Origin of the sequence: Virgisporangium ochraceum (assembly GCF_016863655.1) — a bacterium.
GTDB lineage: Bacteria > Actinomycetota > Actinomycetes > Mycobacteriales > Micromonosporaceae > Virgisporangium > Virgisporangium ochraceum.
Window position 1 is genome coordinate 1 of record NZ_BOPH01000104.1, and the last position, 51,325, is coordinate 51,325.

Genomic DNA, 51,325 nt, shown 5'->3' on the forward strand with positions numbered 1-51,325 from the left:
CTACATGGTCGGGAGTGAGGTGATGTCGGCGTAGCGGCCGTGCTGTGGTTGCCACGTCAGGTCGAGCGTGATTGGAACGATCGGCTCGGTGTCGACCAGCCCGGCTATGGCTTCGTACATGTCCGGGTCGAGGGCATGCCGTGCCCAGTTCACGAAGGGCGCGTAGTACGGGTGGTAGACGACCACCACGCGGGCCCCGGCCCAGGGCAGCGACCTCGTGAAGCGGATGGACGATGCCGGGCTGTCCTTCGACCGGGTAGAACCCTTTCGGAATCAGCCTTGACCACCGGCGCACTCGGGTACCCAGGGCGCCCGCGGCGATGACAACCTCGGCGCCGACCGCGGCGGGACGCCCAAGGGTTGTTAGCTTCGGCGGATGCTTGTGCGGGTCACCGGGGTCCTGATCGAGGACGGTCAGATCCTGCTGCTGAACCAGGACACCGACACCGGACGGGCGTGGAGCCTGCCCATCTGACGTTCGAGACCCGACGGGTCGGCGGCGTCATCGGTGACGTGACGGTCGGCGTCGACACCCGACCCATCCGCGGCGTGGCGTTCGTGAAGCTCTCCGACCTTTCCGCACACGGGTTCAGTGACCGCTTCGCCGAACTGGCCGCCAATGGCTTCCCCGATGCCGGGTCGTACCAGGGTGCCAAGGCCAACATCGGGCTGTGACGACCGGGCCGTCACGCGCGTCCACGATGATCTGATCCAGTTCGGTGACGCTGCGGACGCGGTTGTCCAGTGCGGCGATCCACCCGGCGAGTCGCACGCCCACGACCGGGACCGGGACGGGCCGCGCGTCATGCAGGGACCGGGCTGGTGATGTCCCCGGAGGCGGCGTCGCCGGGCGCGGGTGCGTAGCAGATCCGGTCGCGGCCGTCGGCCTTGGCCGTGTAGAGCGCCCTGTCCGCTCGGGCTACGAGCATCTCCAACGTCTCGGCGTGGTCCCAGGTCGCCAGTCCTGCCGAGAATGTCTGACCCATGGGGGTCACCGGGCGCAGGCGTTCCAGGACGACGGCCGCCTCTGCGGTCCCGGCACCGGGCAGCAGAACGAGGAACTCCTCGCCTCCGTACCGGGCGAGGACGTCGGAGTGGCGCACCTGCTCGTTCCAGGCGGCGGCGGCCTCTTTGAGCAGGCGGTCGCCGGCCGGATGGCCGTACGTGTCGTTGAACATCTTGAACCGGTCAAGGTCGATCATGCCGACGCTGACCGGAACACCATTGGCTTTGCATTTCCCGAGTATCTGGGGCACCTCCTGTGCCCAGGCCCGCCGGTTGGGCAACCCGGTCAGCTCGTCGCGACGCGACATCTCGTGCACGACCTGCGACTGCCGTTCGGCTTGTTTGAGAAGCTGGGTGAACCTGCTCATGACGAGCAGGAACATGGCGGCTGATCCGATGGCGATGGCGTACCCGTCGACGATGTCGCCGGACACCTGCTCAGCGATCATCAGACCGGGTGAGATCAGCACCGCCCCGGTCAACAGGACCAGTTGGGCCCGGCTGATCTGCGACACGGCCGGCGCGGCCGGTCCGTCGTCCTGGACGCCCGTTCGGACGGTGGCCGAGGCCAGCAGCGCGAACGACAGCAGGTAGCCGTAGTTGATCAATCGGTCGGTCAACCACGCGTTGACCACGTTCTCATCCAGCAACGGCAGAACGACCCACAGCCAGTCGCCGGCCAGGTACAACCCGATCGCCGTGGCGACGATCAGCGGTGCCCGCCGGCCCTGCCGGCCGCTACTGCGCAGCAACAGGATGGTGAGGGCCAGCAGGAGAAGGTCACCGACCGGATAGGCGACCGCGACCACCCGGACCGACAGCAGCGTCGTCGCGTCGCGCAGCACCGGGGCGATCGCGTAGGCCCACAGGAACAAGGCGATCCCGACCGTCACGGTGAGCGCGTCGACCACGGCCGCCCAATCGGTACGGCGGCGCAGCTTGCGAATCATGAGTACCAGCCCTGCCGCGGCGGCCGGGTAGAACGCCAGATAGAACACGTCGGCGATGTCAGGGCCGTCGCCGGGGAACCAGTCGGTGTCCAGCTCGGCCGGTATCGGGCCGACGGCGGCGGACAGCACCCCCACGGTGACGAGTGCCCACGGCCAGCGCTGGTGGACGGGCATGCGCCGCAGCCCGGCGAGCATGGCGATCCCGCACGCGAAACTCAGCCCGGACTGGAAGCCGATCTCCCATCCGACGCTGCGGGGCGTCGCCAGGTACAGCACCCCCACGGCGACCGCCCCAGCCGCCCGGACCCGCCACCCGCGCCATCCCACCAGCCCATTACACGTTCCGCCGCCCGGTGATGATAAAGAGATCGACAAGAATCCGGACGCTGGGGCCAGTCGGCCGACCGGGTGGAGGCCCCGCTCCCGACGTGGCGCCTGCGGTGGCGGTCGACTCCTGAGACCGGAACGCTGTGGAGGCTGGAGAAGACCGGCGGACAGTGCTCCGTTGCGGTCAAGCCGGACGGATGGGGGTGGGCGGCGTGGCGACAGACAGGTTCGTGGTCGGAGTGGACGGCTCACCGGCGTCGGAAGACGCTCTCGAGTGGGCGCTGCGCGAGGCCCGCCTACGGAAGCTGCCGCTGAGCGTTGTCGCGGCATGGTGGCCGCCGGGTGAGCGGGCGAGGATCGAGCAGCCGGAGACGTTGACATCCGTCGAACAGCTCCGCGTCGGCATCCGTGAACGGCTCGTAGCCACAGTCGACGCGGTCGCCCGACGCACAGGCGTCACCGATGTCGTGGTCGAACCCGCGGTCGTCTACGGGCATCCGGCTCAGACGCTCGTTGCGGGGCGGTGTGCTCCATGCGGTGCTCACGTGGATCGCGCCGTACCAGGCCACCTCCGTGTGGTCGCCGCCGCTCCCGTCGAACACAGTGTGGTCTAGGGACCCGCCGGTCCGGTACTGGTAGCGGCGGCCAGTGACGCCGACATGCTCGTTGTGGGGTCCCGCGGTCGTGGCGGATGGAAGGCGCTGTTGCTGGGCTCGGCGTCAACGCATTGTCGTCGTCAATGCGCCCGGTCCGGTCGTGATCGCCCGCGAAGCTTGAACCCGACCCTCATGTGGATCTGTCGAGCCATTCGATCATCCACAGCCGCACCGCGGCAATGGTCGCGATGACGGCGATGAACGCGGCTAGCGCAAACAGCCCTACCCCGGCGGCCGTCACTGCCGCGAGGAACGCCGCGAGTGCGGCCGGTCCCCGCCATACGTGCGCCCGCGAACCCGTGCCGGCGAGGCTGAACCGGGATGCGAACTCGGGGTCGTCCGTCCTGAGGCCGGCCTCGATCGCAGCGAGACGCCGTTGTTCGCCTTCGGACAGCATGGTGCCTCCTCACACTGGCTCATATCGGCCCGAGTGGGGCCGCCCGGTGGTGTCGGACCGATCGCAACGTGGACACAGCGACGCGTGTGGCCGGTCGCTCAGACGCCATCGTGGGATGCTCAGACCGCAGTGCTCGCAGGCGCCGTAGCGACCTTCAGCGATGCGCTGGAGGGCGTGGGCTGTGTCCGCGAGCGACGAACGAGCGGACGCGATCGATGCGGCGGTCGTGTCATCGCGGCTGAACCGGTACCGGCTGGTGAGCTGGATCAGTCGGTCTGTCTGCCCTTGAAACTGCGCCTCCAACGCATCGCGCAGTTCGTCTGACTCCTGTACACCTCCGTCTGGCCGGTACGACGTGGCACTCGTCATGGTGGCCTCCTCGGTTGTTCGGCCCTTCCCGTACCACGGTCCGTCGCCGTGTACGGACTCCGCAGTGCCCTGGACCGGCCAACGTCGCGCCGCGCGTTTGCCGGCGGACGGCAATCACGGCGGATCCATCCGGGATGCCGCTGCCACCGACCGTTGAATCGGCCGCCTTTCATGACAGCCCGAATCGTGCCTGCCGATCGTCGGCAAATACAGTGGCGGGAGATCGGTGAGGAGGTGAGCGACGTGGCGACTGCTGGTCGGAGACGCCGGACCGCTTCCACTGCGACGGCGCAGGAGGCGTGGCTGGTCGAGGTCGCCGCTGGCGCCAGCCGCGACGCCGGCGGGGTGCCGGTCGCCCTGCTCGGTGACTACCTGCCTCTGCTGGCCGACGCGGCCGTCACCGGGCGACGGCCCGGGCGCGCGGAGCTCGACGCCGTCGGCCGGCTCGGTCGGCAGGCGGCGGAACAGGGCATCTCCGCCGGACGGGTGGTGCAGCTGTACCTGTCGGCGGCCCGGCGGCTCTGGCAGGACCTGCCCATCGTGGTCCGCGACCGCGACCGTGACGCCGTCCGCGACGCCGCGGCGGCGGTGCTCCACGTCATCGACGACGCGGTGGCGACGCTGGCCGAAGGCTACGCGGTGGCCCGGCGCGATCTGGTCCGCCGAGAGGAGGTCCTGCGCCGCGACCTCGTCGACGACCTCCTGCGCGGCGACTCCGACCTGGGCGGGCTCGTCGAACGGGCCGAACCGTTCGGGCTCGACCTGGCGCGGGTCCACCAGGTCGCGCTGGCCTCCCCCGGCCGGCGGCTGCCCGACACCGACACCGCGATCAGCGCCCTGGAAGCGGTCATCTTCGAACGCCTCGGCGATCGCGACGTCCTCGTCGCCACCAAGGACGGTCTGCTCGTGGTCCTGGCACCGGCCGACCCGACCACCGCCGGCCGGACGACACATGCCGACGACCTCGGACACCTCATGTACCGCGAGCTGAACCGGCTTCGTCGCGGCCGTCCCTGGCGGGTCGCTGTCGGCCGGGCACACGCCGGTCTGTACGGCATCGCCCGCTCCTACGAGGAAGCCCGTGAGTCGTTGACCCTCGCCGGGCGGCTGAACGTCAGCACCCCGGTCGTCGACGCGCACAACCTTCTGATCTACCGCGTCCTGCTCCGCGACCAGCCCGCGATGGTCGACCTGGTGTCCGCTGTCCTCGGTCCACTGGCCGAAGCCCGCGGCGGCGCGCAACCACTCATCGACACCCTCGACGCGTACTTCGCCACCGGCTCGGTGGCCACCGAGTCGGCGAAAAGGCTGCACGTGTCGGTACGGACCGTGACCTACCGCCTGGAACGGATCAGGACGCTCACCGGATACGACGCGACCGACCCCGAGCACAGCTTCACCCTGCACGCCGCGGTGCTCGGAGCCAAGGTCCTCAACTGGCCCACCCAGCCGCTACCCATCCAGGGGTGAGGCAGGGCTGGTAGCCGGCAACCAGCACACCGATGGCGACCGGCACACCTGCGCGTCCGTCCTGACAGGCCGAACGGCTTACGCGGCCGCCGCGGCAACCAGGCCGGCGGTCCAGCAGGCGACCCGTTCGACCGGCCACCACCGACCACGTCGGAACGCCGCCACGACCCCGATCACGTAGACGACGGCGGCGGCCGACAGGACGACACCGCACATCCAGGCGGCCCAGGACGATCCAGCGGCGTCGTGCATGGTCAGACGCCGACGGCGGGACCGTAGAAGAGACCATCCGAGACCAGCCCGATCGCCGGCGTCGACCTGTCGTAGAAGTGGTGCCAGTGCAGCACCTGGTGGAAGACCGCCTCGTCGACGAACGCCGCCACCCCCAGGCACAGCAGCGCTCCGGACAACACAGTGCGACCCGTGGCGGCCGACGCTCCGGTCGCCGGCGTGAGAGTGGGAGCAGTGGAAGACATCGACACCCTCCGACAACGCGGTCAACGGTCGCGTGCCTACCCGGACCCGATCGGGTGAACGGCAGCCGGACGCGGGCACCCCGACCGGTCTGCACATGAACTCGGCGACCATCTCCGCCGCGATGTCATCGTGACGGCGAACGCTTCCAGGCGCGCAGTCCGGTCAGCCATACCCGGTGCACATGGGTCGCGCGAGGATCCGTTCGTCGCGGACGACGATGTCCATGGCGACGCGAGACATCGGTCAGAGCCATCCCTGCTCCTGGGCGTGGATCAGGGTCTCCGTGCGGTTGCGTTTGCCGAGGCGAGCGTAGAGGTCACGGAGCAACCGGAACATCATGCGTTCGGAATAGCCGGAGCGGCCGGCCAACTCGGCGACGCTGTCGCCGCGGGCCAGTTGTCGCAGCCAGGAGATCTCATCCGACGACGGTGTCCGATCCGCGTCCGCATCGGGCCGGCCCTCGACCCGGGTCAGGGCCCGGAGCACGTCCGTCGGGATCAGGCTCTTGCCGTCCACCGCCGCGTCCAGGACAGCGCGAAGCGTGTCCGGCGATGCGTCGCGGGGAATCGCTGCCACGGCACCGGAGTTGAGGGCGCGAACGTAGGCTGCGGGCTGCGGCCGGTCCAGCACCGCGATGACGCCGTTGCCGGGCGCGCCGCGGCATACCTCGTCCAGGGTCGCCCAATCGGCCAGTGCCTGCACGGTGAGGACGACGATCCGCCGCTCGGGCACGGCGGCCCAGGACACCACGTCGTCGGTCTCCTCCGCGCCGTAGCCCGCGGCGGTGATCGCCGCGATCATGCCATGTCGGAGCAGTGGCAACGGATCGACGACGGCGACCCGGAGAACCATCGCCCGATCTTCTTCCACTCGCCGGGCGTCCGCCAGCACATCGCCGGGCATGTCAGCGTCGTGCCGCGGCGGTGCGGCATACCGCCACCGTCAATGCGTCATGGACCTGCCCCGTGAGCCGGACATAACGTCGCCGAAGGCACTCAGTGTGATGTCCGGTGAACAATTAGCGATCGGTAAGCCATATGTTCCATCGGCGGTACTTCGGGGCCAGCATCGATCCCGACGGCTCCTTCGGGATCGTCGGGATCATCGTCAGCGCGGCACTCGTCCTCGTGGGGGCCGTCCTGTTCCTGGCGTTGTGCAGCTCAGGGCAGCAAGAACAACGTCCGGGACCGGGGCAGCCGGCGTCCCCAACTGCTTCACCAGCAGGGTGACCGATTCCACGACGCCGGGGGCCGAGGTGACGGCCCGAGCCGCCTGGAAGGCGATGACGGCGTCCTCGATGAGGTCCGGACGATCGACGGGCGACGCCAGCGCCATCCCGGTGAGAATCAGTCCCTGCAGGTCCAGCAGGTGGTAGTCGCGGCCCGGCGACGTCGGCAGGAGGCTCAGTGCGCCCTCGAACGCCGACAGCGCCGCAGGCTTGTCGCCGGTGCGGAGTGCGATCGCGCCCTGCAGGGCCAACCCGTCGACGGTCGGATCGTGCCGGACCGCGATCCGGACGGCGTCACCGGCCGGCCCGAGTTCGTCCCGGCACATTGCGATCCGCGCGAGCGCCTCGTGAGCGCTCCGGCGCAGCCCCTGGTGTCCGAGTTCCTCCGCGATGCGGCCCGCATCCTCGGCCGCACCTGCGGCATCCGCCCAACGCTCCCGCATGGTGAACATCTCCGCCTCGTGAAGGTGGACCTTCCCGAGCTCCACGGTGAACGGGGCGGTTTTCGCTATCTGTTTCGCCCGCGTCACGCAGCCGTCGGCCGCGTCGGGCTCGTCCAGACAACTGTGGATCAGCGCGCGATAGGTCAGGATCTCGATCCGCACCCGTGATGCGTTACCCGCGTTGCGTTCGAAGGCGAGCGGCAGCAGGCGCCATGCCTTCCCGAACAGGGCTCGCGCGCCGGCGAAGTCTCCCACCCGCATCCTGACCGCGCCGAGTTCGGCGTGGACGGCCGCTCGCGTGGTCGCCGGTTTGCCGATGAACCGCAACGGAATCGTCCGCAGCGTCCGGCGGTAGTACCCGACCGCCTCTTCCGACCGGTCCTGTTCGAGTTTGGCCGATCCGATGGTGTACAGCAGCCGTGCGGTCTCCCCGCCCGGAAGCGCGCGCCGCAGGGCCGCGGTCGCGTGGTCGATCACCTCATCGGGGCGTTGCTGTCGGCTGAATGCCCACGCCAGCGCGCAGCGACGGCGATACTCACCGCGCCACCACAGCTTGTCCTCCAGTAGCTCCAGGCGCCGGATGATCATGCTGGCCCGACCCCAGCGCATCAGATGTCGCTTGTTCACCGCCCTGATGCGAGCCATCGCCCACCGGTACTGCCCCGCCTGGATGCGAAGATCGATCTCGTTCAGATGGTTGTCGAGGTCTTTCGGGGTGGCGACCCTCTTCCGCGGCGTGCGGTGGCGGGCGAAGTGGTCCGCCGCGAGCCGGCTCAGGGCGACCCGGGTGAACCTGCGCGTCGGCGCGACCAGGTCGGCCCGACCACCCTCGGCGATGGTGCTCATTACGGCCCTCTGGTCATCGCGTGGCGGCAGGAAGAAGCCGCCGCCGTTGCGGCGGATCAGCCGAAGGCGGTGCAGCCGGAGCATCCGGCCGGCGCTGTACGGCTCCGGCACGTGCGGGCGCAGCAGATCGTCGACCGCCGCCGGGCTGACCGGCCGTCCGTAGATCGCCAGAGCCTGCAGGATCTTCACCTCTGCCGGTTCGATCTTCTCCAGCACCGCCCGGCGGACGTCGTCCATCGCGTCCCGGGTGGTCTTACGGCGAAGCTCGTCGATCAGGTCGTCGACGCCGAGAGCCGGCGCGAGACTCAGCAGCGCGAACAGCAGCTCCAGCGCTCGCGGCCAGCCGTCGACCACGCGGCACAGCTCGGTCACCGTCGTTGGTGGCTCCCGGGTCAGACGCCCCTCGCCCGTCGCGTCGAGTTCCAGCAGAAATCTCCGGTCGTCCGGTTCGGTCAGGCCCTCGGCCAGGCTCAGCGCGTCACAGAACTCCGGTACCCGGTCGCGACCCGAACCCCCCGGTTCTCCAACGAGAATCAGACGCACCCGGTGGTCTCTGCGCCCAACCAGGCGGTCAATTACTTCGCGCAGTTCACGGTCGACGAACCGGGCCTCGCGGTCGAGCAGCTCGTCGGCGTTGTCGATGACCACGCAGACGCACCGATCGCCGAGGCCGTCGAGGACGAGATTGAGAACGTCACGCCATGGCTGGCCCGACCGCTGCGCCGCCCTCACCACGCGAGCCTCGTCGCCGTCACGCAGCATTTCCGCGACCGCGGTGACGAACCTCTCCGCGTCGACCGGTCGGAGTCCGAACGCCGGAATGTAGACGAAGCTGCGGTACTCCGGCGCGACACCGGCTTCCAGTTCGGTACGGAGTTTGGCCACGACACCGGTCATGCCGATGCCGCTGCTGCCCTGCAGAAAGATGTGCCGTGCGCGCGGGTCGGTCAGGAGCCGTACCAGTTTGTCGAGGTAGGGCTTCCGGTCGTGGATGTCGTCACCGGTGACCTCGCTCGGTTGGCCGAAGCACTTGAAGTCGGCGTCCGTGTCGTCGAGGGGTTCCGACAGCCGGACCGTCGCCAAGGCGATGAGCTCGTCGAGATCGCGTAGTTCGGCGTCGAGGCGGTCATGCTCGGCCGGCGCCGCGCGGCGGCGCTCACGCCGGACCGCGTCTCGCCGGGCGACGAGTACGCGCAGGCGCCGCACCGGCTTGCTCGCTTCATCCAGGCGTCGATCCAGCTCCTTCCACCCGTCCCTCCCGTCGACGGCGTCCAGTCCGACCATCCACCGCGGCCGCGCGGACCTTACGTCGGGGACGATCGCGATGACGTCCGCTCCCGCGGCGACCGCGTCCTCGACCTCGACCGGTCGCACGGCGTCGGCGGCCCCGGTCGTCACGCAGAGGAGAACGGAGGGTCCGCCCGGTCCCTGCCCACGCCAGGGCTGAACCGGCAGCGGAGACCGCTCCAGGTACTTCTCCAGCTCGTACGCCAGCCATGTGCTGTCCGGCGTGTGTGTCAGCGCGACCTGGAGGTGACCGGACCGCTCGTCCGTGGTGGGCGTCGGCTGGGCCCTGCCGACGAGCGCGGCCAGCTCGGCGGCGTCGGGTAGCAGGCCGGACAGCTCGCGGCGGAGGGCGGCGACGGGGATTCCCTGGTTGTACTCAGCGAAGCCACGCAGCGACTCGTCCGCGTCGCCGGTCTGGTGGATCGCGACCCACTGCAGGTCCCGGCCGAAGCAGGGCGCCCCGGACGAACCCGGCTCCGTGTTGGTGCGGTACCGCACCCGCGTGCCGTTGGGGTTCGTCCCGATGACGGCGTCGGTGTCGAAGACCACCACCATCGGACGCCCCGCCGGATGCTGCACGATGTGCAGGGCGGAGGACGAGTCGAAGTCGTAGTCCTCGTCGGGCATGGTGATCCAGCCGCGCGGCACCCACCGGTCTCCGGTCGGGCCGCCGACCGGTGCCTCGCCGGGACGCCCGTCGACGCGCAGCAGTGCGAAGTCGAGCTCACCGGCTTCCGGATCACGGACCGGGTCGGCCTGCCGGTCAGCGGCGCTGCTCGGGCTGAACGCGACGCACCAGTCGGACGCGAGCCGGTACGGCGTGCCGGGCGTCAGTTTCTTCCCATCCTCAAGGTAGGCATGGTCGAACAGCAGGGTGACCGCCGACGGAGGGACCTTCTTCTCCAGAACCGGCCGGACAACGTGATGATTGGTCAGCACCAGGTCGGGTCCCACGAGGAACCCGGTACCACGCTCCCGGTGATCACCCCGGCCGAACTCGATCCGGCAGATCTGCCCTTCCAGTTCGCCGAGCCTCGCCCGCCAGTGGGCGATGTTGTGCTCCGACCCGATCCGCCTGACGTGCGACTCCAGCTGGCGCACCCGGTCACCGTGGCGGTCGATGACCTCCGGGCCGAGATTGTGCCGGGCGCCGAACGCCTGGAGACCAGCGTCCTTGGGGTCGGCCGCCCGCACGGCCACGAGCAGGGGCCGCCACCACAGGTCGGCGTTGGCGGTAGTGACGAGGTCGGAGATCGCGTCGTCGACAGACTCAAACGGCGCGAGGGTCCGACGCAGCCGGTGGTGCACCAGGCTCTCCAGCCGATCCCGGGGAAAGGCCGCAACGAGCAGGTCGGCGAGGACCGCGCACTCGTCCTCGGTCAGCCGGTCGCCTGCCATCCGAGGCTCCCTTCTCGCACCAACGAGTACCGTACGGGTTACCGTCGGTGATCAGCAAGGCATCGACGGAGGTGGCAGATCACGGACACATCAGGCCGGCCGGGGCCAGCCATGGTGTGCTGCTGCGATGAGTCGTACGCGCTACGGCGGCTGGGGAGCGCCCCTGGGCGACGTCGACTTCGCTCAGGCGCTGGCCGCCGCCGGGGTGGCTGCCGCCGCGGGCGAGCCGACGCTCGCCACGTTCCGGCACAGGGTCTCGGACGTCGGCCCGGCGCACTATCCGTGGCGTGATCCGGCTGCAACAGCCGGATGGAACCCGCACGCGGTGCCACCCGCACCTCGATGGGCGCAAGCGTGGCGGGACGCCACCGGCTGGCCCCGACCGATTCTGGCCGTGGATCTGGATCCGTCCGATCCGCAGGAGGTGTGGATCGCACGGAACCTGAATCACTGCGCTGACGCCTACATCCCCATCGAGGCCACACGCCCGGCCGAACCATGGCGCTTTCCGATCCGGGTCGGTGTACTCGGTGACCACGACGGACGGACCTTCCTCGAACAGCTTCTGCCGTCGATCGACCTGTCGCCATGGCGGGGCGATCTCATCGAGCCGGTGGTCGTCGGACGCGAGCGGGTCGCCTGCGACATTCTGATCCTGCCGGGATCCGCACGCGGGTCGATGAGCTCCATCGACAGGACGCGGGAGATCCGGACCGGGGCGGTCGTCGTGCCCGGCGACACAGGGGCCTGGTCGTCGGAGATGCTCGCGCACCTGGCAGCGCGCACCGAGGCCTGGTCGATCGGTATTCAGCCGACGCCCGTGTCCGCCGAGCCGTTGATCGAGATCTGCCGGGAGCTGTCCCACAACCGTTCCTTCGACGAGGCGTTCCGGACCGTCTTCTGGCCCGACGGAGTGGTGCTCGCCGACCGCGAGTCCATTGGGCAGACAGGTACCGTGCGGCGGGCGCACACTACCGCCGCCCGGCTCCGCGAGATACCGACTCCTGCGAACCTCGACCCCTCCCACCTCACGCTGGCCGACGAGTTCACCGACGTGGCGACCTCCGGTGTCTTCGAGAGCGAGTCCGGTGACGCGACGGCCCTTCTCGAACTCGAGCAGCGGGCGGCCCCTTACCTGCGGGAATGGGCCGGCATGCGCTCCCTGCAGGCCCGGATCACCGATGCCCGGCGACCCGGCGAGGCGCTCGCCCGTTTCAAGCCCGGCACCCGACATCACATCGACGTCTTCATCGGCTCACACCGACGGGACTGGCTACGGCCGGACGCGACCTTCCCCGAACAGCGGGGAGCGCTCCGACCGCGGCCGCTGACCATCGTCCTGACCGAGAACGGCCTACTGCAGACGCCGCAGGCACGCGAGGTCGACCTGCCCGTACTGGGCGACAGCGGCACAGTGACCTTCGAGCTCACCACCCGTCCGGAGACAACATCCGTGGACGCGCGGCTGATCGTCCTCAGCGGGGGGCGCATCCTGCAGACCGCGCGACTTCCGACCTCCGTCGGGCCGGCCGAGGTCTCCGTGGAACCGGTCGCGCGTCCAGAGGTCCTCATCAGCCCACCGACCGCCGAACTCGACGAACGTCGTTCGTTCGACGCCATGGTGTTCGCCGGTACATCCGCCGACGGTCAGACGCGGCTGACCACGATGGTCGGAGACGCCGCCGCGACGGTCCGGTTCACCGGCGACGCCGTCGCGAAGGCGACGGCGAAGATCCGGCGCCGGCTCGCCGAGGTCGTGATGGCTGACCAGCAGACCGCTGGCCTGGCCGAGCCCGCGGCGGTCGAATTGCTGATCTTCCTCGCCTTCCACGGCAGCCTGCTGCGAATGGCGATCGAACGGGACGTGGGTGGACTCACCGAGTCTCTACGGAGGTCGGAGTACCTGCAGATCGTCTCGGCCGAGGCGGAGGCGTTCCTGCCGCTCGAGCTCGCGTACGACTTCGAGCCTCCCGAGGAGACGGCCGAACTGTGTCCACACGCCGTCGAGGCGCTCAGCGTCGACGAACCCGGGTCCGCGTGCCCCGGCCCGCACACCGGCGACATCGTCTGTCCGTTCGGTTTCTGGGGACTGTCCAAGGTCATCGAGCGGCAGGCGTTCCGGCCGGGCGTCCCGGCCGGGGACCAGTTCCAACTGCGCGGCAGCCCGGCCCGCGACCGCAACCGGATCCCGCTCGGACCGATCGTGTTCGCCGCGAGCGACCGCGTCGACAGTTTCGCGACCGGCACGCTCGAGTCGCTGCTCACGACACTGCGCCGCGAATCGCCGACCGTCCGGCAGGTCGCGGCATGGAAGGACTGGCCGTCGGCCGTCGCGGAGTGCCGCCCGGCCGTGTTGATGGTGCTACCGCACACCGTCCACTCGGATCTCTTCGACGGATACGGCCTGGAGATCGGCGCGAACGCCCGGCTGTGGTCGCCGCAGATCAACCGCGACCTACTGCCGTCCGACCGACCGGTGATCATCGCGTTTGCTGGGATGCCAGACGGCGTGCGCGGGAGAGATCGGATACGAGGAGTTTCCCGGTCTTCTCCGCGGTGCCGGGGCGGAGGTCGTCATCGCTACCCTGACCGAGGTACTGGGCCGGTACGCGGCACCGGTCGGCGCCTCTCTGATCGAGGAGATCTACCGGGCGTGCCGACGCGAGCCGCACGGACTCGGCGAGGTCATGCTGCACCTGCGTCGACGCCTGCTCGCCGAAGGCAATCTGACGGTTCTCTCACTGGCGGCGTTCGGCGACGCCGACTGGCTGATCACCGCCGACGGTGTTCCGTGCTGACCCTCCACCTGCTACCGGCCCGGCACGGCGACGCGCTACTCCTGCAGTACGGCACCGGGTCCGACACGCATTCGGTTCTCATCGACGGCGGCCCCAGCAGTACCGTGACCCGACGGGCGATCACCGGTGCCCTGCACGACGTTCACAGCCTCGACCTGCTCGTGGTGACGCACATCGACGCCGACCACATCACCGGCGTGCTCGATCTGTTCGAGCGTGCGGGTCTCCCCGCGCGGGTGGACGATGTCTGGTTCAACGGCTGGGATCACCTGCCGAGCGACAAACTCGGAGCCAAGCAGGGCGACCGGCTCAGCGCGGCCATCCGGCGCCGCGGCCTGTCGTGGAACGGCGCCTTCGGCGGCGAGGCGGTCATGGTGCCCGACGCCGGCCAGTTACCCGTCCGCGAGCTGCCCGGCGGCCTCCGGCTGACGCTGCTCTCCCCCACCCGCCAGGCACTTGCCGATCTGCGGCCGGTATGGAAGAAGGAGGTCGAGAAGGCCGAACGGGAAACGGCCGCGCGGACGCGTCCCCCACAGCCGGACCGGCTCGGCGACGAGCGGTTGGATCCCGAGTCGCTGGCCATCACCCCGTTCGACAGCGACGATTCGGCGGCGAACGGCTCCAGCATCGCGTTCCTCGCCGAGTACGAGGGCAGTGGTGTGCTCCTCACCGGCGACGCGCACAGCGGAATTCTCGTCGCCGGGCTACGCCGCCTGGCCGCCGAACGCGGCAAGCTACCTGTGATCGGCGCGCTGAAGGTGCCGCACCACGGCTCCCGATACAACGTCAGTACCGAACTGATCAATGCGATCGACTGCGGGCGCTTCCTGTTCTCCACCGATGGCACGAACTACGGACATCCCGACGCCGCCGCGATCGCACGGATCGTGACACACAGGACCGGCAGCCGGCTGGAGTTCAACTACCGGACATCGGTCATCGAGGGTTGGCAGTCCCGGAGGCTGAAGCGGAGATTCCAATACGAGATGGCGTTCGGAGAGGTCGATGGCCATCTCCGGGTAGATCTCTGACCACGCTCGCACGCGAGGCAGGCGGTTCGGATCGGGCGACAGGCACGACGCGATGGTCGCCGCCGGGGCGATAGTCAACCACTGACCCGTTCCGCGGACGCCCGGTCACGAGCCGTACGGGTGGTAGCCCCGGACCCAGCGTCGACGGGTGTCGTCCCATCCGTGTTCGGTGACGGTGTCGGGGCTCTCCCCCGCTGCGGGGGTGGTCCAGCGCAACGGTTTGTCCTTGCTGCCGATGGTGTAGGTGACGGCTTTGCCGTTGACCGAGGCCTTGATGACCAGGGACCCGGAGTACCTGTGACCGGGCTGGGACTCGATACCGATGCGGACGTTCGCGAAGCCCTTCTCGCTCAACGTGATGGATCCCGGGCGCAACACGTATGCGGGCTTGGGATCCTCGGTGTCACCCCCCGCCACCACGTCCTCCCACACCCGCGTCTCCCGCTTCACCGTGTCGACCGTCACGTTGTAGAACGTCAGCGCACCGCCACCCCACGCGCACTGGACCCACGTGCCGGATCCGGCGGGCCGCAGCGTCCGCTCGTAGATGAGCACGTCGATGCTGTTCACGACGATGAGGTCGGGCTCGCCCGCCTCGATCGAGAAGTCGGTCTGGGGTTGGCTGTAGTAGAACGTCGGTGTTTCCTTGATCCATAGGTCCCAGTCCAGGCACTGCGCACCGGGGCTCTGGAATCCGGGCGGCGTGGGCAGCCGGTCCGGCGGGCCGTCGAACCAGAACCTGTCGATCGGGGCGCCCTCGACCGTGATGCGGGCCAGTGACGCGGGAGCGGGCATCGTGCAGGTCACGGAGATGTTGACACCCTGCGCGTTGCAGTTGCCGGTGATCGTCCCCGGCGACGCGGCGATTCCCGAACTCTGCACCGGCGGGTCCGGTGGTGACGCGGGTCCACAACCGCTGACGACGACGGCCACGGCCGCCGCCAGCGCGACCGCACGTCGTCGCGGCGTGTACTTCACGATGAGCCCTCCTCAGCAGCTGACGGTGACGTCGGTGCCCTGCCCGTTGCAGTCGCCGTTGATTTCGTTGACCTGTGGTGCCGGCGGCGGCGCCGGGTCGGGCGCGTCGCAGGCGGCGAACACGGCCAGGCCGATCCCGACGGCGGCACAGATCCCGCCGACACCGGCCCACCAGCCCTTGGCCAGCCACGCCTTCACCTTCACGTGCCATGGATCGGGTGCCGGTGTCGGGTTCGTCGGTGATGGGTTCGGGGAAGACACGGATGCTCCGATCTCAGAACGGTTGGAAGTCCCTCACCCAGCGACGGCGTTCGGCGTCCCAGCCATGGTGGTTCGGACCGGTCGGTCCGGCCTCGCTGTCGGTCGGGGAGATCCATCGGAAGGGCTTGTCGCGGGAGCCGATGGTGTAGACGGTCTCCTCGCCGTTGACCGAGGCGGTGACCACCATGGCGCCCTCGTACTTGTAGGCGGGCAACGACGAGACGCCGATCCGGACGGTGCTCTCACCCACACCGCTGAGGCTGATCGTCCCCGGAGGCAGTTCGTCGGTCCGGTCTTCGGCGTCGGGGTCGGGCCCGAACTCCGCGAACTCCTGAACGGTCGTTCTGCGGGTGGCGGTATCGACGTCGGCCAGGTAGAAGGTGTTGGACCCGCCGCCCCAGTTGCACTGGACCCACGTGCCCGATCCCACGGTTCTCACGGTGCGTTTGTAGATCGCCATCTCGATCTTGCGGATGACGATCTGGTCGAGCTCGCCGGTCTCCAACGCGAAGTCGATGGCGGGGTTCTCGAAGTAGATCCGCGGCGTGTCGCGGAGCCACTTGTCCCAGTCGGTGCAGTGGGCACTCGCCCTGTCGTAGGCGGGCGGTGTCGGAAGCTCAACGGGCGTCCCGTCGAACCAGAATCCGAGAATGGGGGCCGACTCCGCGGTGACCTTGGCGCGGGACTTCGGTGCGGGCAGGTTGCACGTGACGACGATGTTGACGCCTTGGCCGTTGCAGTTGCCGACGATGGCGGGAGCCGAACCCGCCGAGGTCGATGGCGGAACTGACGCGGCCGGCTGTCGACCCGTCGACTCGGAAGCCGTCGCCGACGACGAATCCGTGATCGCTGCGACGGCGGGGTCTGCGACCGGGAGCGGTCGACGACGAAGAACCCGAGGCCGAGGACCAGAACGGTCAACCCACTCAACGGGACAAGGAACTGGGGTCGGCGGACGAAGCCGGATGACATGCTTCCGGACACGACTAAGGGCGTGTCTCAGGTGGTGGTCTTCGCCCATCGGCGGTAGCTGAGTAGGGCGCAGCCGAGGTCAGCGAAGGCTTGGAAGTGTTCGGCTTTGCGTTCGTAGCGTCGGACGAGGCGGCGGTTGTTGAGTAACCAGGACAGCGATGATTCGACGACCCAGCGGTGGCGGCCGAGGCGTTGCGAGGACTCGACGTTCTTGCGGGCGATCCGGACGGTGATGCCACGTCGGCGGATCTCGGCGCGTAGCGCTGGAATGTCGTAGGCCTTGTCGGCGTGGAGTTTCCCGGGTCGGCGCCGGGGATGCCCACGCCGGCTGGGGATCGGCGCGAAGGAGTCCAGCAGCGGCACCATGACCTGCGAGTCGTGGACGTTCGCGGCGGTGATCAGGACCGCGAGCGGGATACCGGTGCGGTCGCAGAGAACGTGGATCTTTGAGCCCGGTTTGCCGCGGTCGACCGGGTTTGGCCCCGTCGCATCCCCCTTTTCTCTGCCCGCACCGCGATCGAGTCGACCATCGCCCGCGACCAGTCGATCTCCGAGACCACGTTCAACCGGGTCAGGAACGCGGCATGCAGCCGTTCCCACAGCCCGGCATTCGTCCACTCGCCGAAGCGGCGGTGCACGGTGGCCCGGCTGGTTCCGAACATCGCCGCCGGCAGCGTCCGCCACGAACAGCCGGCCTGGACCATGTACACGATCGCCGCCAGGACCGCTCGATCGCTGGCCCGTGGGGTTCCACCGCCTTGCGGCCGCGGCGGCGGCACCGGGATCAACGGCTGCGCGACCTGCCAGAAGTCATCCGGCGCCCAGGTACGGACCATGTCCTCGATCACGAATAGACAATCTTGCCGCAGGTGGCAGCCTCACCACCTGAGACACGCCCTAAACCCTTCGACGGAATGCGTCGCGACGATCGCGATGGCGACTACCGGCGGTCAGCATGGCATGACCGTGCGGACGGAAGAGCCACCGTGACCCACTTTCACCCGTCGATGAAGGACATGTGTCGGACCCGGCTGTTCCGGGTGACCGTCCGGCCGGGGGCGCTGGGTTATTCGTCCCCAGGAGAAACCCGACCGGTGCGGACCTATCCCGCCGCCTTACCGGTTCGGTTCGGCATCGGTGACGGATGACCGACCCTGGTCGGGGAACGATGGATCCTCGGCGGGGCGCTTTGCTTGGGACGCGAACTGGTGCCCTGCCAGTGGGGAAAGAACGGGCCGCATCTTTTCCTGTGAGGTTCAGCATGCGGTGGTGCCGGACGGTGTCGGTGCCGCAGGCACCTACCCGTTCCTGGTCGCCGGTCGAGCGGAGAAGCCAGTGGTCGCCGCGTCACCGCCCGCCGCGCCGGGCGAACCAGTGCCAGGGGTCACCGGTCAGTCCTCTGCCGCGTCCGGCAAGTGGCGCCCTGGCTCGCCGCGGCGTTCACCTGCGCGGCGGTCCAATTTGGAAACGGTGCCGCAGACATTGTTACTTCCGCACTGTTTCCTCTTGCGGCGCGCCCGAAAGGACCGTCTCGGCATTCGTCGGCTGCAATCATTCTGGACGTCACAGCGCTTCCACCGTGCTATCTTGGAATCGACATGCGGCTACCTTTGAGCACAGATCCGGCCGCACTCACCGGCTACGGAGGTTCGAAATGACCATCCTGTCGGAGTCGAAAGCCTATCTTCGTTGGGCAGCGGGTCTGCGGGAGTCACTGCGAACCGTGCGTCCCCTGGACTATCCGCATGAACAGATCCTCATGCGGATCGACAGCCGGAAGCAGTTGTCACGGCTGCGTGCCTGCGCGAAAGAGCCCGAAACCGTCGAGTGGATTCATGCCAACGTCGTACCGGGTACCGCATTCTTCGACGTCGGCGCGAACGTAGGCGCCTACTCGCTGGTTGCGGCCGCGGCGGCCAAGGGTGAGTGCACGGTGTTCGCCTTCGAGCCCAGCTTCGCGACGTTCGCCGCGCTGTCGGAGAACATCGCGCTCAACGGCCGGGGTGACGTGATCACACCGCTGCACGTGGCACTCGGCCGTGAAACAGCCATCCGCGACTTCCGGTACTCCAGCATGGTTCCCGGCGCCGCTCCACATAATCTGCAGGGGTCCACTCCCGGTTACACCGACGCCTGGCCGCTCACACGCACCAGCCTGCAAACCATCTCGTACCGGCTCGACGAGCTCGTGACGCGGTTCGGACTGCCGTACCCGGAAGTCCTGAAGATCGACGTCGACGGCGGTGAGATCAGTGTGCTCTCGGGCGCCGAAGGGTGCCTGGCGGACCGCCGGCTCCGCACCGTTCTCGTCGAGGTCAACGAGGAGCTCTATCCCGACGGCGAGTTGCACGCGCTTCTCGGGACGTTCGGGTTCACGGAGACCGACCGCCATCGCGAGAGGCGGGCCGACGTGCCGGATCACCAGTACAACAGCGTCTTCTTCCGCTGAAGGGCCTCGGCTAGACGAAATCGTCGATGCCCAGCCGGAGCGCTCGTCGCACCTGGATGGCCAGAACGACGAAAGCCACCACCGTCCACCCGGCACCCACGCAGAGCTCGGCGATCACCTCGTCCACCCACGGTTTCCCCTCAAGTCCGTTGCGCACCGCCTGGAGTCCGTGGCTCACCGGCAGGATCGTGCCCACGGCGTCGACGACCGGGATCCGGCCGGGCGGCAGGAAGACGCCGCTGGCCAGAAGAACGCCGAAGCTCACCGCGTTCGTCGCGAGCAGATCGGCCCGGCGTCCGACCGCGAGCAGGGTTGCGGCGAGCGTTGCCGCGCCGGTGGTGCACGCCATCAGAAGGTAGACCGGAAGCCACGGCAGAAGCGCCACAGTGGTCGAGGTTCGGCCCGTCACCACGCCGACCACCACCATGGCCACGGTCGCCATGGCGGTGGCGACCACGGGATACGGCCAGCAGCGCGCGGCCACGATCGCGAAGGGGTGCACCACACCGCTACGGATCCGCGCGAAGGTTCCCGCCCACTTGTCGGCCATCGGGACCTCGCCGACGTCCGTGCACAGCACCGCGATGATGAGCGCCGCGCTCCCGACGTACGCGAACTCCTTACCGTCGGGACCGCCCAGTACCGACCCCAGGACGGTGAAGAACAGCGCCTGGACCACCGCGCGTGGCAGGAGTGCGGTCAGCAGGATCACCGGCGGGTTCAAGGTCAGGAACTCCGTCAGTCCGAACCGGCTCACGGAGAGCAGACGGGCCACGGAGTCAGTCCAGCGCGAGCCGACCGGATTCGCGGGCATTTCTCACCACCCGCTCGAACATCCACACCGCGACAACCCCGTAGACGACCGTCAACCCGGCCAGCGCCGCCAGTTCACCCGTGCGCACCGATCCGCTCGCGGCGTGAGAGATGAACGCGCTCGCCCACCGAAGGCTGATCAGAGACGACAGCCATCCGAACGGCCCCGGCAGTACGTCGGCCGGTATGAGCATTCCACCGAGCAGGTAGATGGGGTACATGAGTGCCCCGGACAGCTGGGCCCCGTACGGAGTCTGGATGAACAGGCAGGCGAGCAAGGTGCCGAGGACCGCTCCGGACAGCAGGGCCGCCATCGCGCCGACCAGCACCCAGCCGGGTCGCTCGATGCGGACCGGCGTCCGGATCAGCAGGAGCGTCGCCGCCGCGGACGCCGCGACGACCACGGCGGCGTGTGCCAACGCACCCAGACACTTCCCGAACAGGATCAGGTACGCGGGATATGCGCCGGTCAGCGACGCCGTCAGTGTGCCCTGCATCAGGTCGCTCCGGAGGATTCCGCCGGCCATCCAGATGGTCGTGTTCCACAGCACCATGAGGATCACCGCGACGACGATCCGGTCGGCGCCGGCCGGGCCCGACGGCGACGCGACCCGCAGCGTGACGACGAGCAGAACCGCCGGCTGAATCATCCCGAGGACGATCAGGCCCGGGTTCAGGCCCTGCTGCCGCACCTGCATCGTCGCGGCGGCGAGCATCACCCCGCCCACTCCGCCCATGCGGTATGCCGTCATCCCGTCGTCCGCTGATGGAACTCGGAATAGACGTCCTCGAGCCGCACCGGGGCCACGTCGACGTCGACGACCTCCACGGCGCCGAGCAGGCGGCTCAGCCCGCCGAACGAGTCGGGGCTCCAGTCCTTCACCGTCATGCGGGCTGTCCATACGTCACCGTCGACGGTGACGTCCGGATCGAGTCCCGCGATCTGGCCGGTGGACGGGCGCGCACCGCGACCGCGTACCGTCACGGTCGCCACGCAGTCAGCGGTACGGGCGAACTCCGCGACCGTCATGTCGCCGACGGTCGTCCCCTTCCGCAGCACGACGACCCGGTCGGCGAGCCTCTCGACGTCGAGCAGGAGATGGCTGGTGAGCAGGACGGAAACACCGCTGGATCGCAGGTCTCCGATCACCCCGCGCACCCGCTCGGCCTCGATCGGGTCGAGCCCGGTCGTCGGCTCGTCGAGGAGGAGCAGGCGCGGCCGGCCCAGCAGCCCGATGGCCAGGTGGAGCCGCTGACGCATGCCCTTCGAGTAGGTCTGCACGGCCCGATCGGCGGCGTCCGCCAGACCGGCCTCGTTCAGCGCCGCGTCCACCCTGTCCTTCAACCCGCGGCGCGGTGATCCGTTGATCGTGGCGAGGAACGTCATGTTCTGCCGGCCGCTCAGCCGGACGTACAGACCCCGGTCACCGCCGAACACCACGGCGATGTCGGACCGGACGGCACGCGGTTCGCGCACGACATCGTTGCCGAACACGCTGACGCGCCCGGAGGTGGGCAGCAGGAGGGTCGACAGGATCCGCGTGAGCGTGGTCTTGCCCGCGCCGTTGCCGCCGAGCAGTCCGACAACCTCTCCCGGGCCGATCGTGAAGCTGACGTCCCGTAGGGCGTGGACCTCCTGCCCATCGGCTCGGAACACCCGGCCAACGGCATCGATCTCCACGGCCGCCACGGGCGGTCACCTCCCGGCTCTGCGAGTGCTGCACTCACGATACATGCGTATCACGTCGGTCGATGCGTCGTCGCCAGCATCGAGGCGATCGTCGCGGTGGCGTCACCGACGGCCTGGAAGTAGTCGTCGACCGACCGACCGGCGGCCGGCGCAAGCACCACGTCGTAGACGTCGAACGTCCGTCCGGACGCCAGACACCGCAACCCGTTGCGCCAGACCTGCAGGTCGACCGCCGCCGGAAGCCGCTGCCCGTCCTCGACGGTTCGGGCCAGCCGGACCAGTGTCTCTCTCACGTCGTCGGCCACGTCGTCGTCGACGGGCAGCACGCCGATCTCACGGCACGCCGGCCGAAGCGGCAGCTCCGCGTACACGTGACCCGCACAGCTGTTGTAGGTGACCCAACCACGCCCGACCGCCGCGCGGACCAAGGGCCGAACACCCTCCTCGATGCACTGCAGCCACTGCGCGTCGTGGGGGGTCAGGTCCGGCGCACTGTAGGCGGCCGGCTCCCCGGTCGCATTGACATTTCCGAATCTCGACCTGGCCAACCGGTAGTACCCGGACGGACGGCCCGAGTGCGGCGAGCGCCAGCGGGCCACGAACTCCATGACGTCGTCCATGTCGTTGCGGTACGGCGCCATCGGCGGCCGGTACGGTGGGTTCCGGCTATCGGTCAGCCGCATTCCGCACCCTCGCTCGCCGATACCTCGCCGGCACCGAGAGACCTCGCCCAGTCGATCATCTGCCCTCCAGTGATGGGAACGTGCTCGTCGCCGCGGCGCAGGAGCCACGTCGACGAATAGCGGTGCGGTGTCCATCCCGGCCCCCTGACTCGGGCCGGACACGGACTGGGCGTGGCGTTCACCGGCCACACGGAAAGGAGAATCTCGGCCATCACCACTTGAAGTTGACGGAAGAGAGCCTCGAGGTGGCACGTCGCGAACCCACCGTGGTCGATGTCGCGAAACCGGGTCGACACCGGCCGGTGCCCCAGTCTCGCCTGAAGGATCGGCAGCCACTTCTCACCGAGCAACGGCATGCCGGCCGCGGCGATCTCCGCGAGCGCCGCGTGAACGACGATCTGCCGCCACACGACGGCCGCGGAGTCGAGCATCGACGCCTCCGCGCAGCCCACCAGATCCTCCGCCAGACTGCCTATCCATTCCGCCTGATGCGCCACGGCCCATTGGCGGTAGACGGCGCGTTCCGCGGCCGACGACACCGCTACGGCGGGTCCGGGGATCCGCACTGCGGTCATGTACCGGGTCAGCCCCTCGATGTTCGCGCGCACAGCCCCGAACGTGTCCAGATGCGAGAGCCCCACGTCGAACGAGCCCAGCAGCGACCGGATAGCGGCCAGGTCGGCGTGGTCGTACGTCACCACGTCGACCCGTGTCCCGTCGACGATCCGGCTGAAGCGGCTGTGCCGGCCGAACCGGCCGCGGTCGGCCACCACCAGCCGGATGTCGATGTCGCTGCGCTGATGGGCAAACCCGCACGCGAGCGCACCCTCGACCCAGACGTCCGCGACGCCGGCTCCGCCGCGAAGTTCGTCGCCCACCGTCGCGGCGATCGCGAGGCGCTTCGTCGCCGCTTCCGTCGGTGTCGCGCTCATCACGCCTATCTCCGGTAGCGCCCGAACGCCAGGTCTCCTGTGCCGGCGACGACCTCCACCGGCGACGGTAGTCCGAAGTAGTGGTCGGACGCCCGCTTCACACCGGGCAGGCCGTTCCACGCCCGCGGATTCCGCTCGACATCCGCATAGTCGTCGATGATGAGCGCTCCCTTCCTGGACAGCAACGGCACCGTGTGCTCGAGGCTGACCAGGATCGAGTCGTAGAAGTCACCGTCCAGGTAGGCGAAGGCGATCGGTTGGGTCAGTGCCCGCGGAAGCGTCTCCTCGAACCAGCCTTCGTGGATGACCGGGTACCGGAGCTGCCACTTGTCGTGCGTGGCCAGGAAATCGGGGACGGTGGTCGCGATCTCCCCCGCACCGAGGTGGTCGGAGTCGTGCTCGCCCGGCTCGGGCAGACCGCGGAACGAGTCGAAGACCCAGATCTCGCGATCGGTGTCGCCGGCGTCGTCGAGCACCGCTCGCATCCACACGCTCATCGCCCCTCGGAAGCAGCCGAGTTCGACGACCACGCCCGCGACGCTCTCACCGACCATCCGCGTCAGCTCCGACCTCACCACGGTCAACCGGTCGGGATCGACCGTTCCGGCGTGTTCGTCCAGCAACCACGCTTCCAGGTCGTCGAGTCGAACGCTCATCTTCGCTCCGAGTTCTGCGCTCACCAGTCGTCGGCGAGCACGTCGTGGCCGTCCGCCGAGAGCGAGTACACCAACCTGTCGGTGACCTGCGGCAGAAGATACTTCGCCGGCAGGTCGACGATCGGCACCCACTCGAAACCGATCTGCATCGGATCCACCGGGTCGCTGAACCGTGGCTCGCCCGTCGCCGGTGTCGTCGCCATGAAGTTGAACTGCACCTTCTGCACGTCGCCGTACTTGCCACCCCAACCCTCGGGGACGTATTCGACGACGAACAGCAGTCGCCTCACGTCGACCGGAAGACCGGTCTCCTCGAGGACCTTCCGCCTGGCGGCAGCGCGCAGGAACTCGCCTTTGCGGGCCTTTCCGCCAGGAAGGTTGTAGTGGAACTCACCGTCATCGTATGACAGCAGCAGTACGCAACCGTTGCGCACGACGGCGACTTTGACCGATACGCTGATCTCTGGTAGCAAAGGGAACTCCCCGCGATCGGCATGGCCAGCGAGTGAGCGCGTCCGCCCACCCGCTGGCATGATCTCAGCGTCGGTCGGTCTTGGCGGCGAGCGCCTCCTCGACGCGGCGCCAATCCCGCGTGCTCACACTGGACGTGTGAGCCGTGGGACGCACTGCGCCCTCGTCACGGCGGAACTCACGCAACGCCGCCAGGAACGTGCCGAAATCCACGTTGTCCTGCATGCCAATCCTCCTCTCCCCAACTCGTCGGGATATCAGAGTGAAGCCGTAGCTTCCGGTTCCCCACAACGGAGAACGTCCTGCACGCTTGCAAGCCGCTCCCCGTCGTCGAACACACCAGTCTCGACGAATCGCTCGGCGACCCGGCGCATGCCCGAGATCGCCGCCCGGCTCAACTGGTTGGCGTAGATGCACAGTCGGTATCCCGCGTCGCCGAGCATGTGCCACGACATGTGCGGGAAGGCCGTCGGTACCGTCACCAGAGGCACCCGGTGATCCCATCGCGCGGCCACCTGCAACGCCTCCCGTCCGGCCGGATCCTTCGAGTGGATCAGGACCGCGTCAGCCCCGGCGTCCACCATCCGTGCGGCGCGGTCCAGGGCGACGGACAGGTCGAGCTGCACGATGAGGCTCTCCGTCCGGCCGATGATCATCGTTTCCGGACCCACCACGGACCGCATCTCCATCAACTGGGCGCAGACCAGTTCCAGATCGGCGATGCGCTGCTCGCGGTGCCCGCTGAAGCTGTTGCACTTCGGATAGGCGCTGTCCTCGAGGCACAGGGCGGCGGCGCCGGCGCGCGCCAGTTCGTTGGCGTAGCGGCGGGCGGTCAGGGTCGATCCCCCGGCGTTGTCCACATCGACGACGACCGGAAGGTCGCAGAAGCCGGTGAGGGCGAGGACCACGTCCGCGAGATCCCGGGATCCGAGGACATTGGCGTCAGGCAGGCCGCGGGAGGCGGACACCTCCAGTCCGCTGACCCAGAGTGCGTCGAAGCCGGCCTCCATCGCGACGCTTGCCGCCAGGACACTGCTGGTTCCGACGGCACGCACCGGCGGGGATCCGGTCGGCGCGTTCAACGCCGTCCGCAGTCGCGTCGCGGGCGTCTCCGACCCCGTGAACGTCAGCACGGCATGACCCCCCGCTCGGCCAGTGCGCGCCAGGCGTCGTGCAGAACCTCAGCCGGTTTCCGGGCCGCGTCGATGGCGACGACGTCTCCGCAGTACGGAAAGTCGTCGGGTTTGGCGATCACCGCGTCGTACACGCTCCGGACCCGGTCCTGGATCTCGAGGACGTCCCAGTCGACGCGAGCGGAGTCGCCGGACCGGCGGCCGACGCGTTCCACCGAGTCCTGCGGCGACACCGAGAGCACCAGCGTCACGTCGGGCGCGCTGCCGATCATCTTTCCGAGCCGGTCATGGACCTCGACCGCGTCCGCCCCGTGTTTGACCGCGAAGAAGGCGATCTCGCTCAGGAGCCAGCGGTCGGCGATGACGGGCCGGACCGCGACCGAGGGCGCGACCAGGCGGTGGAGCGTGGCGGCCTTGTCGGCACCGAGGGCCGCCAGATACTCCTCGCGGTTGTCGGGCGTCGGACGGTACTTGCCGTCGACCAGGGTCTGAATGTGCTCCACCGCCACGAAGTTCGTGGTGAGGACACACAATGGGGTTACCCCGAACAGATCCGACCAGATCCGGAACAGTCCTTTGCGGACGGTCGTCTTGCCCGCACCGTCGAGGCCCTCGACGACGACGAACGGATATCTCCTGATGCTCATTCGGCCTGTCCCGCTCCCGTACCGGACCTGTACTTGGTGAACCTGCCGCGCCAGGGGACCAGCAGACCGACCAGATCGACGAGGCGCAGTTCGGCCAGGATCTCCAGCAGACCGCCGACGCTCGCCTCCTCGGCGATCATGGCCGTCGTCAGCCGGCAGTAGGCCAGCCGTGTCCCGTCACGTCCGTCACCTCGCGCCGCCTCACCGACGAGCCGCAGCGCCGCCCCGGTCGCGGCCGTCCGCGCGGCCGACTCCAGCGTCTCCGCGCTCACCTCGGTCGAGACCGGCCGCAGCGTCGAGTGGTGCACCCCGCGGTGGCGGATGACCGTGAAGAACGCCGTCCACCAGGCGGCTGCCGCGGTCACCTCGACCAGGGCGCGGTGCAGGACCGGTTCACGGCCGGCGTCACACCACTCGTCGGCGAGCCCGGCCACTGACCGTACGAGCCGTCCCTGCCCGGTGCCCGGGTCGAACCGGTGGGCGAGCGACACGATGACATCCAGGCCGGCGTCGACGATCAGAGATCCGGCCGCCTCGTCCGGCTCCATCGGTGGCAGGGCGCCGACGATGTCGGTGGGCCTGACGTCAGGCGTGACGAGCGGAAGGATCCCGTCGGCCTCGAGGCACCGGGTGAACTCGTCGAGGTGCAGCAGCAGCCGTTGCCCCTGGAGGCCGTCGGCGAGAATCTGCCAGCTCGCCTCGATGCTCGGATCTCGTGTCGCTTCTATCGTCACCACGCCCGGAAGGCGGTCAGCAAACATCTTTCGGTCCTCTCACACCTCTGCACCGACGCGGACGAACTCGAGGTCGCCCGCCCGCGGCAGGCTGATGGTGAAGCTGCGGCCGGTCCCGAGGGTCAACCGGTAGCCGGGGCCGGCGAAGTCGTTCCCGTCGACGGTGAGCAGGTCCGTCGCCGACCCCCGTCGCAGCGCGAGCGCGCCGTCGTCGAGATCGAGCCGCAAGGGTAGCGGCAGGTGCCGGCAGCGGTACTCCCCCAGCCAGCCGGACGCTTCCGTCACGGTCTTCGGCGCGGCATCGACCGGGTCGACGTCGTCGTCGGCCGACCCCACCGCGCGGAGGCCACGCGCCAGCGCCTCGTGCGGTGTGCCTCCCGACCGGAGCGCCAGCTCGGCCGCCCCCGCCACGTGAGCCGCGTCGGTGTCGCTGCGGTTGGTCGTACACACGATCAGGTGACCCGCGTCGGACCACACGGCCTGGGCCGAGTAGCCCTGCTCGTGTCCCGCGTGGTTGAACCAGCCGGTGCCGCCACCGTCCCGTTCGACGAACAAGCCGGCGCCGTACCCCGTCGACGAACCATCGGCCAGGCGTCCCGGTTCGTGCAGAAGTCGGCGCAGCGCGGGGTTCGCGGGCTCACGCCGCGTTTCGCCGCGATGCCAGCTCGCCAGGTCCGAGACGCTGGTGAACAGCGCGCTCCCGCCGGGTATCGTCGTCGGACGGTCGGCGCGCATCGGCATACCGTCGACCTCGGCGTAGGAGTGGGCGAGGCGGGCCACGACCTGATCCGGTCTGCTGAGGACACCGGTGTCCGACAGGCCCGCCGGGGAGAACAGCAGCCGGTCGGCGACCTCGGCGAGGGTCTCGTCGAAGGCGCGCTCGACCACCATTCCCAGCAGGATGTAGTTGCTGTTGCTGTAGGAGAACCGGGTACCCGGCGCGAACATGCACGTCTCCTGCCGCGACAGCAGCGCGACGACGTCGGTGCGGGTCAGGTAGTCGTACTCGCGGAGACCCATCAGCGCGAGCATGGTCTCGGCGTCGCGGATACCGCTCGTGTGGTGCATCAACTCGATGAGCCGGACGTGGGCGGCGGACGGGACGTCCGGTACCCACGTCGCCAGTTCGTCGTCGAGGTCCAGGCGGCCGTCGTCGGCCGCCAGAAGCGCCAGCCGAGCCGTGAACTGCTTCGCCACCGACGCCGCCTTCACCACCGTGTGCGAGGTGAACGGCACCGCGTGCTCGACCACCGCCATGCCCTCCGAGTACTCGGCGACGTCGCCGGCCGGGCCTTGGACGAGCAGGGCGACTCCCCCGTTGGTCATGGCTCGATCACGCCGACCCGGCCATGGAGGACTGGAGGTCGAGAACCTGGTCCCGGTACCACCGGACGGCGTCGGCGAGGGCGGGCTCGGTGATGAGTTGCAGCGCCCGGTCGGCGTCGTCGCGGGCGGCCGACAGCTCCTCGGCGTGCTTGAGATACATGGCCCTCGCCATGGCGGCAACCTCCCGCGGCACCTCCGCCTCGGCCAGCCGTGCGCAGAACAGCGCGACGTGCGAGAAGGCCCAGACCCCGTGCAGGAACCCGAAGGCGGGACGCTTCATCTGACGCCACGGCGCGTAGTACGACGCGTCGTCCGGGAACGACACGTCGTGGGCCGCCAGGAGGTCGTTCATCGCGGTGTGGGCCGCCTCGTGGATGAGGTCGCGGGCGACGAAGTAGTGCTCGTCGAAGTAGTCGAGATGCACGGTGGTGGGCAGCGCGCTCGTGGTCCAGCTACGGACGTCGGTGTCGTGCATCGTCCGGCGCTGGAGGAGGACGACCACGCGGCAGTTGCGCGACACGGTCGGGCCAAAGTCCGCCTCGACCGCCATGGCCAGGGCGGCCTGGATCAGGCGCCGGTCCCGTTCGTCGGCGGTCGCACAGACGTCGGGGTCGACGACGGCAACCGGCGTGCGCGACAGTTGCTGGTCGTCGATCAGCGAAGCCTCGTCCGGATGGGCGACCAGGACCGGCCCGGCGGCCGTCCCGATCGGCCGGAGGCTGTCCTGGCTCGAACGCAACCGCAGCGCCCGCCGCATCCCCGGGACGTCTCCGGTCTCCGCCGCCCGCTGCACCGATTCCAGGACGTGGTGTGCCAGGCCGTACCGGAGCGGGAGGTCGGACGCCGCCGTACCGGCCCACCCGGCGTCGCCGGCGTCCGGGATCAGCGCCAGCATCTCGTCAATGCGCGCGACCTTCGCCACGCGGTGCTGGTCCACCGTGCGCCACAGACTCTCGTATGGCGTCGAGGTCGGCTCCGAAACGTCCACAGTGTTCTCCCACATAGTCGATCAGCCACCGACGGGAGGCACAGTACTCACCCTCCCATCCCGTATTGACCAGTCGCAGCCGATCGGCCAGCGATCCGCCGCAGCACACCCCTACGTGTGTGCACGATGAACACACCTCGAGCAGGGAACTCATACCCTGACGCAACTCCGGGTTGCGCTGGAACATGATCACGTCGTTCAGATCGGTGACCGTGTCCGTCGACCCTATCCGGGCATCGGGTGTCGAAATCTCCTCGGACGCTCCGATCGTTCCGTCAGGGTAGAGCGAAACGATGAAGGGCTCCTTTTTTTCGGACCAGTCGGTGAGCGCGACGTCGGCCTCGACGAAATGGAGCATGATGGAGAAGATCGGCTCGAGAATGAATTGCCGAAAGTGGCCCTCACGCCAGCTGTCGAAGCAGCCCGCGACGAACTCCGCGTATTCCATGGGAGTGGTCGCCCAGCCCGCGGCGCCCTGCCCGGAGCCGTTCAGGAGCTGAAGAGACTTGGCGTTTCCCTTCGGAAATTTCAAGGTCGTCACGTTGTAGTCCAGGCACGGGCTCAGCCGTACCGCACGGACGTGGGGGAACCCGGCCACCATCGCCATCGTCTCGGCCGCCCGCTGCAGAACCAGGTTGGTCACCGTGACGCACAACGCGATGGAACGGCCGCGCGCTCTCAGCAGTTCGATACCGCGCAGCACCTTGTCGAACGTCGGCATGTCGCGGTAGTCGACCCGGTAGGAGTTGGCCGACCGGGGACCGTCGACCGACACGCCGATGTCGATACCGGGACACAGTTCGTCGAACAGATCCAGCCAGCTGTCATTCAGCAGCATGCCGTTGGTCTGCATCGTCACCTCGAGCGGCCCCGGATATGCGCCGAGAACCTCGAGGAGCGCCCGCATCCGCTTCACCCCGATGAGAAGCGGCTCGCCGCCGTGCAGCACCACCCGCATCGGCCGACCCCGGCCCGCACGGAGAAACGAGTCCAGAACCTCCGGACTGAGCCATCGCTCGTCCGGATACGGCTTGCGTTTCTCGTAGCAGTAGTAACAGTTGATGTTGCAGGCTTCACCGGCGAGCTTGAGAATCGCTGTCAACGAATCTTCAGCTGAAGGCAAACGCAATTGCATCTGCGACTCCTTCGCCATGCTGCCACTGATTGTGCGCTGCGCCCGCGGGGAGCAAATTCCCCGCTCGTCCACAACAGCGCCGGATGCCGACTACGTTAGCTATTCACGTCGATGGAATCAAGGGATGTCTGGCGATGCAACCGTCAAATTCCGCGCGAAAGCTCCGCGTCTGCGGAAACACCTTCCGGCGGCATTGCAATTTCCGGGGATCTTCCTGTCGATGATTGGTGTGCATTCTCGGTTCCGATCCGGAAATCGGCGAGGAAAGAGTCGCACGATGCCGCGAGAAATACCGTGCGGGCCGTGACGGCCGCCGCCTGTGCCGACGGAAAGCCCCGATCGTTCGCGGCGATGTCCAATGCTGCGGGTGCCACCTCCCAACGCTCGGCCAGCCACCGCAGCACCTGATCCTCCGCCATCTCGTCCGGATCGAAGTCCGGCCGGTGCCGACGACCGAGCTCGTTGATGGCGGAGACCCGGTCGGCCAGACCCAGCGCCTGTGCGTATCCGGGAAGTTTCCGGAACGCCGCGAGCATCAGCTCGTCGGCGGTGATTCCCGGCTCGACACGGAAACTGCGCACCAGCACGCGAGCAACGATCTCCACCCGATCGGCGCCGGCCAGCTCGTGCTCGGTGACCCACGTGCCGAGCGGGCCCGGCAGCTCGTCCGGCCCGTACCAACCGACGTGCGCACCGTGGCGCACCGCCGCCTCCGGGAGTCCGGACCCGTTCCCGGGTACGGTCCCACCGGACCGGCAGCGGGTACGGCAGTCCTCCGCGAGCCACCGGAGCACCGCGTGGCCGTACACCGACGGGAAGTCGGTGGCCAGCACCTGACACATGCGCAGTGCCGCCAGTTCCTCGCTGTGGTTGGCCGCCAACTGCCACCCGTACAGATAAAGGGTGCGGGTGGGGGCCGCGGAGCGCAGGCCCGGACCCGCCCGACGCAGCACGCCCACCAGGCTCCGCGCATCGTCACGCTTGCGATCGATCGTCGACGTCGCAAGGAAGCGCCCCAGGCGCCAGGCTGCCGCATCGTCGACGCCCGACGCCACGGCGACGGTGACGACCTGCCGCCAGGACCGGTCGCGATACGGCATGGCGCCGAGCTCCCCCACGATGCGGTCGGCGGTCTCCGGATCGCAGAGCCCCTGCCGGGACGCCTCCACGAGTTTCGCGCGGGTGTTGACCAGCGGCTCGGACAGTGGCCGGTATCCGTCCTCGGCCGTGCCGTGCATCAGCGCGACCTCGTCGTCGGCCCAGAGGACCCGGTCGCGGTAGTCCTCGAAGATGCCGCCGACGCCCACCATCCCGTGGTCGGCGAGCTCGGCCGCACGCAGCGCACCGATGCTGGCGGCGCCGAACACCGTCGCGCCCCGGGCCATCAGATCGAGGATCTCCTTGTGCGGAACGGCCTGTGCCTGGTGGAAGTAGCCGTCGATGATGCCGACGGCGTCGCCCACCTCCACGTCGAGCTCGATCAGGTCACCCGCGGCCACGGGCGGACGGACGGTGATGTCGTCGCAGGAACGGATGTCCGGAAGCGAGGGTCCGACGAACAGGTATCGGTTCACGAGGCGTCCTCAGTAGCCGTCCGGACAGGTAAGGCGGGGTGCGAGGATCCGCACCACAGGAATGCCGATGTCAGGTCTGGTCAGGTCGACGGCCAGCGGCCGGAGCCCCGTCGACGCCGTCACCCGGTCGACGAGAAGCCCGACCGCCGCCTCGGTCGTGGCGGCCGCGCCGAACTCCGCCGGCACGCCGTTCCGCACCTCGGTGAGCTCCACCGACGCGGCAGGCGCGTCGCGCCGGGACGGCGCGCGCGTTCGTCGATGCACGGTCTGGCCGATGTCCTCCCGCGTTCCCGCGATCGCCGCGACCCTCGACTGTGCCGCCTCCGTCAGCGCCCGGCACAGTGCCAGATCGGGATCCCCGTGCGCGGCGCTTCCGCAGAACTCGACCGGAAAGTCCTCACTGAACACACGCGCCACGAAGCACACCACACCGGTGGGTGACGTCGCGAGATCGACCTCGACACCGACGCCCGCCCGCCGGAACCGGTCGAGAAGTTCCGTCGCCGGTCCGTCGATACTTCCGGACCTGACCCGGACCCCGCCACCCCCGGCGCGGGCCATCGCGTCGCGCTCCACCACCTCGTACAGGCCGTGCAGTACCGCCTCCCCGTACGTGTTACCGCTCGCGAGCCCGTTGCTGGTGACCTCGAACAGCGGCACCGACCACATCGGACGGACGGTGCTGTCCATCCGCAGCAGGGCCGTCGGAACCATCGTCTCCTCCGTGGTGCCCAACACACTTGCGGGGCTCCACTCGAGCGTGGTACCCGGGTGGAGGAGGTGCCGGTCAGCGAGCCGCAGCGCCGAGAGAGGACAGCTCATCCGGTCCTCCATCTCACGGACGGGCGCCACCGTCTCCGCGGGACCGAGCTCCTCGGAGTGCCATACCTCGAGTGCCTCCATGCACGCCGACACGACCGAGTGCAATGTCGTCATTCCCTTTCCCTGGGAAACCGACAGTGTCCTCGCGTTGGGGCGAATGGCCTGACACACCGGTATACCGACGTCGTCGAGCCACGTGACATCGGCGATGCGGGTGACGCCGACACGCTTCAGGATCGGCTCGATCTGCCTGAAGGTCTCCGCCGGTGTGCGGCACCGGTGTCTGTCGTAAACCGGGACGCCATCGAGCACGGTCCGCTCCATCCTTGACGTTCCCACCGCGAGGCCGATGACGGCCGCCCGCCTGACATCGTCACTTCTCACGGCAGCCAAAGCACCATAACATCAGTGTAGGGTGACATTCGTCTATGGCACATCCGACACATGTAGTTTCCGGTCTATTTCCGTGACACGTGTGTGGCAGACCGATCCCACCGGACGGGAGAGCAGAATGCATGTAGCCGAATCCCTCACAGTGACCAGTTTCGAAGGCTTTCTCGAGGCCCAGGAGCTCGACACACTCCGGTCGTCACTGCGTGACGTGTTGGCGGACATCGACCGTGGCGCACACTCCGAACGCGACCGGGGCAGTTCCGTACACGTCATCGACGGATACTCCCTGACCGAGACAATGACGATCTTCGAGCCCGCTGGTCGCGCCGAGACCACCGCGCTGCCGGACGAGGCGGCGAAGCTGCTGGCCCTGGCAAGCGAACGCGCCGTGCCGCGGTTGCGCCGGTTCCTGCCGTCGGCCCGCACCGTGTCGGACTGGATCCTCGTGAGCTACGGCGTCGGCCAGTACATCACCCCGCACATCGACCTGGCACACAACGACGACGACCCGAACCACCCGAAGCTCGCGGGCATCGGAGTTCCACTCACGCCCGCCGACGAGTACGAGGGCGGTGAGTTCTTCGTCGAGACGACCGCCAGCCCCAGCATCTGGGCCGGGGAACACAACGGCGTGCCCTACACGCGGCCGGACTGCGACGAGTCGGCGGAATGGTTCCGTTCGCTGCGCCGCACCCGGTGGCAGGCACGCGCCCAGGCCGGTGACGCCCTGCTGTACGGCTCCCAGCTGACCCATGGCACCACACCCGTGACAGCGGGCCGGGTCACCAAGGTGATCGGGTTCGTCCTTGCCTGACCGGTGGGAGCCGGATCGCCGACCACGACCACCGGACTCGTGATGATCGGCGAAATGATCACGGTGTTCGTCCGATGACGCGTATCGAGACCCCGTGGGGGCCGTGGCAGGCGGTGACCGTCACCCGGGCCGCCGAGCTCTTCGCCCACCTCGGCGCTCCCTGGTTCGTCGCCGGCGGCTGGGCCATCGAGCTCGCCGTCGGCGGCCCGGTGCGCGAGCACGCCGACATCGACATCATGCTCCTCCGGCGGGACCAGGGCCGCCTTCACGACGTCCTGCCGGGCTGGGACATTCACGCGGCGGACCCGCCCGGCACGCTTCGTCCCTGGCCACGCCACGAGGTGCTTCCGTCCGGTGTGCACGACGTCTGGTGCCGGCCGGCGGCCGACGAACCCTGGCGTCTCCAGGTGATGCTCGACGAGTCCATCGGCGATCGCTGGGTGTCGCGGGTCGACGCCCGCGTGACGCGTCCCGTCGCGTCCCTGCGGAACCTCACACCGGACGGGATCCCGTACCTCACGCCGGAGGTGCAGCTGTTCTACAAGTCACGGCACACACGCCCGCGTGACGAGACCGACTTCTCGGCGGTCCTGCCGTACCTCGATGGCCGGCAACGGAGCTGGCTCGACGACGCGTTGGCGCTGACCGCACCGGACCACGCGTGGCGGCGCAGACTACGGGACAGCCCGATGTGACCGGCCGTCGGCGGGCAGCAGCCGTTCGACGACACCGGCGATCGTCGGATCTTCCACGAACGACTCGTACGTGATCATCGAGCCCATCCGCTCGTCCACCAGATACAGCATCTTGATGGCCAGGATGGACGTGCCGCCCTGCGCGAAGAACCCGGGATCGCCGGAGGCGTCCACAGGGTGGCCCAGTACCTCGCTCCAGATCGCCGCCACCGCACCCGCCATGGTCGTCACGACGCCTCCCCCCACGCCGCCAGGTCACTCAACACCGCGGACACGACGGTGCGGTACACAGCGCCCACGGCGCGCCCGTCGACGTCCTTCCGGTCGGCGTTGGCGAACATGGACATCGACATTTCCTTCTCCGGATCGGCCAGGACGACGACGCTGCTGTAGCCCTTGTGGCCGAACACCCGCCGTCCGCAGTCGGGCGAGAAGGAGATCGAGGTGTTCACCGGATGCCAGTTGCTCTCGATCTCGAAGCCGATGCCGTAGTCGACGATTCCCCCGTGGCACTCGGGATATCCGACCCTGACCCGGCTCGTCAGGGCCGTCGCGGTGGGTTCGCCGATCAGCCGCACGCCGTCGAGGGTTCCGCCGTTGAGCAGGCACCGGTACACCCGGCCCAGGTCCGCCATCGGCCCCCAGCAGGAGTTCGAGCCGCCCGCGTGCGTCACGGTGCTCCCCCGCCGGAGGTCGGGGAGTTCGTCCATGCCCATCGGGGCCGCGCGTGCTCCAGGCGGGGCCCCGTAGGAGGAACGGGTCATTCCCAGTGGCTTCAGGACGTGCTCCCTGAGATGGCTGCCCAGGTCGGTACCGGAGACCCGCTCGATCAGAAGGGCGGCCAGGACCCATGGCCACAGGCCGTACCAGGACCGTTCCCGCGTGGTCGGCTCCGTCTGCAACGACTCGATCGCCGCCAGCAGGTTCTCGTCATCGGCGTGTCCCACCGGATCCAGCCAGGTCGGTACGGGGACCCGGTAGGTGAGGGCGTCGCGGAGCCGCGCGTGACCCACGATCGGATCCTTGAAACGCAGTTCCGGTAGGGCATCGGCCAGCGTGACGTCCAGCGACAGCCGGCCGGCCTCCCAGAGCTGTCCGAGCGCGAGTGCCACGACGCACTTCGTCGCGCTCGACCAGTAGCACGGCGTGTCACGCGTCATCGGCGTGTCCGGGGCGGCCATACCCGCGGCCGCGTCGATCCGCACGGCAGCGCCCTGCGTGACGTGCAACTGGTACCCGGTGTACAGCGATCCCAGGTGCCGGTCGAGAATGCTCAGGGCCGCCGACCTCATACCCGAACCTCCTCCAGGCGCTCCGCGATCGATCCTTCGACCCATCGGTCGAGTTCTGTGCGCACGTCACCGCGCTGTCCGCCGACGTGCGGGGTGACGAACACGTTCGGCGCCGCCGACAACAGCTCCCCGACCGCCATGACGTGTTCGTCGTCCACGGGGTCAATGGCCAGGCCGAACAGCTGCCCGGCGCGCAGGGCCGCCGCCACGCCCACCAGATCGAGGGTCTCCATGCGTCCGACACACGTGAGCACCGGCCGGCGCGGCGCGGCCTTCGCCAGCCATGCCGCGTCGACAATGCCCGTCGTCTCAGGACGCAACGGCAGGGCGACCACGTGAATGTCGGACTCGGCGCGCAGCCGGTCGGCGTCGGCCTGTGCGAGATGGCCCGGGTTCGACGGCCAGCGCGCGTAGCGGACCGCGGCGCCGTACCGGTCGAACAGCAGACCGGTCGCCCGGCCGACAGGCCCGGCGCCCCAGATGGCGACCCGGCTACCGGCCAGCGTCCGGCCCATGCACCGGGCCTTGAGATGTACGCCCGCGGTGAGGCCGCGAAATCCCTCCGCCGCCCGGCGGAGGACGACCAGCGTGGACATGAGGGCGATCTCCGCGATCGCGTCGGCGCTGATCTCGGGGCGCCGCACGAACGTGATGCCGCGACGTCGCAGCGCGGTGAGGTCGATGTTGTCGGTACCGGAGCCCGGTCGGATGACCCAGCGCAGGGCCGGCAGGTCGAGCAGGTCCTTCTCCGTGATCCGGGGAGTGGAGCGCAGGACCACCCCACAGACCTCGTGCCGGACGGCCTGACCGACGTCGGGCCACTTCTCGAACTCGCTCAGACGGAGGCCGGGGAAGCGTCGACGCAGACCACGCAGGTCCGCTGCCCCCCGGGCGACTAGTACGTGCAACGACGTGTCCCATCTCCGGTCGCCTCGGCGAGGTCACGGTGGATTGACCCGGCACCCCGGCCCGGAATCGGTTTCCGATTGTTTCCGCATTCTTTCCCGATCGATCCCCGTAATTTCCTAACGGCTCGTCGGCCACGGCCCCACCCACAGCAGGATAGCCATCGGGCGCATCAATGCAAACGGTCATGCGCGGCGTTGACACTCCGGGCGGGCCGTCGCTATCGTCGTAAATCGATCGCCGCGACGGCGGCCGCATCTGGGCATTCGCGTCGTGGTTTCGACATTTCCCTGGCACGCCGACATGCATGAATCGAGGTGCAGGATGACGGGCGATTCACCGGAATCCCGGTTTGATCTCGTCGCCCGGCTCATCGAGATCTGGTCGGAAGTCCTCGTGAGCGGCGTCGTGGACGGGCAGACCGACTTTGCGGAACTCGGTGGCTCCTCCCTGACGGCGGTTCGGATCCAGTCGCGGATCCGCAAGGAGTTCGGCCGGAACATCGAACTCGTCGAGGTCCTCGAATTCCGCACACCGGCCCGGCTTGCGGCACGAATTCCGGCCGCTCCGGCCTGGTCGAGAACTGACTGAGCGCCCTGACGCGCACTTACGAAATCCGGGGGATCCATGCCACCCAACGTTGTCAACTCGCATGACGAATGGAGTCCACTGGAAGAAGTAATCGTGGGTACTCCCTATCACCTCGATTACCACGACGACTCGTCTTTCCGCATGTTCTTCCACGATAATCTCAAGGACGCGAACAGCCGCGGCGTGTTCAGCCGGCGAAAGCCCGACAATCGACTTCGCGACGAATGCCTCGAGGACGTCACCGAGCTCATCGGGATTCTGGAGAGCGCGGGCGTCACCGTCCGCCGGCCGCAGGCGCTCAACAACGTGCCGACCGTGAGCACACCGCACTGGAGCGCCCCGATGGGCCATGCCCTCATGAGCCGCGACAATTTTCTCGTCGTCGGCGACGAGATCATCGAAACCCCTCCGCTCGTGCGGGCCCGGTATTTCGAGAGCGACCTGTACCGCGAGCTGTTCACCGAGTACTTCAACCAGGGTGCGCGGTGGACCTCGGTGCCCAAGTCGAGGCTGCTCGAACACAATTTCGACTACAGCTATCTCATCGAGAACGGGTACGACGGTCCCGTCCCCGCCGATCCGTTCTTCGAGATCATGTTCGACGGCGCGCAGGTCATGCGACTGGGTGCGGACCTCGTGTTCAACGCGTCGACCGAGAACCACCGGATGGGCGCCCGCTGGCTCGCCCGCCACCTCGGGCCGGACTACACGGTGCACGAGGTGAACGTCGCCGACAACCACATCGACGGCAAGATCCTTCCGCTGCGACCCGGCACGTTGCTCGTGCGGGAGGGCGTCGACCTGGAGGATCTTCCGAAGGGCCTCCAGAAGTGGGAGGTGATCTGGTACGAGTGGTTCGACAAGCCGGTCGAGTCGGAGCAGGACGGCATTCCTTTCCTCGCGTCACAGTCGATCGGAATCAACGTCCTGTCGCTGGACGAGGAACGCGTACTGGTGCAGGACATCCAGCATCCCCTGATGAGGAGCCTGGAGCGGGCGGGATTCACGCCGGTCCCGTGCCGGTGGCGACACGGCCGGTCGCTCGGTGGTGGCTTCCACTGCATGACGCTCGACATCCGCCGCCGCAGCACCCGTACCAGTTACATGTGATCCCGTGGGAGCGGCATACTCGTGACCCCCGATGTGACCCCAAAGGAGCACACGCTCTGGACGCTGCAGCACCTGGCGCCGGACGTGGCCGTCAGCAATCTTCCGGTCGCGGTCCGCGTGCCGGGCCGTCTCCGGTGGTGGCCGTTGCGAGCGGCGGTCAACCACCTGGTGATGCGCCACCCGGCGCTGCGTACCGCCTTTCCCGCGGTGGGCCACGTTCCGACGAAGGTGGTCCTCGACGAGCAGGCGTGCGATGTCGAAGTGGACGTCTTCGACACGTCCGAGGCCGCCCTCGCCGACGAGTTGCGACGGTACGCCGCCCGCCCTTTCGACCCGGCCGCCGCACCCCTCCTACGGGCCGGTCACTTTCTCTGTCCGGACGGCGACGTGGTCTGTCTCGTGGTGCACCACCTGGTGTTCGACGCCACGTCCGAAGGAATTCTCGTCCGCGAGCTGGCCGCTCTCTACACCGGCTTCGCCGACTCCGAGGAGCCGCCCGCAGAACTCGGGGCCACGGCGGGCCGGTACGTCGAACGCCCCGTCACGCAGGAGAGCCTCGCGTACTGGAACCGCGAGCTGCAGGGCGTCGACCGATCGGCGATGCAGCTCGGCATCGGCCGGCCGGAACCCGCAGACCCGACCTTCACGGGTTCCCGGCTGACACACGTGCTGTCCGATGCGTCCCATCGGGGGCTCACACAGCTGGCGCGTGATCTCAGGGCCACCGACAACATCGTGGCGCTGGCCGCGTTCTGTCTGCTCCTGCGACTTCACGGTGCCGGATCGGATCTCGTCGTCGGCGTTCCGATCGACATACGTGACTCCACCGGAAGCGACAGCATCGGATACCACGTCAACACGCTCGCACTCCGGATCGACATGTCCACCGCGACGACCTTCCGTGATCTGGTCGCACACACCCGCGATCGCATGCTCACGGCGCTGTCCCACGCGGACGCACCGTTCGACGTACTCATGCCCGAGCTGGACCGGGCCGGTTTCGGCTGGCGGACCCCCCTGTTCCGTCACATGTTCAACTTCCGCCCCGCGGTGACGCGTCGCGTCGAGATCGGCGGCATGCCTGCGACGCTGATCGCGGTCGACAAGGGACTGAGCCGGCTCGATCTGGAGTTCGCCGTCTTCCACGAGAAGGGCGGCACCGGAATCACCGTCGTGTACAGCACGGAGTTGCATCACGCCGACGATGTCCAGGCGTTGGTGGACAGGTACGACGCGCTCCTGCGTGCGGTGGCGCTCGACCCCGGGCAGCCTCTGGACGACTCCGTCCGGTGGAGTGAACGCGACCGACGGACCGTGACGACCGCCAACGACACCCGTCGCCACACGCGGTGGAGCACTGTCGGTTCGGCCTTCGCGGCACAGTGTGCCCGCAGATCGGACGCGGTGGCGATCCGGTCCGGCTCCACCGACGTCACCTACCGGGAACTGGCGACAGCGGCCCGGTTCCTGGCCGGCCGGCTGACGGACGCCGGGGTCCTCGCCGACGATGTCGTCGCCGTGTCCCTGCCGCGCGGCCCGGAGCTGGCGGCGACCGCGCTCGCGGTCTGGTCGGTGGGCGCGGCCTACCTGCCGCTGGATCCCGGGCACCCACCGTCGCGGCTCGCGTTCCAGATCTCCGACTCCGGCGCCTCGCTTCTGGTCACAGACCGCGAGCCGCCTGAGGACGTCGCCGCGGTCTGCACCACGGTGATCCGCGCATCCGGGCCGTCGGGCCGCGTTCCGGCCGAAACTGCGGACGTCGTCCCCGCGCCGGCGGCGCCGGTGAAGCGGGAGTCGCTGGCGTACATCATCTACACGTCGGGGTCGACGGGCACCCCGAAGGGCGTCGAGATCACGCACGGCAATCTCGCCAACGTGGTGTCCCACTTCGCCGACGAGCTCGACGCACGAGCGGGCGAATCATGCCTGTGGATGACCACCTTCGCCTTCGACATCTCCGCTCTCGAACTGTTCCTGCCGCTCACCGTCGGCGCCCGGGTCGTCGTCGCCCCCGACGACGCCCGTAGCGACCCGGCGGTCCTTTCCGCACTGGTGAGGGACGAGGATGTCGGTATCCTCCAGGGCACACCGACGACCTGGCGCATGCTGGCCGGCGAGGCCGGCGGATGTCTGAAGGGGCGGCGGGTGCTGTGCGGCGGGGAGCCGCTGCCGCCGGTGCTGTCGGCCGCTCTGGTCGGCACCGGGTGCACCCTCTGGAACGTCTACGGGCCGACCGAGACGACGATCTGGTCCACGTCGAGCCGCATCGAGGCGGCCGACGGCGACGTGGTGCACGTGGGACGGCCGATCGCCAACACCCGCATCCTCGTCCTCGACGGGACGGGACGCGAACAGCCACCGGGCCTGCCCGGCGAGGTGTGCATCGCCGGGGACGGGGTCGCCGCCGGCTACCGGCGCCGGCCCGAACTCACGACGGAGCGGTTCCACACGGACCCCGTCCACGGCAGGTACTACCGGACAGGTGATCTCGGCCGGTGGCGGCACGACGGCGCCGTCGAGCTGACCGGCCGGGACGACCGGCAGGTGAAGCTGCGCGCGCACCGGATCGAACTGGACGAGGTCGAGGCGGTACTCGAACAGCACGCCGGCGTCCGGTCCGCGGCGGTCGTCCTGGTCGGCGATCCGACGTCCGACGGGCACCTCGTCGCGTTCCTCCGGTCGTCGCCGCGACCCGGTCTCGTCGAGGACGTCTGGGAACACGCGGCGCGGCTGCTCCCCCGCTACTCCGTGCCGAGCCGGTTCGTCGTGCTGGGGCAGTTCCCCCTGACGGCGAACGGCAAGATCGACCATCGCGAGCTGACGCGCATGGCCCAGCGGCGGACCTGGCCGGACGAGGCCGGCGGAGCGTCCCCCGCCACCCCCGACGACCTCACCCACCAGCTGCTCGAACTCTGGTGCCAGTTGCTGGGGCGTGCGGACCTCGGACCGGAGGCCAACTTCTTCGTCAACGGTGGCCATTCGTTGTCGGCGGCGCAACTGGTGACGCGGATCTCCCGTCTCACCGGTCGGCCGACCTCGCTGTCGACGCTGTTCGAGGCGCCGACACCGGTGGCACTTGCGCGCGTGCTGGCCGCGTCACCGGTCGCCGGCACGGTGCGTTCATGAGCGATGACGCTACCGCTCCGATCGCACCGACGCTGCGCGGTGACAGGGTTGCGATGCCGGCGCCGTTCGGTCTTCCCGGGCTGTTCCGTGACGTCGCGCTGTCCCGGCCCGACCGGATCGCCTGCGAGGACTCCGACCGCCGGCTGACGTTCCGACAACTGGACGCGCGGAGCGACGTGCTGGCGGATCGAGTTCTCGCCGCGACGGACGGGCGGTCGGGCGCCGTGGCGCTCGTCATGCCGCGCGGGGTGGACCTGCTCGTGGCGCTCGTGGGGATTCTGAAGGCACGCTGCTGGTACGTACCCCTCGGCGTGGAGGAGCCGGCGCGGCGCGTCGCCGAGATGGTCACCGCCGCGCAGCCACTGGCCGTGCTGACGGACGACAGGGAACTGGTCGCACCGCTCGCCTCGCGTCCCCGGATCGCGGTGCCGGCCGACGACCACGGCGCGGCCGGTCCGCGCGCGCTTCCGCCGGTCGGCGCCGACCACCCCGTGTACGTCATGTTCACGTCCGGTTCCAGCGGCACTCCCAAGGGTGTGCTCCAGGGCAGTGATGCTCTGTGCAACCGTCTGGTCTGGATGGCGCGCCACTACGGTGTCGGCCCGGACGACGCCGTGCTGCAGAAGACGCCGTACACGTTCGACGTCTCGGGGTGGGAGCTCTACCTGCCCCTGATCACCGGTGCACGGTGCGTGCTGGCGCCCGAGGGCGACCATCGTGACCCGGCGGCGCTGGCCCGCTTCGTCCGCGGACGCCACGTCACGATCTGCCACTTCGTGCCATCCATGCTCGACGAGGTTCTGCGCTACGCTCCCGAGCTTCTCGACGCGCCGCTACGGGACATCGTCTGCAGCGGCGAATCCCTGTCCGCGGGCACCGTCGCACGGGTACGCGCCCGGACCGGAGCGCGTCTGCACAATCTCTACGGTCCCACCGAGGCGGCCATCGACGTGACGCACTGGACCGTACCCACCGCTTGGACCCCGGACCGGCCGATCCTGATCGGGACGCCGATCGACAACACCGACCTGTACGTCCTCGACGAGCGGACCGGGCGGCCGGCGGACTCGGGAGAGCTGTGGATCGGGGGCATGCCGGTCGCGCTGGGCTACGTAGGGGCCACGGACCTGACCGCGTCCGCTTTCCGAACCATCGGCGCCGAACGATGCTACCGGACTGGGGACCTCGTTCGCGTCGTTCCGGGCGCCGGGCTCGAGTACCTCGGCCGGCGCGACGGGCAGGTAAAGGTGCGCGGTGTCCGCGTCGAACCCGGCGAGGTGGAGCACGCGCTCGAACGGCACGAGGCGATCGAGCGGGCAGTGGTCGTCGCCGTGCCCGCGAAGAACGGCCCACGCCTGGCGGCGGCGCTGATCGGCGCGGCGCGCGTTCCCCGTCCGGGCGACGCCGACCTGCGCGATCATCTCCGTACCCGCCTGCCGCCCGCGTTCGTTCCCGCGCAGTTCCTCTGGGTCGACTCGCTGCCGCTCGGCGCCACCGGCAAGGTGGACCGTCGGGCGATCCAGGAGACGCTCGTCCGTGACCACCACCGGCCACCCTGCGACGACGAGGTGGACGAGCTCGCCGCCGGGTGGTGGCGGTTGCTGCGGGCCGACGCCGCAGAACGCGACGAGGACACCGGTTTCGTCAGCCTCGGCGGCCACTCCCTGTCGGCGGTGCGGCTGGCCGCGTGGCTGCGTGGTCATGCGGGGGTGGAGGTCACGCTGGCCGACCTGCTCCGGGACAACCTGTCGCTGGCCGGCCTGCGCCGGCTGGTCGCGCGGACGCTTCCCGACGCTGCCCGGGCCGCGCCCGTCACCGACACCGCGCCCGTCGCCGACACGGCGGTCTCCCGGCTGACACCCGGGCAGCGCCGGCTGTGGCTACTGACCCGGACCCACCCCGACGCCGTGCGGTACAACGTCGTCACCGCGCTCCTGTTGACGGGCCCGATCTCGGTCACCGCCCTCCGCATGTCCCTCGACGACGTCGTCGCCCGCCACGACTCCCTGCGCGCGCGGGTGGTGGAGGACGACACGGGCCACCCGTTCCTGCGCCACGACGCGGGTGTCGAGGTGCCGTTCACCGTCGAGCGCACCGACGCACCGCTGAGCGAGAGCGTGGTGCACGCACACGTCCGGAGCTCGGCCGCCGTCCCGATCCCCCTCGACGACGCGCCGTTGCTACGCGCGGGTCTCCTGACGACGACCGACGACACCGACGGGTGTCTCGTGCTGTCCCTGCACCACCTGGTCGCCGACCAACGCAGCGTGGACATCGTGCTCGCCGATCTCGCCACGGCCTACGCGGCACGATCAGCGGGCCGTGCGCCGCATCTGCCGCCGGCACCCCGGTTCGCCGGTTTCGCCGCGCGGACGGCCGGGGAGAACCGCGGCACCGCCGACGACGTCGGGTACTGGAGGACGGTTCTCGACGGCACCCCGCCCGAGCTGGCACTGCCGTTCTGCCGTGAGGCGGATCCGGTACCGTCGCTGCGCGGCGGGAGCGTCCGACGCGACCTGGGCGCGCAGCGCACGGCCAGCGTCGACGCGTACGCGCGCCGGACGGCGGTCACACCGGCGGCGGTGTTCATGTCCGTCGTCGCCACCGTGCTGTGCGCCTGGTCGGCCCAGCCCTGTGTCGTGATCGGCATCCCTTCCTCCGCGAGGCGCCGGGCGTGCGACGACGACCTGGTCGGGTTCCTGGTGGACACACTGCCGATACGGATCGACACGTGTGCCCAGCAGGACTTCCCGAGCCTGGTCCGGCACGTCCGTGACCGGTACCTGGCCGCCGTCGCGCACAGCGGGCTGCCGTTCCAGGAGATCGTCGCCGCGTGCGACCGGCCGTCCCGACCGCACCGCAATCCGCTGTTCCAGGTCTGGTTCAACGACCTGTCCAACGCGGCGCCACCACCAACGATCCCGGGCATCTCAGTATCGGGTGTCAGCCCGCCGGGCGACACGGCCCTGTTCGACCTGAACTTCTACCTCACCGCGCACGACGGCCGTCTGCGCCTGGAGCTGGTGCACGCATCCGACCGGGTGCCGGCCGACGTGGCGGTGGCGCTGCTGGGGCACTGCGTCGACCTGCTCGACCGGATCCTCGACGGCCGGCCCGTCACCCCGGCCAGCCCCGTCCTGCCGCCGGCCGGTCCGCCCGGCCCCGGTGCGCCGCTCCCCGTCGCGCCAGCCGTCCCGTCCGACCGGCTGGTCGCCCGGGTGCTCGGCTTCGGCGCCACGGCACCCGACGCGATCGCGATCGAAGCCGCGGACCGTTCCTGGACCTACGGCCAGCTCGCCGCGGAGATCGGGACGGTTGCGCAGCGGCTCACCGCGGAGTCGGTGGTGGAGATCCGCGCGGAGCGCAGCGCATACCTGCCGATCGTGCTCCTGGCCGCCTGGCGGGCCGGAGGCGTGCCGGCGCCGGTCGACGCCGCGCTCCCTCCCGCGCGACTCGACGCGCTCCGGACGACGCTCCGTCCCCGGCACGTCGTCCATGCCACGGCGAGCGGTCCGCGGTGGTCCGAGGATCACAGTGACGGGCGGTCGGTGACCGGTGCCAGTCACATCCTCTTCACCTCGGGGACGAGCGGCCGGCCGTCCGCGGTCGTCGTCCCGCACGGCCCCCTGACCGGCGCGCTGGACTGGTACGTCACGCGGTTCCGGCCTTCTGCCGCCGACCGGGTGATGCTCCTCGGCGGACTCGGACACGACCCCGTGCTGCGGGACATCCTGGTGCCGCTGTGTTCCGGCGGCACGTTGGTGGTGCCACCGGCCGGTTCCCTCACCACCCCCCGGCGGCTGCTGGAGTGCGTCGCGCGGCACCGGATCACGCTCGTGCACGCCACGCCGGCGCTGCTGGAGCTGCTCGTGGCGGGCGCCGCCGAACGGCCGGATCTGCGGCTGCCCACCGTGCGGGCGATCGTCGCGGCCGGTGCGCCGCTGACCGTCGGGCTCGTCCGCCGGCTCAGGGACCTCACGCCGGCCGAGATTGTCAACGGCTACGGAACCACCGAGACGCCGCAGATCGCCGCGGCCCATCAGGTTCTCGCGCCGGGCCGGACCGCGCGCCCGCTCGACCGCCTGAGGGCCGAGACGACACTGCCCGTGGGGGTGGGTGTGCCCGGCGTCGAGATGGTGGTCGAGGCCGTTCCCGGCCGGCGTGCCGGAGTCGGCCAGGTCGGTGAGGTCGTCGTCCGCAGCGCGCGCCTGGCGACGGGCTATCTCGACGCCACCGACACCGGTGGGTTCGGGAGCGATCCGTGTGGGCGGCCCGGGGTGCGCGCGTACCGCACGGGCGACCTGGGACGGACGGACCCGTCCGGACTCCTCCACCTCGCCGGACGACGCGACCGGCAGGTGCTCGTCGACGGATTCCGGGTGGCCCTGGAGGAGGTCGAGGCGACCGCGCTCGCGCATCCCGCCGTCCGGCAGGCCACCGCACGGTTGCGGGAAACCCCGGCGGGTGCGGTCATCGCGCTGTGGGTCGCCGTGTCCAGCGCCGACGGGCCGAAGCCCGCGACGCTGCGCCGCCACCTCCGGTCGCTGCTCCCCTCCTACGCCGTTCCGGCGATCGTCACGATCGGCCACAGGTTGCACGTCGACGCCAACCACAAGGTCGTCGCGGACACCGGCACCGACGCGCGGCGCGCCCATCCGTCCCGGGTCGCCACGGCGTCTCCGGCGCTCGAGCACCTCGCCCGGCTGATGCGCGAGGTGCTCGGCACGGACATCGGTCCCGATGACAACTTCTTCGAAGCGGGTCTCACGTCCATCGGTCTGCTCAACCTTCACGCCCGGCTCGGCGAGAGCTTTCGGAGCGGGCTGCCGGTCACCGAACTGTTCACCCACCCCAACCTGCGAAGTCTGGCCGGACTCCTCGATGCCCGCGAGGAGGGCGCCGAACCGTCGCCACCGGGGCGCCGGCCGTCCGCGCCGAGATCGCGGACCGCTGACGAGCGGCGACAGGTCAGGCGATGGATCGAGAGTCAGAGGGAGAAGAGATGACCGATTCCCTGGACCACATCGCTGTCATCGGCATGGCGGGCCGGTTCCCGGGCGCCGGGAACGTCGACGAGTTCTGGTCGGGTCTGCGCCTCGGCCGGGAGGGTGTCCGGACCGCCGGCGACGAGGAGCTCGTCGCGGCCGGCGTGCCGATCGAGGCGCTGCGCGATCCGGCCTACGTGAAGGCCGTCGCCATGGCGCCCGGAATCGACATGTTCGACGCCGAGTTCTTCGGCCTCGCGCCCCGCGAGGCGGCGCTGTGCGACCCGCAGATCCGGCTGTACCTGGAGACCGCACACGCGGCGCTCGAGAACGCCGGGTACGACCCGCACCGGGTGTCGGACGTCGGCGTGTTCGGGTCGGCCGGTGTCAACCGGTACATCGACTCGCACGCGGGACCCGGTGTCGACCGGGTCCGCAGCGCCGCCGGCATGTCCCTCGGCGTCCTCAGCAACTCGGACTACATCGCGACCCTCGTCTCCTACAAGCTCAACCTCCGCGGACCCAGCATGACAGTGCAGACCGCCTGTTCCAGCTCGCTCGTCGCGGTGCAGCTCGCCGCCCGCGCGCTGAACAACGGTGAATGCGTGATCGCGCTGGCCGGGGGCGCCGACGTCGAGTTCCCGGTGGGCCACGGGCACTGGTGGGCGAAGGGCGGCCCGCTGACAAGGGACGGTCATTGCCGGCCGTTCGACGCGAAGGCGAGCGGAACCATCTTCGGCAGCGGCGTGGGCGTCGTCGCGCTCAAGCGCCTGTCCGACGCGTTGGCGGACGGTGACCACATCCGGGCGGTGATACGTGCCGTCGCCATCAACAACGACGGCGCCGACAAGGTCGGGTTCAGCGCACCGGGGGTGACGGGCCAGGCCGACGTGGTCGTCGAGGCACTCACGATCGCGGGTGTGGACCCGGCCCAGGTGTCGCACGTCGAAGCCCACTGCACCGGAACCGAACTCGGCGACCCCATCGAGCTGAGCGCGTTGAACCGCGCCTTCCGCCGGCTCGACGGTGACGGGCTGCGCCAGGGCTCGTGCGCTCTGACGTCGGTGAAGGGCAACGTGGGACACCTCGGCCACGCGTCGGGGGTCACATCGCTCATCAAGGTCGTGCTGTCACTGGAGAACGAGGCGATTCCCCCCACCATCAACTTCTCCGAACCGAACCCGAAGCTGGAGCTCGACGGTTCGCCCTTTTTCATCAACGACACCCTGCGGCCATGGCCGCGCGACCCGGCACGACCCCGGTTCGCCGGCGTCAACTCCCTCGGAATCGGCGGTACCAACGTCCACGCCGTCGTCACGGAGGCGCCCGTCCGGAGCAGCCGGCCCGACGATCGCCGGCCGCGCGTCGTCATCTGGTCCGGCCGTACCCCCGAGGCCGAAAACGCCTACCGGGACGAACTCGGGTCGCATCTCGCCCGGTGCGACGCAACCGCATTCGGCGACACCGTCGACACCCTGCAGCACGGGCGGACCGCGCATGCCGTCCGCGCCGCGCTCGTGGCGAGGGACGCGGACGAGGCGGCCGGTCTCCTGGCCTCCGCCGACACCCTCGTCACCGGGGCGGCGCCGGTCGTCGTACCACCGGCGTTCCTGTTCCCCGGTCAGGGTTCCCAGTTCCCGGCCATGGCCCACGACCTGTACGGTCACGACCCCACGTTCCGCGCCGCCCTCGACGAGTGCTTCGACCTGTTCGACGCCGACGGGGTGTCGGTCCGGGGGGTCTGGTCGTCGGCCACCGACGACGCGGCGCTGCGGGACACCGGTGTCGCGCAGCCGCTGCTGTTCTCGGTCGGGTACGCACTCGCCGCGGTACTGGCGCGGTGGGGCGTGCGACCGACGGCACTGCTGGGTCACAGCATCGGCGAGCTGACCGCGGCCACGGTGGCGGGGGTGTTCGACCTCCCCTGCGCCGTGACGCTCGTGGCGGCGCGGACCCGGGCGATGGCGGCGCTGCCCCGGGGCGCGATGCTGGCTGTCACGGCCACCGAGGACGCGGTCCGGCCGCTGCTGGGGTCCGACGCGTGGGTCGCGGCGGTGAACGCGCGGGACCAGGTGGTGGTCGCGGGCGCCGAGGACGCGCTGGCCGATCTCGCCGGGACCCTGCAGCGATCCGGTGTACCGAACCACCGTCTGTCCACCTCGCACGCCTTCCACACACCGGCGATGGCCGCCGCCCGCGACGACTTCCTCCGCGCGTTCGACGGCGTGACCGCGCGGCCTCCCGGGATCCCGGTCTTCTCCGCCGCGTCGGGCGCACTCATGACACCCGAGGAGGCGATGGATCCGCGGTTCTGGGCCGACCAGTTGACGCAACCGGTCCGGTTCGCCCGGGCGCTCGACGCCCTCGCCGGTCATGCGCGGGTCCGGCCGGTCGAGGTCGGGCCGGGCGCGTCACTGGCGGGTCTGGCCCGCCGGCATCTGGGAACGTGCGAGACGCCGGTCATCATCCTGCCCCGGCCACGCACGGGTACCGCCGACGACCGGACGGCGCTGCGCCGCGCCGTGGCCCGGTTGTGGGTCGATGGGGCGGACATCGATTTCACCGCCGACCTGGACGGGGCCCCGGCCCGACGCACGGTCGTGCCCGGATATCCGTACCGGCGCAAGCGGCACTGGATCACACCGTCCGGCGAACGCCCGGCCGCGCCCGCCGACGACCGGACGACGACCGCCTCCGCCGGTGAGCCGGAGGCGGCGTCTCCCTACTCCACGACCGTGTGGATCGAGACACCCGTCCCCGAACCGCACGACTCCCCCGCGGGCGACGTCGCCCTCGTTCTGCTGCCGGACGACGAGGAACGGGCGACCGATGTCGTCGCCCTGCTGCACGAGGCCGGACTCCGGCCGGTGGCGACGCGCGTCGGCGATCAGTTCTCCAGTGGGGTTCTCGGCTACACCGTGCGGCGCGGCTCGTCCGCCGATCTGGCCCGCGTCCTGTCGGACCTCGCGGCGCGCGGGGAGTACCCCCGGGTGCTGGTGCATGCGCGGGCGGTGGACGACTGGCCCGCGGCGACGACGGAGAACGTCGACGGTCAGGTCGAGGACGGCGTGTACAGCGTCGTCGACCTCGTGCAGGCCGGCGCCAGGGCCGCCGGTGGACACCTGCCGGGGCTTCTGGTCCTCACCGGGCGCGCTGTCGACGTGTCCGGGTCCGAACGGGTGGAACGCGCCAAGGCCGTCCTGCAGCCCCTGGTCCGCACCCTCGCTCTCGAGGAGAGCCGGTCCTCAGCGAAACTCGTGGATGCCACCGACCTCGCGGCCACCTGGTTGGTGGAGGAGGTCCGGAACTGGCACCGCTCCGAGGTCGTCGCCGTGCGCGGCGACCGCAGGTGGGTCCGCTCCGAGCGTCCGTACCGGCCGGCCCACCCGGTCGGTACGCCGATCCGGAGGAACGGCGTGTACCTGATCACCGGTGGTACCGGTGGTCTCGGCCTCGAGGTGGCGGCGGCGCTCGTCGGCACCGGTCTGCGGCCACGGCTGGTTCTCCTGTCCCGCCGGGGAGTCCACGACCGGGACGAGGCTCATGCGCAACGCATCGAGGACGCCCTGTCCCGGATCGTCGCTGCCGGCGGCGTCTACCGGACGCTGTCCTGCGACGTGACGGACGCCCGCGCGGTGCGACGGGCACTCGACGTCGCGACCTCCTCCTTCGGACCGGTCAACGGGGTCTTTCATCTGGCCGGTGTCGCCGGTGACGGAATGATCCAGTTCCGTCGCCGGGACCGGATCGCCGAGGTGCTCGGCCCGAAGGTACGGGGTTCCCTCGCCCTGGAGGAGTCCTTCGCCGGCCGGCCGCAGCCGGACTTCTTCGTGTCGTTCTCCAGCCGGTCGGCCGTCGACGGACTGATCGGTGGCGGCGACTACGCCGCGGCCAACGCGTTCCTCGACGCGACGCCCCCCGATGCCCTTCCGGCGACACGGTTCCTCACCATCAACTGGCCCGCATGGAACACCGTCGGCATGGCCGCCGGTGCCACCGGCGACGGCCCGCCCGACCACCACGGGGCCGACCGGCCACCGTCGGACGCCGACGTGACGCACTGGTCCCTCTCGATCTCGCCCGGAACGTACCCGCCGCTCGACGAACACCGGATCGACGGCCGCGCCGTCCTCCCGGCCACCGCCTACATCGACCTGGTCGTACGTGCCTTCCGCGAGTCCGTCCACCCCGGCGACGACCGGCCGATCCGGCTCACCGACGTCGTCTTCCAGCGGCCCCTCGTGGTCACCGGGACCTGCCGGCTGGAGGTCTCACTGGCGACCGCCGGCGGGACACGGGAGTTCACGGTCCGCTCCTACCTCGATCCCGGGCCGGCCGGACAGGTGCACGTGACGGGTCGGATCGGCCGCGTCGAGGCAAGCGGTGAACGCGTGGATCTGGCAGGCCTGCGTGACCGGCTGCGTCAACCGCGAACGGTAGCCGGCCGCTCCCACCCGAACCGTCTCT

Annotated in this window: 41 protein-coding genes and 1 pseudogene; 12 read left to right on the top strand and 30 right to left on the bottom strand. The window is 69.5% G+C overall.

From position 1 onward, the window contains the following. Entirely contained in the window at nucleotides 1–189 is a 189-nt protein-coding gene (locus Voc01_RS37920; RefSeq protein WP_203932515.1) for a hypothetical protein, read from the bottom strand. 267 nt (nucleotides 190–456) lie between these two features. On the opposite strand from Voc01_RS37920, the gene Voc01_RS37925 reads away from it, so the two are divergent. Continuing rightward, nucleotides 457–675 (top strand): hypothetical protein, encoded by a 219-nt coding sequence (locus Voc01_RS37925; RefSeq protein ID WP_203932516.1) that lies wholly within the window; start codon nucleotides 457–459, stop codon nucleotides 673–675. A 128-nt stretch (nucleotides 676–803) separates the two neighbouring features. Here the strand turns inward: Voc01_RS37925 and Voc01_RS37930 are convergent, their stop codons facing one another. Continuing rightward, nucleotides 804–2,330, bottom strand: coding sequence for a GGDEF domain-containing protein (locus tag Voc01_RS37930; protein WP_203932517.1), 1,527 nt, complete (start codon nucleotides 2,328–2,330; stop codon nucleotides 804–806). A gap of 149 nt (nucleotides 2,331–2,479) precedes the next feature. Between Voc01_RS37930 and Voc01_RS54820 the strand changes: the two are divergent. Next, nucleotides 2,480–3,130 (top strand): annotated as a pseudogene (locus Voc01_RS54820) (universal stress protein). On the opposite strand, the gene Voc01_RS37945 reads toward Voc01_RS54820, so the two are convergent. Then, nucleotides 3,069–3,335, bottom strand: coding sequence for a DUF3040 domain-containing protein (locus Voc01_RS37945; protein WP_203932520.1), 267 nt, complete (start codon nucleotides 3,333–3,335; stop codon nucleotides 3,069–3,071). The pseudogene Voc01_RS54820 and the gene Voc01_RS37945 overlap by 62 nt on opposite strands. A 612-nt stretch (nucleotides 3,336–3,947) precedes the next feature. Between Voc01_RS37945 and Voc01_RS37950 the strand changes: the two genes are divergently transcribed. Beyond that, a complete protein-coding gene (locus Voc01_RS37950; RefSeq protein ID WP_239160793.1) occupies nucleotides 3,948–5,174 on the top strand; it encodes a PucR family transcriptional regulator in 1,227 nt (408 codons plus the stop codon). 78 nt (nucleotides 5,175–5,252) lie between these two features. On the opposite strand, the gene Voc01_RS37955 is transcribed toward Voc01_RS37950, so the two are convergent. The 4 genes from Voc01_RS37955 to Voc01_RS37970 all read right to left on the bottom strand — a co-directional run bounded on the left by Voc01_RS37955 (nucleotide 5,253) and on the right by Voc01_RS37970 (nucleotide 10,853). Beyond that, entirely contained in the window at nucleotides 5,253–5,426 is a 174-nt protein-coding gene (locus Voc01_RS37955) for a hypothetical protein (RefSeq protein WP_203932522.1), read from the bottom strand. A 2-nt stretch (nucleotides 5,427–5,428) separates the two neighbouring features. Beyond that, the gene (locus Voc01_RS37960; protein ID WP_239160794.1) at nucleotides 5,429–5,587 is read right to left on the bottom strand and encodes a DUF2243 domain-containing protein; all 159 of its coding nucleotides are present in this window, start codon (nucleotides 5,585–5,587) and stop codon (nucleotides 5,429–5,431) included. Between the two features lie 307 nt (nucleotides 5,588–5,894). Continuing rightward, the gene (locus tag Voc01_RS37965) at nucleotides 5,895–6,554 is read right to left on the bottom strand and encodes a helix-turn-helix domain-containing protein (RefSeq protein ID WP_203932523.1); all 660 of its coding nucleotides are present in this window, start codon (nucleotides 6,552–6,554) and stop codon (nucleotides 5,895–5,897) included. Between the two features lie 204 nt (nucleotides 6,555–6,758). After that, the gene (locus tag Voc01_RS37970; protein ID WP_203932524.1) at nucleotides 6,759–10,853 is read right to left on the bottom strand and encodes a trypsin-like peptidase domain-containing protein; all 4,095 of its coding nucleotides are present in this window, start codon (nucleotides 10,851–10,853) and stop codon (nucleotides 6,759–6,761) included. A gap of 127 nt (nucleotides 10,854–10,980) precedes the next feature. Between Voc01_RS37970 and Voc01_RS37975 the strand changes: the two genes are divergently transcribed. Next, nucleotides 10,981–14,682, top strand: coding sequence for a ComEC/Rec2 family competence protein (locus Voc01_RS37975; RefSeq protein WP_203932525.1), 3,702 nt, complete (start codon nucleotides 10,981–10,983; stop codon nucleotides 14,680–14,682). Between the two features lie 105 nt (nucleotides 14,683–14,787). Here the strand turns inward: Voc01_RS37975 and Voc01_RS37980 are convergent, their stop codons facing one another. The 4 genes from Voc01_RS37980 to Voc01_RS37995 form a co-directional block, all read right to left on the bottom strand. Then, nucleotides 14,788–15,660 carry a hypothetical protein gene (locus Voc01_RS37980; protein WP_203932526.1) on the bottom strand — a complete coding sequence of 291 codons (873 nt, stop codon included), beginning with the start codon at nucleotides 15,658–15,660 and terminating at the stop codon, nucleotides 14,788–14,790. Nucleotides 15,661–15,672: 12 nt separating this feature from the next. Next, nucleotides 15,673–15,864: a hypothetical protein gene (locus Voc01_RS37985; RefSeq protein ID WP_203932527.1), complete on the bottom strand. Its 192-nt coding sequence runs from the start codon at nucleotides 15,862–15,864 to the stop codon at nucleotides 15,673–15,675. A 70-nt stretch (nucleotides 15,865–15,934) separates the two neighbouring features. Continuing rightward, nucleotides 15,935–16,942: a hypothetical protein gene (locus Voc01_RS37990; protein WP_203932528.1), complete on the bottom strand. Its 1,008-nt coding sequence runs from the start codon at nucleotides 16,940–16,942 to the stop codon at nucleotides 15,935–15,937. Then, a protein-coding gene (locus Voc01_RS37995) for an IS5 family transposase (protein ID WP_373873920.1) occupies nucleotides 16,921–17,729 on the bottom strand; the annotation gives its coding sequence in 2 pieces (ribosomal slippage) (nucleotides 16,921–17,390 and nucleotides 17,390–17,729; 810 coding nt in all). Before Voc01_RS37995 ends, Voc01_RS37990 begins: the two co-directional genes overlap by 22 nt. 818 nt (nucleotides 17,730–18,547) lie before the next feature. On the opposite strand from Voc01_RS37995, the gene Voc01_RS38000 reads away from it, so the two are divergent. After that, nucleotides 18,548–19,342: an FkbM family methyltransferase gene (locus tag Voc01_RS38000; protein ID WP_203932529.1), complete on the top strand. Its 795-nt coding sequence runs from the start codon at nucleotides 18,548–18,550 to the stop codon at nucleotides 19,340–19,342. Nucleotides 19,343–19,352: 10 nt separating this feature from the next. On the opposite strand, the gene Voc01_RS38005 is transcribed toward Voc01_RS38000, so the two are convergent. The 16 genes from Voc01_RS38005 to Voc01_RS38080 all read right to left on the bottom strand — a co-directional run bounded on the left by Voc01_RS38005 (nucleotide 19,353) and on the right by Voc01_RS38080 (nucleotide 33,270). Next, nucleotides 19,353–20,117 carry an ABC transporter permease gene (locus Voc01_RS38005; protein ID WP_203932530.1) on the bottom strand — a complete coding sequence of 255 codons (765 nt, stop codon included), beginning with the start codon at nucleotides 20,115–20,117 and terminating at the stop codon, nucleotides 19,353–19,355. A gap of 4 nt (nucleotides 20,118–20,121) precedes the next feature. Further along, nucleotides 20,122–20,907, bottom strand: coding sequence for an ABC transporter permease (locus Voc01_RS38010; RefSeq protein ID WP_203932531.1), 786 nt, complete (start codon nucleotides 20,905–20,907; stop codon nucleotides 20,122–20,124). Next, on the bottom strand, nucleotides 20,904–21,812 hold the full coding sequence (locus Voc01_RS38015; protein WP_203932532.1) for an ABC transporter ATP-binding protein: 909 nt from the start codon (nucleotides 21,810–21,812) through the stop codon (nucleotides 20,904–20,906). The genes Voc01_RS38010 and Voc01_RS38015 overlap by 4 nt, the downstream gene beginning before the upstream one ends. Nucleotides 21,813–21,895: 83 nt before the next feature. Then, a complete protein-coding gene (locus tag Voc01_RS38020) occupies nucleotides 21,896–22,528 on the bottom strand; it encodes a hypothetical protein (protein ID WP_203932533.1) in 633 nt (210 codons plus the stop codon). Beyond that, nucleotides 22,519–23,460, bottom strand: coding sequence for a nucleotidyltransferase domain-containing protein (locus tag Voc01_RS38025; RefSeq protein WP_203932534.1), 942 nt, complete (start codon nucleotides 23,458–23,460; stop codon nucleotides 22,519–22,521). Before Voc01_RS38025 ends, Voc01_RS38020 begins: the two co-directional genes overlap by 10 nt. 5 nt (nucleotides 23,461–23,465) lie before the next feature. Beyond that, nucleotides 23,466–24,116 (bottom strand): TylF/MycF/NovP-related O-methyltransferase, encoded by a 651-nt coding sequence (locus tag Voc01_RS38030; RefSeq protein WP_203932535.1) that lies wholly within the window; start codon nucleotides 24,114–24,116, stop codon nucleotides 23,466–23,468. 20 nt (nucleotides 24,117–24,136) lie between these two features. Beyond that, nucleotides 24,137–24,589, bottom strand: coding sequence for an NUDIX domain-containing protein (locus Voc01_RS38035; RefSeq protein ID WP_239160795.1), 453 nt, complete (start codon nucleotides 24,587–24,589; stop codon nucleotides 24,137–24,139). 64 nt (nucleotides 24,590–24,653) lie between these two features. Continuing rightward, nucleotides 24,654–24,812, bottom strand: coding sequence for a hypothetical protein (locus Voc01_RS38040; protein ID WP_203932537.1), 159 nt, complete (start codon nucleotides 24,810–24,812; stop codon nucleotides 24,654–24,656). Nucleotides 24,813–24,844: 32 nt separating this feature from the next. Further along, the gene (locus Voc01_RS38045) at nucleotides 24,845–25,720 is read right to left on the bottom strand and encodes an isocitrate lyase/phosphoenolpyruvate mutase family protein (RefSeq protein WP_239160796.1); all 876 of its coding nucleotides are present in this window, start codon (nucleotides 25,718–25,720) and stop codon (nucleotides 24,845–24,847) included. After that, complete coding sequence (locus Voc01_RS38050; RefSeq protein ID WP_203932538.1) at nucleotides 25,714–26,367, bottom strand: dTMP kinase; 654 nt, start codon at nucleotides 26,365–26,367, stop codon at nucleotides 25,714–25,716. Before Voc01_RS38050 ends, Voc01_RS38045 begins: the two co-directional genes overlap by 7 nt. Then, nucleotides 26,364–27,128 carry a hypothetical protein gene (locus Voc01_RS38055; RefSeq protein ID WP_203932539.1) on the bottom strand — a complete coding sequence of 255 codons (765 nt, stop codon included), beginning with the start codon at nucleotides 27,126–27,128 and terminating at the stop codon, nucleotides 26,364–26,366. Before Voc01_RS38055 ends, Voc01_RS38050 begins: the two co-directional genes overlap by 4 nt. 12 nt (nucleotides 27,129–27,140) lie before the next feature. Then, nucleotides 27,141–28,427 (bottom strand): serine hydrolase domain-containing protein, encoded by a 1,287-nt coding sequence (locus tag Voc01_RS38060; protein ID WP_203932540.1) that lies wholly within the window; start codon nucleotides 28,425–28,427, stop codon nucleotides 27,141–27,143. A 7-nt stretch (nucleotides 28,428–28,434) separates the two neighbouring features. After that, nucleotides 28,435–29,349: an aKG-HExxH-type peptide beta-hydroxylase gene (locus Voc01_RS38065; RefSeq protein WP_203932541.1), complete on the bottom strand. Its 915-nt coding sequence runs from the start codon at nucleotides 29,347–29,349 to the stop codon at nucleotides 28,435–28,437. Further along, nucleotides 29,327–30,568: a radical SAM protein gene (locus Voc01_RS38070; RefSeq protein ID WP_203932542.1), complete on the bottom strand. Its 1,242-nt coding sequence runs from the start codon at nucleotides 30,566–30,568 to the stop codon at nucleotides 29,327–29,329. Before Voc01_RS38070 ends, Voc01_RS38065 begins: the two co-directional genes overlap by 23 nt. A gap of 125 nt (nucleotides 30,569–30,693) precedes the next feature. Next, entirely contained in the window at nucleotides 30,694–32,124 is a 1,431-nt protein-coding gene (locus Voc01_RS38075; protein ID WP_203932543.1) for a TfuA-like protein, read from the bottom strand. Nucleotides 32,125–32,133: 9 nt separating this feature from the next. Then, on the bottom strand, nucleotides 32,134–33,270 hold the full coding sequence (locus Voc01_RS38080; protein WP_239160797.1) for a YcaO-like family protein: 1,137 nt from the start codon (nucleotides 33,268–33,270) through the stop codon (nucleotides 32,134–32,136). 211 nt (nucleotides 33,271–33,481) lie between these two features. On the opposite strand from Voc01_RS38080, the gene Voc01_RS38085 reads away from it, so the two are divergent. Both Voc01_RS38085 and Voc01_RS38090 read left to right on the top strand, forming a co-directional pair. Continuing rightward, a complete protein-coding gene (locus Voc01_RS38085) occupies nucleotides 33,482–34,153 on the top strand; it encodes a phytanoyl-CoA dioxygenase family protein (protein WP_203932545.1) in 672 nt (223 codons plus the stop codon). 74 nt (nucleotides 34,154–34,227) lie between these two features. Next, nucleotides 34,228–34,848 (top strand): nucleotidyltransferase domain-containing protein, encoded by a 621-nt coding sequence (locus tag Voc01_RS38090; RefSeq protein WP_203932546.1) that lies wholly within the window; start codon nucleotides 34,228–34,230, stop codon nucleotides 34,846–34,848. Here the strand turns inward: Voc01_RS38090 and Voc01_RS38095 are convergent. The 3 genes from Voc01_RS38095 to Voc01_RS38105 are packed head-to-tail and all read right to left on the bottom strand — an operon-like array spanning nucleotide 34,828 to nucleotide 37,048. Further along, nucleotides 34,828–35,070, bottom strand: a complete 243-nt coding sequence (locus Voc01_RS38095; RefSeq protein WP_239160798.1) for a phosphopantetheine-binding protein — start codon at nucleotides 35,068–35,070, stop codon at nucleotides 34,828–34,830. The two genes, Voc01_RS38090 and Voc01_RS38095, sit on opposite strands and share 21 nt — an antisense overlap. A 5-nt stretch (nucleotides 35,071–35,075) precedes the next feature. Further along, nucleotides 35,076–36,140: a serine hydrolase domain-containing protein gene (locus Voc01_RS38100; protein ID WP_203932548.1), complete on the bottom strand. Its 1,065-nt coding sequence runs from the start codon at nucleotides 36,138–36,140 to the stop codon at nucleotides 35,076–35,078. After that, entirely contained in the window at nucleotides 36,137–37,048 is a 912-nt protein-coding gene (locus Voc01_RS38105) for an NAD(P)-dependent oxidoreductase (protein ID WP_203932549.1), read from the bottom strand. Before Voc01_RS38105 ends, Voc01_RS38100 begins: the two co-directional genes overlap by 4 nt. Nucleotides 37,049–37,370: 322 nt before the next feature. On the opposite strand from Voc01_RS38105, the gene Voc01_RS38110 reads away from it, so the two are divergent. The 5 genes from Voc01_RS38110 to Voc01_RS38130 all read left to right on the top strand — a co-directional run. After that, nucleotides 37,371–37,637: an acyl carrier protein gene (locus Voc01_RS38110; protein ID WP_203932550.1), complete on the top strand. Its 267-nt coding sequence runs from the start codon at nucleotides 37,371–37,373 to the stop codon at nucleotides 37,635–37,637. 93 nt (nucleotides 37,638–37,730) lie between these two features. Further along, a complete protein-coding gene (locus Voc01_RS38115) occupies nucleotides 37,731–38,747 on the top strand; it encodes a glycine amidinotransferase (protein WP_203932551.1) in 1,017 nt (338 codons plus the stop codon). A 33-nt stretch (nucleotides 38,748–38,780) separates the two neighbouring features. Beyond that, nucleotides 38,781–41,873: a non-ribosomal peptide synthetase gene (locus tag Voc01_RS38120; RefSeq protein WP_203932552.1), complete on the top strand. Its 3,093-nt coding sequence runs from the start codon at nucleotides 38,781–38,783 to the stop codon at nucleotides 41,871–41,873. Continuing rightward, nucleotides 41,870–46,879: a non-ribosomal peptide synthetase gene (locus Voc01_RS38125; RefSeq protein WP_203932553.1), complete on the top strand. Its 5,010-nt coding sequence runs from the start codon at nucleotides 41,870–41,872 to the stop codon at nucleotides 46,877–46,879. The genes Voc01_RS38120 and Voc01_RS38125 overlap by 4 nt, the downstream gene beginning before the upstream one ends. Further along, nucleotides 46,876–51,325, top strand: a 4,450-nt coding sequence (locus tag Voc01_RS38130; protein WP_203932554.1) for a type I polyketide synthase, incomplete at its 3' end; no start/stop codon positions are given. The genes Voc01_RS38125 and Voc01_RS38130, both read left to right, overlap by 4 nt.

Bases quoted from the DNA above. Each gene is read 5' to 3' on its own strand.
- Voc01_RS37945 (WP_203932520.1), bottom strand. From the start codon at position 3,335: ATGCTGTCCGAAGGCGAACAACGGCGTCTCGCTGCGATCGAGGCCGGC.
- Voc01_RS37955 (WP_203932522.1), bottom strand. From the start codon at position 5,426: ATGCACGACGCCGCTGGATCGTCCTGGGCCGCCTGGATGTGCGGTGTC.
- Voc01_RS37965 (WP_203932523.1), bottom strand. From the start codon at position 6,554: ATGCCCGGCGATGTGCTGGCGGACGCCCGGCGAGTGGAAGAAGATCGG.
- Voc01_RS37970 (WP_203932524.1), bottom strand. From the start codon at position 10,853: ATGGCAGGCGACCGGCTGACCGAGGACGAGTGCGCGGTCCTCGCCGAC.
- Voc01_RS37975 (WP_203932525.1), top strand. From the start codon at position 10,981: ATGAGTCGTACGCGCTACGGCGGCTGGGGAGCGCCCCTGGGCGACGTC.
- Voc01_RS37990 (WP_203932528.1), bottom strand. From the start codon at position 16,942: ATGGGCGAAGACCACCACCTGAGACACGCCCTTAGTCGTGTCCGGAAG.
- Voc01_RS38000 (WP_203932529.1), top strand. From the start codon at position 18,548: ATGACCATCCTGTCGGAGTCGAAAGCCTATCTTCGTTGGGCAGCGGGT.
- Voc01_RS38010 (WP_203932531.1), bottom strand. From the start codon at position 20,907: ATGACGGCATACCGCATGGGCGGAGTGGGCGGGGTGATGCTCGCCGCC.
- Voc01_RS38020 (WP_203932533.1), bottom strand. From the start codon at position 22,528: ATGCGGCTGACCGATAGCCGGAACCCACCGTACCGGCCGCCGATGGCG.
- Voc01_RS38025 (WP_203932534.1), bottom strand. From the start codon at position 23,460: ATGAGCGCGACACCGACGGAAGCGGCGACGAAGCGCCTCGCGATCGCC.
- Voc01_RS38030 (WP_203932535.1), bottom strand. From the start codon at position 24,116: ATGAGCGTTCGACTCGACGACCTGGAAGCGTGGTTGCTGGACGAACAC.
- Voc01_RS38040 (WP_203932537.1), bottom strand. From the start codon at position 24,812: ATGCAGGACAACGTGGATTTCGGCACGTTCCTGGCGGCGTTGCGTGAG.
- Voc01_RS38050 (WP_203932538.1), bottom strand. From the start codon at position 26,367: ATGAGCATCAGGAGATATCCGTTCGTCGTCGTCGAGGGCCTCGACGGT.
- Voc01_RS38055 (WP_203932539.1), bottom strand. From the start codon at position 27,128: ATGTTTGCTGACCGCCTTCCGGGCGTGGTGACGATAGAAGCGACACGA.
- Voc01_RS38060 (WP_203932540.1), bottom strand. From the start codon at position 28,427: ATGACCAACGGGGGAGTCGCCCTGCTCGTCCAAGGCCCGGCCGGCGAC.
- Voc01_RS38070 (WP_203932542.1), bottom strand. From the start codon at position 30,568: ATGGCGAAGGAGTCGCAGATGCAATTGCGTTTGCCTTCAGCTGAAGAT.
- Voc01_RS38080 (WP_239160797.1), bottom strand. From the start codon at position 33,270: ATGGAGCGGACCGTGCTCGATGGCGTCCCGGTTTACGACAGACACCGG.
- Voc01_RS38090 (WP_203932546.1), top strand. From the start codon at position 34,228: ATGACGCGTATCGAGACCCCGTGGGGGCCGTGGCAGGCGGTGACCGTC.
- Voc01_RS38095 (WP_239160798.1), bottom strand. From the start codon at position 35,070: ATGGCGGGTGCGGTGGCGGCGATCTGGAGCGAGGTACTGGGCCACCCT.
- Voc01_RS38100 (WP_203932548.1), bottom strand. From the start codon at position 36,140: ATGAGGTCGGCGGCCCTGAGCATTCTCGACCGGCACCTGGGATCGCTG.
- Voc01_RS38110 (WP_203932550.1), top strand. From the start codon at position 37,371: ATGACGGGCGATTCACCGGAATCCCGGTTTGATCTCGTCGCCCGGCTC.
- Voc01_RS38125 (WP_203932553.1), top strand. From the start codon at position 41,870: ATGAGCGATGACGCTACCGCTCCGATCGCACCGACGCTGCGCGGTGAC.